Annotated in this window: 62 protein-coding genes and 2 pseudogenes (2 of these 64 running past the window's edge); 24 read left to right on the top strand and 40 right to left on the bottom strand. The window is 51.8% G+C overall.

The genetic code is table 11. From position 1 onward, the window contains the following. Window positions 1–1,214: the 3' portion of an OprD family outer membrane porin gene (locus AC0Z7K_RS04365; protein ID WP_485613045.1), read on the top strand. It extends 82 nt beyond the left edge of the window; 1,214 of the gene's 1,296 nt are visible here — the last part of the coding sequence; its start codon lies off the left edge, out of view; its stop codon occupies window positions 1,212–1,214. 26 nt (window positions 1,215–1,240) lie between these two features. Then, complete coding sequence (locus AC0Z7K_RS04360; protein ID WP_485613043.1) at window positions 1,241–2,050, top strand: histidine phosphatase family protein; 810 nt, start codon at window positions 1,241–1,243, stop codon at window positions 2,048–2,050. A gap of 8 nt (window positions 2,051–2,058) precedes the next feature. Here AC0Z7K_RS04360 and fliR read toward each other — a convergent pair whose 3' ends face one another. From fliR to fliF, 13 genes are all read right to left on the bottom strand, one after another. Then, complete coding sequence (gene fliR, locus AC0Z7K_RS04355) at window positions 2,059–2,847, bottom strand: flagellar biosynthetic protein FliR (protein WP_413529626.1); 789 nt, start codon at window positions 2,845–2,847, stop codon at window positions 2,059–2,061. Between the two features lie 3 nt (window positions 2,848–2,850). Then, complete coding sequence (fliQ, locus tag AC0Z7K_RS04350; protein WP_056769862.1) at window positions 2,851–3,120, bottom strand: flagellar biosynthesis protein FliQ; 270 nt, start codon at window positions 3,118–3,120, stop codon at window positions 2,851–2,853. A gap of 166 nt (window positions 3,121–3,286) precedes the next feature. Next, window positions 3,287–4,039, bottom strand: a complete 753-nt coding sequence (gene fliP, locus AC0Z7K_RS04345) for a flagellar type III secretion system pore protein FliP (RefSeq protein ID WP_413529625.1) — start codon at window positions 4,037–4,039, stop codon at window positions 3,287–3,289. Beyond that, window positions 4,036–4,467: a flagellar biosynthetic protein FliO gene (gene fliO / locus AC0Z7K_RS04340; RefSeq protein WP_413529624.1), complete on the bottom strand. Its 432-nt coding sequence runs from the start codon at window positions 4,465–4,467 to the stop codon at window positions 4,036–4,038. Before fliO ends, fliP begins: the two co-directional genes overlap by 4 nt. After that, window positions 4,467–4,883, bottom strand: coding sequence for a flagellar motor switch protein FliN (gene fliN / locus AC0Z7K_RS04335; RefSeq protein ID WP_112168100.1), 417 nt, complete (start codon window positions 4,881–4,883; stop codon window positions 4,467–4,469). The genes fliO and fliN overlap by 1 nt, the downstream gene beginning before the upstream one ends. Further along, the gene (fliM, locus tag AC0Z7K_RS04330; RefSeq protein WP_413529623.1) at window positions 4,876–5,892 is read right to left on the bottom strand and encodes a flagellar motor switch protein FliM; all 1,017 of its coding nucleotides are present in this window, start codon (window positions 5,890–5,892) and stop codon (window positions 4,876–4,878) included. The genes fliN and fliM overlap by 8 nt, the downstream gene beginning before the upstream one ends. 7 nt (window positions 5,893–5,899) lie before the next feature. Continuing rightward, window positions 5,900–6,400, bottom strand: a complete 501-nt coding sequence (gene fliL, locus AC0Z7K_RS04325) for a flagellar basal body-associated protein FliL (RefSeq protein ID WP_413529622.1) — start codon at window positions 6,398–6,400, stop codon at window positions 5,900–5,902. A 196-nt stretch (window positions 6,401–6,596) separates the two neighbouring features. Beyond that, window positions 6,597–7,958, bottom strand: a complete 1,362-nt coding sequence (locus AC0Z7K_RS04320) for a flagellar hook-length control protein FliK (protein ID WP_485613039.1) — start codon at window positions 7,956–7,958, stop codon at window positions 6,597–6,599. Next, window positions 7,955–8,401, bottom strand: coding sequence for a flagellar export protein FliJ (gene fliJ / locus AC0Z7K_RS04315; RefSeq protein ID WP_485613037.1), 447 nt, complete (start codon window positions 8,399–8,401; stop codon window positions 7,955–7,957). Before fliJ ends, AC0Z7K_RS04320 begins: the two co-directional genes overlap by 4 nt. Window positions 8,402–8,420: 19 nt before the next feature. Next, complete coding sequence (gene fliI, locus AC0Z7K_RS04310) at window positions 8,421–9,785, bottom strand: flagellar protein export ATPase FliI (protein WP_112168095.1); 1,365 nt, start codon at window positions 9,783–9,785, stop codon at window positions 8,421–8,423. Next, complete coding sequence (gene fliH / locus AC0Z7K_RS04305; protein ID WP_413529619.1) at window positions 9,785–10,540, bottom strand: flagellar assembly protein FliH; 756 nt, start codon at window positions 10,538–10,540, stop codon at window positions 9,785–9,787. Before fliH ends, fliI begins: the two co-directional genes overlap by 1 nt. Next, on the bottom strand, window positions 10,533–11,525 hold the full coding sequence (gene fliG, locus AC0Z7K_RS04300) for a flagellar motor switch protein FliG (RefSeq protein WP_485613035.1): 993 nt from the start codon (window positions 11,523–11,525) through the stop codon (window positions 10,533–10,535). Before fliG ends, fliH begins: the two co-directional genes overlap by 8 nt. Further along, the gene (gene fliF / locus AC0Z7K_RS04295; protein ID WP_485613033.1) at window positions 11,522–13,237 is read right to left on the bottom strand and encodes a flagellar basal-body MS-ring/collar protein FliF; all 1,716 of its coding nucleotides are present in this window, start codon (window positions 13,235–13,237) and stop codon (window positions 11,522–11,524) included. Before fliF ends, fliG begins: the two co-directional genes overlap by 4 nt. Window positions 13,238–13,519: 282 nt before the next feature. On the opposite strand from fliF, the gene fliE reads away from it, so the two are divergent. The 3 genes from fliE (at window position 13,520) to AC0Z7K_RS04280 (ending at window position 15,668) form a co-directional block, all read left to right on the top strand. Continuing rightward, window positions 13,520–13,834 (top strand): flagellar hook-basal body complex protein FliE, encoded by a 315-nt coding sequence (gene fliE / locus AC0Z7K_RS04290; RefSeq protein WP_112168091.1) that lies wholly within the window; start codon window positions 13,520–13,522, stop codon window positions 13,832–13,834. Window positions 13,835–14,408: 574 nt separating this feature from the next. Continuing rightward, window positions 14,409–15,314, top strand: coding sequence for a bestrophin family protein (locus tag AC0Z7K_RS04285; RefSeq protein ID WP_112168090.1), 906 nt, complete (start codon window positions 14,409–14,411; stop codon window positions 15,312–15,314). A gap of 114 nt (window positions 15,315–15,428) precedes the next feature. Continuing rightward, the gene (locus tag AC0Z7K_RS04280) at window positions 15,429–15,668 is read left to right on the top strand and encodes a hypothetical protein (protein WP_112168089.1); all 240 of its coding nucleotides are present in this window, start codon (window positions 15,429–15,431) and stop codon (window positions 15,666–15,668) included. A gap of 48 nt (window positions 15,669–15,716) precedes the next feature. Here the strand turns inward: AC0Z7K_RS04280 and AC0Z7K_RS04275 are convergent, their stop codons facing one another. Beyond that, window positions 15,717–16,181, bottom strand: coding sequence for a GNAT family N-acetyltransferase (locus tag AC0Z7K_RS04275; protein ID WP_485613031.1), 465 nt, complete (start codon window positions 16,179–16,181; stop codon window positions 15,717–15,719). Window positions 16,182–16,509: 328 nt separating this feature from the next. Here AC0Z7K_RS04275 and AC0Z7K_RS04270 point away from each other — a divergent pair, with 328 nt between their 5' ends. Further along, window positions 16,510–16,683: a hypothetical protein gene (locus AC0Z7K_RS04270; RefSeq protein ID WP_485613029.1), complete on the top strand. Its 174-nt coding sequence runs from the start codon at window positions 16,510–16,512 to the stop codon at window positions 16,681–16,683. Window positions 16,684–16,749: 66 nt separating this feature from the next. Here AC0Z7K_RS04270 and AC0Z7K_RS04265 read toward each other — a convergent pair. Then, a pseudogene (locus tag AC0Z7K_RS04265) lies at window positions 16,750–16,872 on the bottom strand (DUF7736 domain-containing protein); the annotation flags it as partial. Between the two features lie 239 nt (window positions 16,873–17,111). Here AC0Z7K_RS04265 and AC0Z7K_RS04260 point away from each other — a divergent pair. Then, window positions 17,112–17,381, top strand: a complete 270-nt coding sequence (locus tag AC0Z7K_RS04260; RefSeq protein WP_485613027.1) for a hypothetical protein — start codon at window positions 17,112–17,114, stop codon at window positions 17,379–17,381. Between the two features lie 91 nt (window positions 17,382–17,472). On the opposite strand, the gene AC0Z7K_RS04255 is transcribed toward AC0Z7K_RS04260, so the two are convergent. Continuing rightward, the gene (locus tag AC0Z7K_RS04255; RefSeq protein ID WP_413529612.1) at window positions 17,473–17,748 is read right to left on the bottom strand and encodes a hypothetical protein; all 276 of its coding nucleotides are present in this window, start codon (window positions 17,746–17,748) and stop codon (window positions 17,473–17,475) included. 392 nt (window positions 17,749–18,140) lie between these two features. Between AC0Z7K_RS04255 and AC0Z7K_RS04250 the strand changes: the two genes are divergently transcribed. Together AC0Z7K_RS04250 and AC0Z7K_RS04245 are read left to right on the top strand one after the other, a co-directional pair. Further along, entirely contained in the window at window positions 18,141–18,395 is a 255-nt protein-coding gene (locus tag AC0Z7K_RS04250) for a hypothetical protein (protein WP_413529611.1), read from the top strand. Window positions 18,396–18,466: 71 nt separating this feature from the next. Continuing rightward, entirely contained in the window at window positions 18,467–18,625 is a 159-nt protein-coding gene (locus AC0Z7K_RS04245) for a YqaE/Pmp3 family membrane protein (protein ID WP_112168083.1), read from the top strand. 82 nt (window positions 18,626–18,707) lie between these two features. On the opposite strand, the gene AC0Z7K_RS04240 is transcribed toward AC0Z7K_RS04245, so the two are convergent. The 5 genes from AC0Z7K_RS04240 to fliD form a co-directional block, all read right to left on the bottom strand. After that, a complete protein-coding gene (locus tag AC0Z7K_RS04240) occupies window positions 18,708–18,884 on the bottom strand; it encodes a GhoT/OrtT family toxin (RefSeq protein WP_013575783.1) in 177 nt (58 codons plus the stop codon). Between the two features lie 117 nt (window positions 18,885–19,001). Then, on the bottom strand, window positions 19,002–19,856 hold the full coding sequence (locus tag AC0Z7K_RS04235) for a helix-turn-helix transcriptional regulator (protein WP_485613025.1): 855 nt from the start codon (window positions 19,854–19,856) through the stop codon (window positions 19,002–19,004). Between the two features lie 227 nt (window positions 19,857–20,083). After that, on the bottom strand, window positions 20,084–20,446 hold the full coding sequence (gene fliT / locus AC0Z7K_RS04230) for a flagella biosynthesis regulatory protein FliT (protein ID WP_413529609.1): 363 nt from the start codon (window positions 20,444–20,446) through the stop codon (window positions 20,084–20,086). Further along, window positions 20,421–20,858 (bottom strand): flagellar export chaperone FliS, encoded by a 438-nt coding sequence (gene fliS, locus AC0Z7K_RS04225; protein WP_413535001.1) that lies wholly within the window; start codon window positions 20,856–20,858, stop codon window positions 20,421–20,423. The genes fliT and fliS overlap by 26 nt, the downstream gene beginning before the upstream one ends. A 10-nt stretch (window positions 20,859–20,868) precedes the next feature. Then, window positions 20,869–22,296, bottom strand: a complete 1,428-nt coding sequence (fliD, locus tag AC0Z7K_RS04220) for a flagellar filament capping protein FliD (protein ID WP_485613023.1) — start codon at window positions 22,294–22,296, stop codon at window positions 20,869–20,871. Between the two features lie 252 nt (window positions 22,297–22,548). On the opposite strand from fliD, the gene AC0Z7K_RS04215 reads away from it, so the two are divergent. From AC0Z7K_RS04215 to tcyN, 7 genes are all read left to right on the top strand, one after another. Further along, entirely contained in the window at window positions 22,549–24,351 is a 1,803-nt protein-coding gene (locus tag AC0Z7K_RS04215) for a FliC/FljB family flagellin (RefSeq protein WP_485613021.1), read from the top strand. A 285-nt stretch (window positions 24,352–24,636) separates the two neighbouring features. Beyond that, complete coding sequence (locus AC0Z7K_RS04210; protein ID WP_056769937.1) at window positions 24,637–25,359, top strand: RNA polymerase sigma factor FliA; 723 nt, start codon at window positions 24,637–24,639, stop codon at window positions 25,357–25,359. Between the two features lie 54 nt (window positions 25,360–25,413). Further along, on the top strand, window positions 25,414–25,920 hold the full coding sequence (gene fliZ, locus AC0Z7K_RS04205) for a flagella biosynthesis regulatory protein FliZ (RefSeq protein WP_485613020.1): 507 nt from the start codon (window positions 25,414–25,416) through the stop codon (window positions 25,918–25,920). A 177-nt stretch (window positions 25,921–26,097) separates the two neighbouring features. Next, complete coding sequence (locus tag AC0Z7K_RS04200) at window positions 26,098–27,108, top strand: D-cysteine desulfhydrase (protein ID WP_485613018.1); 1,011 nt, start codon at window positions 26,098–26,100, stop codon at window positions 27,106–27,108. Between the two features lie 176 nt (window positions 27,109–27,284). Further along, complete coding sequence (gene tcyJ / locus AC0Z7K_RS04195; RefSeq protein ID WP_485613016.1) at window positions 27,285–28,085, top strand: cystine ABC transporter substrate-binding protein; 801 nt, start codon at window positions 27,285–27,287, stop codon at window positions 28,083–28,085. A gap of 71 nt (window positions 28,086–28,156) precedes the next feature. After that, window positions 28,157–28,825, top strand: a complete 669-nt coding sequence (gene tcyL / locus AC0Z7K_RS04190; RefSeq protein WP_112168074.1) for a cystine ABC transporter permease — start codon at window positions 28,157–28,159, stop codon at window positions 28,823–28,825. Continuing rightward, window positions 28,822–29,574, top strand: coding sequence for an L-cystine ABC transporter ATP-binding protein TcyN (gene tcyN / locus AC0Z7K_RS04185; protein ID WP_485613014.1), 753 nt, complete (start codon window positions 28,822–28,824; stop codon window positions 29,572–29,574). Before tcyL ends, tcyN begins: the two co-directional genes overlap by 4 nt. Before the next feature lie 376 nt (window positions 29,575–29,950). Here the strand turns inward: tcyN and AC0Z7K_RS04180 are convergent, their stop codons facing one another. From AC0Z7K_RS04180 to AC0Z7K_RS04170, 3 genes and pseudogenes are all read right to left on the bottom strand, one after another. Continuing rightward, entirely contained in the window at window positions 29,951–30,871 is a 921-nt protein-coding gene (locus tag AC0Z7K_RS04180) for a L,D-transpeptidase family protein (RefSeq protein WP_413529739.1), read from the bottom strand. 363 nt (window positions 30,872–31,234) lie between these two features. Beyond that, complete coding sequence (locus AC0Z7K_RS04175) at window positions 31,235–32,341, bottom strand: ABC transporter substrate-binding protein (protein ID WP_485613012.1); 1,107 nt, start codon at window positions 32,339–32,341, stop codon at window positions 31,235–31,237. 259 nt (window positions 32,342–32,600) lie between these two features. Beyond that, a pseudogene (locus AC0Z7K_RS04170) lies at window positions 32,601–32,750 on the bottom strand (IS6 family transposase); the annotation flags it as partial. A gap of 162 nt (window positions 32,751–32,912) precedes the next feature. On the opposite strand from AC0Z7K_RS04170, the gene AC0Z7K_RS04165 reads away from it, so the two are divergent. Then, window positions 32,913–33,482, top strand: coding sequence for a TetR/AcrR family transcriptional regulator (locus tag AC0Z7K_RS04165; RefSeq protein ID WP_485613010.1), 570 nt, complete (start codon window positions 32,913–32,915; stop codon window positions 33,480–33,482). A 57-nt stretch (window positions 33,483–33,539) separates the two neighbouring features. After that, window positions 33,540–34,016, top strand: a complete 477-nt coding sequence (locus AC0Z7K_RS04160) for a nuclear transport factor 2 family protein (protein WP_485613008.1) — start codon at window positions 33,540–33,542, stop codon at window positions 34,014–34,016. 470 nt (window positions 34,017–34,486) lie between these two features. Here AC0Z7K_RS04160 and AC0Z7K_RS04155 read toward each other — a convergent pair whose 3' ends face one another. The 3 genes from AC0Z7K_RS04155 to AC0Z7K_RS04145 all read right to left on the bottom strand — a co-directional run bounded on the left by AC0Z7K_RS04155 (window position 34,487) and on the right by AC0Z7K_RS04145 (window position 36,535). Continuing rightward, window positions 34,487–35,116, bottom strand: a complete 630-nt coding sequence (locus tag AC0Z7K_RS04155) for a Vat family streptogramin A O-acetyltransferase (protein ID WP_485613007.1) — start codon at window positions 35,114–35,116, stop codon at window positions 34,487–34,489. A 264-nt stretch (window positions 35,117–35,380) separates the two neighbouring features. Continuing rightward, window positions 35,381–35,710: an NIPSNAP family protein gene (locus tag AC0Z7K_RS04150; RefSeq protein ID WP_120162486.1), complete on the bottom strand. Its 330-nt coding sequence runs from the start codon at window positions 35,708–35,710 to the stop codon at window positions 35,381–35,383. A gap of 378 nt (window positions 35,711–36,088) precedes the next feature. Next, on the bottom strand, window positions 36,089–36,535 hold the full coding sequence (locus AC0Z7K_RS04145; RefSeq protein WP_485613006.1) for a GNAT family N-acetyltransferase: 447 nt from the start codon (window positions 36,533–36,535) through the stop codon (window positions 36,089–36,091). A 176-nt stretch (window positions 36,536–36,711) separates the two neighbouring features. Here AC0Z7K_RS04145 and AC0Z7K_RS04140 point away from each other — a divergent pair, with 176 nt between their 5' ends. After that, window positions 36,712–37,206, top strand: coding sequence for a 2-thiouracil desulfurase family protein (locus AC0Z7K_RS04140; RefSeq protein ID WP_485613005.1), 495 nt, complete (start codon window positions 36,712–36,714; stop codon window positions 37,204–37,206). Window positions 37,207–37,263: 57 nt separating this feature from the next. Here AC0Z7K_RS04140 and AC0Z7K_RS04135 read toward each other — a convergent pair whose 3' ends face one another. The 3 genes from AC0Z7K_RS04135 to AC0Z7K_RS04125 all read right to left on the bottom strand — a co-directional run bounded on the left by AC0Z7K_RS04135 (window position 37,264) and on the right by AC0Z7K_RS04125 (window position 42,789). Continuing rightward, window positions 37,264–37,917 carry a hypothetical protein gene (locus AC0Z7K_RS04135; protein WP_485613004.1) on the bottom strand — a complete coding sequence of 218 codons (654 nt, stop codon included), beginning with the start codon at window positions 37,915–37,917 and terminating at the stop codon, window positions 37,264–37,266. A 412-nt stretch (window positions 37,918–38,329) separates the two neighbouring features. Continuing rightward, window positions 38,330–40,447, bottom strand: a complete 2,118-nt coding sequence (locus AC0Z7K_RS04130; RefSeq protein ID WP_485613002.1) for a TonB-dependent siderophore receptor — start codon at window positions 40,445–40,447, stop codon at window positions 38,330–38,332. 383 nt (window positions 40,448–40,830) lie between these two features. After that, entirely contained in the window at window positions 40,831–42,789 is a 1,959-nt protein-coding gene (locus tag AC0Z7K_RS04125) for a glycoside hydrolase family 3 protein (RefSeq protein WP_485613000.1), read from the bottom strand. Window positions 42,790–43,046: 257 nt separating this feature from the next. Here AC0Z7K_RS04125 and AC0Z7K_RS04120 point away from each other — a divergent pair, with 257 nt between their 5' ends. Further along, the gene (locus AC0Z7K_RS04120; RefSeq protein ID WP_112168066.1) at window positions 43,047–43,334 is read left to right on the top strand and encodes a Bor family protein; all 288 of its coding nucleotides are present in this window, start codon (window positions 43,047–43,049) and stop codon (window positions 43,332–43,334) included. A gap of 59 nt (window positions 43,335–43,393) precedes the next feature. On the opposite strand, the gene AC0Z7K_RS04115 is transcribed toward AC0Z7K_RS04120, so the two are convergent. Both AC0Z7K_RS04115 and AC0Z7K_RS04110 read right to left on the bottom strand, forming a co-directional pair. Next, a complete protein-coding gene (locus AC0Z7K_RS04115) occupies window positions 43,394–43,912 on the bottom strand; it encodes a chromate transporter (protein ID WP_413529592.1) in 519 nt (172 codons plus the stop codon). Continuing rightward, window positions 43,912–44,469 carry a chromate transporter gene (locus AC0Z7K_RS04110; protein ID WP_485613383.1) on the bottom strand — a complete coding sequence of 186 codons (558 nt, stop codon included), beginning with the start codon at window positions 44,467–44,469 and terminating at the stop codon, window positions 43,912–43,914. Before AC0Z7K_RS04110 ends, AC0Z7K_RS04115 begins: the two co-directional genes overlap by 1 nt. Before the next feature lie 149 nt (window positions 44,470–44,618). On the opposite strand from AC0Z7K_RS04110, the gene AC0Z7K_RS04105 reads away from it, so the two are divergent. After that, entirely contained in the window at window positions 44,619–45,536 is a 918-nt protein-coding gene (locus tag AC0Z7K_RS04105; RefSeq protein WP_485612998.1) for a LysR family transcriptional regulator, read from the top strand. Here the strand turns inward: AC0Z7K_RS04105 and AC0Z7K_RS04100 are convergent. After that, on the bottom strand, window positions 45,533–45,886 hold the full coding sequence (locus AC0Z7K_RS04100) for an ArsR/SmtB family transcription factor (protein WP_413529590.1): 354 nt from the start codon (window positions 45,884–45,886) through the stop codon (window positions 45,533–45,535). The two genes, AC0Z7K_RS04105 and AC0Z7K_RS04100, sit on opposite strands and share 4 nt — an antisense overlap. 250 nt (window positions 45,887–46,136) lie before the next feature. Here AC0Z7K_RS04100 and fusA point away from each other — a divergent pair, with 250 nt between their 5' ends. Continuing rightward, window positions 46,137–48,239 carry an elongation factor G gene (gene fusA / locus AC0Z7K_RS04095; RefSeq protein ID WP_485612996.1) on the top strand — a complete coding sequence of 701 codons (2,103 nt, stop codon included), beginning with the start codon at window positions 46,137–46,139 and terminating at the stop codon, window positions 48,237–48,239. 221 nt (window positions 48,240–48,460) lie between these two features. Here fusA and wrbA read toward each other — a convergent pair whose 3' ends face one another. From wrbA to AC0Z7K_RS04065, 6 genes are all read right to left on the bottom strand, one after another. After that, complete coding sequence (wrbA, locus tag AC0Z7K_RS04090) at window positions 48,461–49,060, bottom strand: NAD(P)H:quinone oxidoreductase (RefSeq protein WP_485612994.1); 600 nt, start codon at window positions 49,058–49,060, stop codon at window positions 48,461–48,463. Window positions 49,061–49,270: 210 nt separating this feature from the next. Continuing rightward, window positions 49,271–49,819 carry a hypothetical protein gene (locus AC0Z7K_RS04085; protein WP_485612992.1) on the bottom strand — a complete coding sequence of 183 codons (549 nt, stop codon included), beginning with the start codon at window positions 49,817–49,819 and terminating at the stop codon, window positions 49,271–49,273. Window positions 49,820–50,034: 215 nt separating this feature from the next. Then, window positions 50,035–50,343 carry a hypothetical protein gene (locus AC0Z7K_RS04080; protein ID WP_485612990.1) on the bottom strand — a complete coding sequence of 103 codons (309 nt, stop codon included), beginning with the start codon at window positions 50,341–50,343 and terminating at the stop codon, window positions 50,035–50,037. A gap of 27 nt (window positions 50,344–50,370) precedes the next feature. Beyond that, on the bottom strand, window positions 50,371–50,616 hold the full coding sequence (locus AC0Z7K_RS04075; protein ID WP_413529585.1) for a hypothetical protein: 246 nt from the start codon (window positions 50,614–50,616) through the stop codon (window positions 50,371–50,373). Beyond that, window positions 50,613–51,029 (bottom strand): hypothetical protein, encoded by a 417-nt coding sequence (locus AC0Z7K_RS04070; RefSeq protein ID WP_485612988.1) that lies wholly within the window; start codon window positions 51,027–51,029, stop codon window positions 50,613–50,615. Before AC0Z7K_RS04070 ends, AC0Z7K_RS04075 begins: the two co-directional genes overlap by 4 nt. A gap of 55 nt (window positions 51,030–51,084) precedes the next feature. Further along, window positions 51,085–52,425, bottom strand: a complete 1,341-nt coding sequence (locus AC0Z7K_RS04065; protein ID WP_485612987.1) for a YadA C-terminal domain-containing protein — start codon at window positions 52,423–52,425, stop codon at window positions 51,085–51,087. Between the two features lie 330 nt (window positions 52,426–52,755). Here AC0Z7K_RS04065 and AC0Z7K_RS04060 point away from each other — a divergent pair, with 330 nt between their 5' ends. After that, a complete protein-coding gene (locus AC0Z7K_RS04060) occupies window positions 52,756–53,088 on the top strand; it encodes a hypothetical protein (protein WP_112168058.1) in 333 nt (110 codons plus the stop codon). 115 nt (window positions 53,089–53,203) lie between these two features. On the opposite strand, the gene AC0Z7K_RS04055 is transcribed toward AC0Z7K_RS04060, so the two are convergent. After that, window positions 53,204–53,509: an EthD family reductase gene (locus AC0Z7K_RS04055; RefSeq protein WP_413529582.1), complete on the bottom strand. Its 306-nt coding sequence runs from the start codon at window positions 53,507–53,509 to the stop codon at window positions 53,204–53,206. 138 nt (window positions 53,510–53,647) lie between these two features. Between AC0Z7K_RS04055 and AC0Z7K_RS04050 the strand changes: the two genes are divergently transcribed. Next, window positions 53,648–54,000: the 5' portion of a cation:proton antiporter gene (locus AC0Z7K_RS04050; RefSeq protein ID WP_112168056.1), read on the top strand. Its footprint extends 1,003 nt past the window's final position; the window shows 353 of its 1,356 coding nt (coding positions 1–353); its start codon is at window positions 53,648–53,650; its stop codon lies off the right edge, out of view.

The raw sequence follows: 54,000 nt of genomic DNA, 5'->3' as shown, positions 1-54,000 counted from the left end.
AAACGGATTTCGTAAAAAAAAGCTCTCTGGAATTCGGTACGCATAATATATGGAAATATCTGGACGAAGGCGAAACGGATAAACGCAACGTTCACTCAGCCTGGGGGCAGGGGCTGGCGCTGGATTATAAATCAGGTTATTTATCCGACGTTATTGGCGTCGATGCCTCTTATTACGGTGTGATTAAACTCGCTGCTGCCGATAATTTTGCCTCGAGAGGTATTTTATATAATGACGATGGTAAGGCAAAAGGATTCAATAAACTCGGCCAGTTTTATGGCAAGGCCAAATTCTCTGAAGGCGGCGTCGATGCCAATCTTTACGGCGGCTGGAAGTTGATCAAACTCGGCGCGGTGACCACATCGATGCGTGCCGCACCCAATACCTACGCGGGCTGGAGTGGTGATATCTCCTACGACGCATACCGCCTGCGTCTGGCTTATCTCACAAAGTCATCCAATCGTGATTCGCCGGACAAAGTCGATTTCATGACCAGCGATTCCAGATCGATCAATTCCATTTATACCGGGGATTTTCAGATAAAAACCGACAGTCTGACCGCGCTCTATTTTTACGGCGAGACTGAGGATTATCTGCGCAGAAACGGTCTGGAACTGAACATCAAACAAAATAAAGCGATCACCTACGGCGTGCAGATATACATGACCGAAGGGCTGGAAAAATGGAACAGCATGGCTAACAGCAAAAAGGATTTCGATACCCGCGCCAATCATTACGCTGGCGATGTTACCTGGAAATACCACCGCTGGGTCACCAAAGGTGGTCTGGCGTATACCGATGCCAACAAAGACGGTGGCATCGGCATGTATCCGCGGCATATGAGTAAAAACTCGCGCGGTACCTTTAATGCTATGACCACCGCCGGGCTGGATTATATGCGCGACGAGGAAAAAGTGCTGTCGCTGGACGTTGGTTACCACATCACGCCGGAGGTGGTGCTGGGCATCAACACCCATTACGGCTTCTTCGACTACGAAGGGCAGTCTGTGCAGGAGGAGGAATTCAACGTTTATTCGGTCTGGAAGCCTCAGTCGAAAAAACTTAAAGACCTGTCGTTATTCTTCATGATCGGACCGGGCCGGACGTATGAACACAAAGGCACCGCACCGGTTGTCGATTCCCACGGCAATATTAAAAATGCCAACAGTTTCGCGGCGGAATTCCGTCTGAATTACACCTTTAAAATCTTTTAATCAACGTCAACAATAAGGATGCTGTTATGAAAAATACGTTTACCAAAACCCTGCTTTCCCTTTTCGCATTCAGCCTGCCGGTCCTGTTCAGCAGTGTCAGTCTGGCAACGGTCACCACGCCCGCAGTGCAGGCGACCAGTGATAAAGGTGAAGTCACGTTTTACGTCACCCGTCACGGCAAGACATTGTTCAACACCGCGCACCGTGCGCAGGGCTGGTCAGACACGCCGCTCACCGCCGCCGGTGTCGAAGTGGCAGAGCAGTTGGGTCGCGGGCTGAAAGATATTCCTTTCTCTCAAGCGTATTCCAGTGATGCTGGCCGCGCCAGGCAGACGGCAAAAATCGCTTTAGCTTCCGCCGGGCAACCGCTGCCGGTGACCGAAGATCAGCGCCTGCGCGAAACTTTCTTCGGTCCGATGGAAGGTGAACATGAACTGCTGATGTGGGAGCCGGTGGCTAAAAAACTTGGCTACAAGGATTTCTCCGCGCTGACGCAGGCACTCTCCAAAGGACAGATTTCGCTGAAAACCATGATGAATACGCTGGCCGATGTCGACCCGTCGCACACCACTGAAAACGCCGCGCAGGTGCATCAGCGTATGCAGGCCGCACTGAAAGATATCGCGCAGAAAGTCAGCGCAAAGGGAGGCGGCAACGTGCTGATCGTCTCCCACGGTATGGCGATTATGGCGATGCTCGAAGGCATGACCCCGGAAGAAAACCTGCGTGCGCCGTTACAAAACGCCAGCGTCACGGTTATCACCTATCAGGACGGTAAATTCACCGTGGGTAAAGTCGGTGATATGCAGTTTGTCGAGAAGGGGAAAGGGCTGTGACGCATTGATTAACGCCCCGTTGCCAGCTGATTCATCACCAGCACCAGTTTATCGAAGACTTCGCTAAACAGATGTTCGCTGAACGGGGCGAGCAGGGGCATCATCATGCCGATTGAAAGGATGCCAATACTGAGCGTCAGCGGGAAGCCTATCACGAAAACAGAAAGCTGCGGCGCGACGCGGTTGAGGATGCCGAGCGCCATGTTCAGCGTCAGCAGCAGAGTGACAATCGGCAGCGCCAGCATCAGACCGCCGCTGAACACGATGCTGCCCGCCTGAGCGACGGCCATAAAACCTTCGGCATTCATCGGGTTCGGGCTAACCGGCAGGGTATGGAAACTGTCGGCAAGCAGGGAAATCAGCCACAGATGGCCGTTGAAACTTAAAAACAGCAGCACTGCCAGCAGATTGAGAAACTGGGCGAGCAGCGGAGAGTTGAGACGGTTGCTGGGATCGTAAAAGGTCGCAAAGGAGATACCCATTTGCAGCCCCATAATTTCACCGGCCATGCGGATTGCGGCAAATGCCAGCTGCATGGTCAGGCCGAGCGCAGTGCCTATCATGATTTGTTGCATGGTCAGCCACAGCGCGGGTGTGGAGAAAATCGGCGTATCGACCACCGGCAGGGCGGGTGCAATCAGAAAGGTGATCATTGCAGCGAGGCCAATTTTCACCTTTTTCGGCACCTGTTTTTCACTGGTGATGGGCGCAGTGCTCACCAGCGCCAGGATGCGCAGCATTGGCCAAAAATACATGCTCAGCCATCCGGCTAACTGGGTGCTGTCAAAGGAAACCATGGGTTAACCGATGATGTATGGCAGGCTGGAAAACAGCGTGCGCATGTAATCAAGCAGCAGGTTCAGCATCCACGGACCGGCGATAACGATAGTCGCAACCACCGCCAGGATCTTCGGGATAAAAGACAGGGTTTGTTCGTTAATTTGCGTCGCGGCCTGCAACAGGCTGACGATAAGACCGGTCACCAGCGCCGCCAGCAGCAGCGGGGCAGCGACGGCCAGCGCGACTTTCATCGCTTCGTTGCCTATCGCCATAACTGATTCAGGAGTCATAGCATTCTCTTTAAATGTGAACCTGCGTGGGCTAGCTTACTTGCCATTTTGTCCTCCGGCAGTGCTCGCACTCCTCACGTACTTATGTACGCTGCGGGTGCTCCGCGCTGGCGGTGAACAAACTGGCGGCGACGCTGACGCCCATAAAGTCAGGCAACTGTATTTATTAACTGTAAAAACTCTGCGCCAGCGATCCGAGCAGCAGTTGCCAGCCATCGACCAGTACGAACAGCATCAGCTTGAAGGGCAGTGAAATGGTCGCGGGTGGCACCATCATCATCCCCAGCGCCATCAGGACGCTGGCGACCACTAAGTCGATAATCATGAACGGAATAAATACGGTGAAGCCGATCTGGAAAGCGGTTTTCAGTTCGCTGGTGACGTAAGCGGGTAACAGGATGCGCATCGGCACCGCTTCCGGTCCGGCCAGCGGCGGCAGGTTGGCGAGACGGGCGTAGAGCGCGAGGTCGGTTTCGCGGGTCTGGCGCAGCATGAATTCACGCAGCGGCTGAGCCCCTTTGTCCATCGCATCCTGCATGCTGATTTTGTTTTCGGTAAACGGCTGATAGGCGTCGGAATAGATTTTGTCGAAGACCGGCGCCATGACGAAGAAGGTCAGGAACAGGCCAAGGCCGAGCAGTACCTGGTTCGGTGGCGCAGACGGTGTACCCAGCGCATTTCGCAGCAAACCCAGCACGATAATGATGCGGGTAAAGCTGGTACACATCAGCAGCATCGCGGGCAGCAGGGTCAGCGTGGTGATAAACACCAGCGTCTGGATCGGTAAAGACCAGTTCTGCGCACCATTGGCCATTTGCTGGCTGATGATGCCCGGTAATTGCGCGAACGCTGAGGGGCTGATGAGCAACAACAGCGGCAGACACAGGCGGGTGATCAAAGGGGATTTCAAAAAGGTCATGCCTGCTTTCCCGGACGTTTTAACATTTTTTGCATCAGCTGACGAAAATCAGCGGGCTGTTCAGTGGCGGCACCCGGCGTGGTATCCACCGGCGGCGCACTCAGGGTGTGCAGCGGTGTGATGCTATGGGCGGTCACACCCAGAACCAGCCAGGTATTGTCCACTTCCACAATCACCACTTTTTCACTGCGCCCGACCTGACAGCTGGAGGTGATTTTCAGCAGCTTGTTATTTTTTGCCTGCGGCGCCAGACCGGTGCGTTTGGCCACCCAACCGATAAACAGGATCAGCAACAAAATACCGCCAAGCACCGAACTGACCTGGGTCAGTACGGAACTGGCAGGCACCACCGGCGCCGGGGCCTGCGTTGTGGCGTGGTTTGCCGGGCCGGAAATGTACGGAGAGTCCGTCGCGGCGTTCTGGTTCATCAGCGGCTCAGACGACGCATACGTTCTGACGGCGTGATGATATCAGTGATGCGCACGCCGTATTTATCGGCCACGACCACGACTTCACCCTGAGCAATCAGGTAACCGTTGATCAGAATATCCAGCGGCTCACCGGCCAGACCGTCAAGAGAAACCACGGAACCCTGCGACAGGCGCAGCAGCTCTTTGATGGTCATTTTGGTACGGCCTAATTCCACGGTCAGTTTCACCGGAATGTCGAGGATCATGTCGATATCCTGCAAACCACCGGCTCCTTCCTGGGCGCCCAGCGCGGCGAAAACACCCTCGGTTGACGCTTTGGCGCTGCCCGCAGATTGTTGTTCGTTAAACGCATCAGCCCATAAATCGTCAACGTTTTCCGATCCCGCGTCAGACGGTTTATTGGTGTCACTCATGGGGCTGTTCCTCATCTAGAGAATTTAAAATTGGGTTGATCAAATGTTCAACGCGCAGAGCGTATTGTTCGTTTAAGGTGCCGTATTTACTGGTCAGCACCGGCACGCCGTCGACGTGGGCAATCAGGCGATCCGGCTTTTCAATCGGCAGCACATCGCCCGGTTGCAGTTTCAGGATCTGAGACAAGCGCAGCGGGATTTCGACGAAGTTCGCCACCAGTTCCAGCTCGGATTGCTGAACCTGTGTGACCAGATTTTCGCGCCACTGGCTTTCTTCATGACGGGAGTTTTCAACCGGTGGATTGGTCAGCAACTCGCGAATCGGTTCAATCATGCTAAACGGAATACAGATGTTGAAATCCCCGCTCAGCGCACCGATTTCCACGTGGAACGGCGTGGTGATGACGATGTCGTTTGGCGAAGAGGTGATATTGGTGAATTTGATCTGTAATTCCGCACGCACGTATTCGACGCTCAGTTTGTAGACGCCGCTCCAGGCATCTTCATAGGCGTCCAGCGCCAGCGTCAGCATGCGTTTGATCACGCGCTGCTCGGTGTGGGTGAATTCACGCCCTTCCACTTTGGTCGGAAAACGACCATCGCCGCCGAACAGGTTATCTACCGCGATAAAGACCAGGCTTGGCGCGAACACAAACAGCGCCGTGCCCCGCAAAGGCTTAAGGTGGATCAGGTTGAGATTGGTCGGCACCGGCAGGTTGCGGGCAAAATCGTGATAAGGCTGAATTTTGATCGGCCCGACGGTGATATCCGGGCTGCGGCGCAACAGGTTAAATAACCCCATACGGAAATGACGGGCAAAACGCTCGTTAATGATTTCCAGAGCTTGCAGACGCTCACGCACAACACGGCGTTGCGTTGTGGGGTCAAAAGGTTTTACGCCGTCATCGGCCGCCTGATTTTTAGCGTTGGTGGCTTCAGGCGCGCTGTCGCCGCTGTCACCGTTGAGCAGTGCGTCGATCTCGGCCTGTGAAAGAATGCTGTCGCCCATAATTTGATTATCGCAGTATGAAAGCAGTGAAAAGCACGTCGTTGATCACCTGTGGGGGCTGACCTTTGACCAGGGGCACGTCCAGAACTTGTTTGATTTCCTGCACCAGTTGCTGCTTGCCGGTTTCACTGACTAAATCCGACGTTTTCTGACGAGAAAGTAGCAACAGCAAGCGGCTGCGCACTTCGGGCAGGTACTCATTTAGAACCGCGCGGTTCTTTTCATCCGGCAGACGCAGGGTCAGGCCGATGTAAAGCACACGGTCAGGATCGTTATCTGGCGTTTGCAGGTTGACGGTGAAGGTATCCAGCGCCAGGAAAATAGGTGGCACCGGCGGTTCGTTTTTCTTCACTTCAGCGGTCTGTGTACCCGGAGCCGACTGCTGTTTGTGCAACATCCACCAGGCGTAACCCGCCGCACCACAAGCACCAATGGCCACCAGTAAAAGCAGAATCATCAAAAGCGGTCGCTTTTTTTTGCGCGAGGCCGAGACAGCAGAGTCAGACATGGATGAGGCGATTTCCTGTAAGTATGAGCAGGTCAGCTGAGGAAGGCTCAACCTGCTGAGTCAATTCTGAAAATGATTATCCCGCTTATCCTGTTGTTCAATAGTCAGAATAGGCGGGAAAAATAAGGTCAGCTCTGCCGTTTGAATTAAGTGAACACTGACCGTCAGTCATTATCTGAAACAAATTTGCGAACAATTACGCAAAGATATCGACGCTGTTATTGCCGCTGATACGTTGCGCAAGGGACGCAGGAACCGGCAGGGCATCCGCCGCTGAATTCACGCCGCCGGCATTAAAGGCCGCCCAGCTTGAAGCGTTCCCCTGCTGCGAACCGGATTGTGAACTTTGCTGCTGCGTCTGTTGCCACTGCGAGCTGTCGCTGCCGACGCTGCTCTGTCCAAGGCTGATGCCGTTATCCGCCAGCGCGGTTTTCAGATCGGGCATTGCGGCTTCAATCGCTGAACGCACCGCGCTGTGACCGGAAACAAAGTGCAGCTGCGCCTGATTGTTTTCGATTTTCATGCTGATTTGTATGGAGCCTAAATCCTGCGGATGCAGGCGCAGTTCTGCGCTCTGTAATCCCTGACGATTGAACATCATCACCTGCTGACCGAGCTGCTGCTGCCATTCCGGCGTGCCCAGCTGGGCGTTGAGCAATGGCGTGCTCGGGCTGGTGACCACGCTGGTGGTGGTCGGTGTGGTGGAAACCGGTGCAGAGGACACGGCGACGGCGGCGTTATTCACCAGATTCAGGGCGCTGTCGGAAATCCGGCTGTCAGCCTGAGGCGTCACGGCGGCATTGCCCGTGGCGGCGGTCATGGATGCCAGCGCACTGCTGAAATCAGGGGTCGCAGCCGGAGAATTCTTGCTGGCACCGTGTGTTGCAGCAGGGGGCGTTGCGGCGCTGTCAGTCACGGCAGTTTTGCCGTCATCGCCCAGCAGCGAAGAGGCTGACGTCGTCAGACCGGCAAGCAATGCGCTCTTTTTATCGGCATCAGTGGCATCACCGGACGTTGTCGTTTGCGTGAGCGCAGCGGTCGCGGTCTGCACCTGCTGAGCCGGTTGCTGTTGCGCCGCCAGCTGGGCGAACAGCGCCTGTACCGGCAGGGTAGTCGCATCATCCGCTTTGCTGTCTTTATCTTTGTCCGTCAGCGCAGCGTTTTTCAAAGACGAGGTATCCGTGCCTTTCAGGCTGCCGTTGGGTAACAGTTGGATCGCCGCAATCATTTTGCTCAGATCACTGTCATCTAAGGTCAGGCTGCCATCTTCTTCACCGGTGGTCACCGCCTGAGTCAGTGTGGTTTTATCCACCGTCTGGCCTTTGGCGCTGATCTTCTGGCCGAGCTGTGAAAGCTGGCTGGCCAGTTTGGGGTCGAGTTTTTCGCCGAGCTGCGCCTGCAGTTGTGTGGCGAAATCAGGTGTCACACCCGTCGTGGAGCTCTCCCCGGCGGACGCGGCATCAGAGGCCGTGGCAGAAGAAGAGCTCGCACTGCCGGACGCAGCGGACACGGTGGATTTTGCCGTAGTGACGGCCACAGGCAATATATTCAGATTCATAGCATTTTTTTCCTGTAAGCGCTGCGCTGGGCAAATTCATCGTTCTGCTTTTGATCCATCTTATTCTCATGCGAACGCTGCTGTTCACTGGCACGGGTTTGCAGAGTCTGATAGGCGTTCAGTCGCTGTTGCTTATCCTGCCACTGGTTTACCGCAACATTCAGCCGCTGATCCCACTGCTGCAACTGTTTGCGGTGCTGATCGATGGCCACTTCCAGCGTGCCGATAAACTGCTGGTAGTTCTGCCAGGTGTTTGCCGCAATCCCGCCGGTCATGGTGTTATTGAGTTTGTCGCGATACTCGCGCTGATAATTGAGCAGCATAGTGAGCTGTTCTTCAGCCTGAGAATGTGACTGCCTGATTTGCCCAAGATGACTGGTCGCCTGATCCAGCGCTTTTTGCGCCAGAGAACAAAGGGTGATCAATGGTGATGAACTTTCCATTCGATATTCCTTCAGTTAATTAGCCCGGGAACAGCATGTTCAGTTCCAGACAGGCATCTTCATAGGTACTGCGTTCCATGATGTCCTGCTGGAGGAAGTTCTCCATCTGCGGGTACAACCGGATGGCGCGATCGAGCATCGGATCGCTGCCTGCCGCATACGCGCCGACGCTGACCAAATCGCGGTTACGCTGGTAGCTGGACAACAGTTGCTTAAAATTACGCACGCGGGCGTACTGCGCATCGTCGATCAGGGACGTCATTGCACGGCTGATCGACGCTTCGATATCAATGGCCGGGTAGTGGCCGGATTCCGCCAGACGACGTGACAACACCACGTGACCATCGAGAATGGCGCGGGCGGAGTCGGCGATCGGATCCTGCTGATCATCACCTTCGGTCAGCACGGTATAGAAGGCGGTGATAGAACCGCCGCCGCTGATGCCGTTTCCTGCGCGTTCAACCAGCGCAGGCAGTTTGGCAAAGACGGAAGGCGGATAGCCTTTGGTCGCCGGTGGCTCACCAATGGCGAGAGCGATTTCACGCTGGGCCATGGCGTAACGGGTGAGGGAATCCATGATCAGCAATACGTGCTGACCACGATCGCGAAAATCTTCGGCGATACGCGTGGCGTAGGCGGCACCCTGCAAACGCAGCAGGGGCGAAACGTCCGCCGGTGCGGCGATAACTACCGAACGTGCGCGGCCTTCGTCACCTAAAATGTTCTCGATAAAATCTTTTACTTCGCGACCACGTTCACCGATTAGGCCGACTACGATCACATCGGCCTTGGTATAGCGCGCCATCATGCCGAGCAGAACGGATTTACCGACGCCGGAACCGGCGAACAGTCCCATACGCTGGCCGCGACCGACGGTGAGCAGGGAGTTAATGGCGCGCACGCCAACGTCGAGCACATCGGTGATCGGCGTACGTTGCAGCGGGTTGAACGGCGGGGTGATCAGCGCAGCGCGATAACCGGTATCCGGCGGCGGCAGGCCGTCGAGCGGTTTGGCACTGCCGTCGAGCACGCGGCCCAGCAATTGCGGGCCAAGGGGAAGTTGTTTGCCCGCGGTATGGCCGTCGGGCGAGATCCGCGCATACACGCGAGCGCCTGGCAAAATACCTTCGACTTCTTCGAGCGGCATCAGAAACAGGCTCTGGCCGTTGAAACCAACCACTTCGCTTTCCACTTCCTGCACGGTCGGGCCGTCATGACGTTCAATAAGACAGGTCGCGCCAAGCGGCATCTGCAAACCGGTAGCTTCGAGAATAAGCCCCGTGGCGCGGGTCAGGCGGCCATAGCGGCGCACCGAAGGCGTGCGGCCCATGCGCTTTTCGGCATCGTCGAGCGTTTTCAGCAGGCGGCTCAGGCGGGCGGTCATCAGAGATCTCCCGGTGCCGCGAGACGGCACAGTTCATGCCAGCGCGTGGCGATGGACGCATCCATATCGCCGTCTTCCGCGCTGACTTTACAGCCGCCGCTGTGGATCTGGTTATCGGCCAGCAAACGCCAGCCGTGCATGCTCAGGCTCGCACCCATCTGCGTTTCAACACGTTCAAAATCGGCCGGATTGACGCGCAGCTGCGGTTTACCTTTAAACATCGGCTCCTGCTGGATGAGCTGTTGGATCTGGTTGAGCAGGGCGGAACCGTCACAAATCGGTGCCTGACCCAAAATCTGTTTGGCCGCCGTCAGCGCCATTTGCATCAGACGCGAGGCGATAACGCTGTCCAGCGCATCCAGCGTTTGCTGGAAATCAGCCACCAGCACCTGCCAGTGTTCAGTGAGCACCGCCTGCTGTTGCTGGCCTTCCAGTAAACCCTGCTGCTGCCCGGCTTCCTGACCAGACTGAAAACCGGCGGCGTAGCCCTGTTTCTGACCGGCCTCCAGACCCTGCTGGAACCCTTGCTGTTCAGCGCGGCGTTGCAAGTTTTGCAGTTCATTCTGATCGACCTGCACTTTCGGCTGGCCGTCGTCCTGCGCTTCCTCACCTTCCTGCAACAGAGGTTCGAGGGGGGAAGTAAAGGAAGGCATCGCCAGATCGCCCGGCCGCCACGGCTGCCACGGGAGGGCGTTAAGACGCTCGGTCTGCCGCTCTTCAGCGGTTTTCTTCTCCGGCGTTGGATTATCAGACATAAGAATCCTCGCCGCCGCCAACCATCATTTCGCCAGACTCTGCCAGACGGCGAACCGTTTGCAGGATCGCTTTCTGTTCGTTCTCGACCAGAGACATACGCATTGGGCCACGGTTGGCCAGATCGTCGCGCAGGATATCGGCCGCACGCTGCGACATGTTGCGCAGGAATTTCTCGCGCAGTGGCTGTTCGGCACCTTTCAGTGCAACCAGTAACGATTCGCCTTCGATTTCCTGCAACAGGCGCTGGATACTGCGATCGTCCACGTCCACCAGATTTTCGAACAGGAACATCTCGTCGATAATTTTCTGGGCCAGTTCGCCGTCGTAACCGCGTACCGCTTCGATAACCGCTTCTTCCTGCTGGGTTTTCATCAGGTTGATGATTTCCGCCGCAGTACGAACACCGCCCATCTTCGACCGCTTGAGGTTCTGGCCGTCAAGCAGGTTGTTGAGCACTTCGGTCAGTTCTGCCAGCGCCGCTGGCTGGACACCGCCGAAGGTGGCGATACGCAGCATGACGTCGTTGCGCAGACGTTCGTCAAACAGCGCAAGAATATCGGCTGCCTGACCACGTTTGAGGTGCACAAGGATAGTGGCGATGATCTGCGGATGCTCGTCGCGGATCAGATCGGCTGCAATCACCGGCTCCATAAAGTTGAGCGTTTCCATGCCGCTGGTGGTTTCGCGGGATTCCAGAATATCTTCCAGCAGGCTGGACGCGCGTTCTTCGCCCAGCGCCTTGGTCAGCACCGCACGCAGGTATTCGCTGGTGTTGACGCTCAGCGCGGCGTACTGCTCGGACTCGTCCTCGAACTCATTCAGGACTTCGGCCAGCTGCTTGTTGGAGATCTGATGGATATTCGCCATCGCGCCACTGATCTGCTGAACTTCGCGCGGGGAGAGGTGCTTGAACACCGCCACCGCGCGGTCTTCGCCCAGCGTTATCATCAAAATGGCGCTTTTTTCAGTTCCGGTCATAGTCATGGTTGTTCGGTACTCATCCATTGGCGGATAACCAGGGCGACGATACGAGGATCTTTATCGGCCAGCTCCTGAACGCGTTGAGTTTGCACTTCGACGCTGACGCGCTGCTGTGAACGCTTACGTTTCTCCAGCTCGTCATTGCTGAGTTTCACCGGTTTGCTGCCTTCAGGCTGAGGCTGGGACGCGGCCAGAACGGCGGCGGCAACGGCATCTTTCTCGGCCTGCTGTTTGCGCAGCATCGGACGAACCATCTTGCGCCACAGCAGCCAGGCCACAATCAGCACCAGCAACCAGCGGCCGGCATCGATCAACTGATCGAAGAACGCCTGTTGTTTCCAGAACGGCAATTCAGCGGAGTCGTCGCTCGCTTCATTGAACGGCGTATTCACCACGTTCAGGGTATCGCCGCGCTCGGTGGAGAAGCCCATCGCTTCGCGCACCAGATCGTCAATTTTCTTCAGCTGCTCGTCGGTCAGCGGTTTGGCTTTGCCATCCGCACCGGTCTGATAGTTGACGACCACCGCCGCAGACAGGCGCTGTACCGCACCGGCGCTGTGCTGGGTGTGAGTGATGGTGCGATCGACTTCGTAGTTTGTGGTTTCGTCACGACGGCTGTTCGACGGTACCGCTGAACGGTTCGCCGTGCTGTTTTGTGCAGCGTTCTGACCGTTGGTGGCCTGATTCTGTGCACCGTTCGCCGCATTGGCCGCCGGAGGCGTGGTCACTGGCGTGGTAGCCGCCGGAGCAGGCTGGTTGCTCAGTGCGCCCGGCACACCGCCGACCGATGAACCGCCAATCTGATCGCTGGTGCTGAGCTGGCGGGAACGCACCGCGGCTTTATCCGCTGCGCCGTTCGGCTGGTAATTTTCGTCAGTCTGTTCGCGGGTGGCGTAATCAATCTGCGCGGTGATTTGCGCGTGAACGTTACCGTTGCCGACCACTGGTTGCAGAATCGCTTCGATGCGACGTTGCAGGCGGCCTTCCACTTCGTTGGCATATTTCAGCTGCGAGGCATTCAGATCACGCCCGTTGCTGTCGGACTGGGTAAGAAGGTGACCGCTTTGATCGACCACCGTGACGCTGGCGGGTGGCAGGCCAGAGACGCTGCTCGACACCATATAAACGATGGCGTTGATCTGGCCATCATCCAGGGCGCGGCCCGGTTGCAAATTCAGGGTGACGGAAGCCGAAGGGTTTTTCTGTTCACGGACAAATAAAGAAGGCTTTGGAATGGCTAAGTGAACACGGGCGCTGGAGACCGGGCCGAGCGTTTCGATGGTGCGGGAGAGTTCGCCTTCCAGTGCGCGCTGATAGTTAATCTGCTCACTGAACTGGCTGATACCAAATTTCTCCTGATCCATCAGTTCAAAACCGACAGCGCCGCCTTTCGGCAAACCGGCCGCAGCCAGTTTCAGGCGGGTTTCATACACTTTATCCGCAGGGATCAGAACCGCACCGCCATTATCAGAAAACTGATAGGGGATGTTCATCTGCGTGAGCTGGGTGACGACGGCGCCGCCATCCTTATCGTTGAGGTTACTGAACAGCACCTTGTACGTTGGCTGCTTGGCCCACAGCGTCATAACAACAATAACAGCCACGGCAGCGGCAGCAGCAATGGCGATAGGAATTTTTGGGTTGGCGCGCAGGCGAGTAAGCAACGCAGTAAAACCGCTTCGAGGGTTTTCTGCGCCGGCTATTGCGGAACTCATACAAGATCCCTATTTAGCTGTTGGATGGTGGTGTTCATGTTGTCTCGTAACAAAACAGACTCCCAAGTGCGCAATCGTTGAAGCGTGATATTTTTCAAACCTCCGTACAGGCAGGCCTATTTTCTAGGTGAGCCATTATTTGTCGCGCAAGGCAAAGTTAATGGCCCGATAAGCCATGGTTTTTACGGTCAATTGCGGCGTTTAGGAAAAAACTGATGTGATAGGGTGTCATTCCATGAAAGAACCCCATTGGTCACAGATACAGCGATAAGCGGAGAAAGCATGTCAATTCAAGGCATTGAGAGCGTTTTACAGCAAATGCAGGCCACGGCCGTGCAGGCGGGAGCCATCAAGCAACCCGATGCCACCTCAGAAGCCGGTTTCGCCAGTGAGCTGAAAGCTGCATTAGGCAAAATTAGTGAAACGCAAAACAACGCAAAGTTGCAGGCTGAAAAACTCGAAATGGGTGTGCCGGGCGTCAGCCTCAACGATGTGATGGTCGATCTGCAAAAATCCTCGATCTCATTACAACTGGGCGTGCAGGTAAGAAACAAACTGGTGGCGGCGTATCAGGATGTGATGAACATGTCGGTGTAATGTATTAACTCAATGAAATCATGATAAAAGAATTGCTACCTGTTGCCCTGTGGGGCATAGCGGGGGCAATTTATTTGACTTTTAGAGAGGGAAAGGAAATAACAGGGGCAGCAAAGATTTACTTCGCAAAAAAAATCGAACGTTAACCGTTAATAATCGTTATCAATATCCTGCATCGCCGAACGGATCACCCACCACACAGCCAGACCCAGCAATGCCAAAACAATAAACAAAATCACCATAGCCCAATTCCTTCATTTCACTTTGCGAAGGTTCTCACAGGACGTCCGTCATTTTTCCGAGCTTAAGACCGTTTTGTTACAGCCATAAGATCCTGACTTAGTTTTTGAATAGTTACGTTACGATATTATTATCGACCGCAAACAACTACAACTTGATAGGCAGGGAAGAATTGTTTCAACTTATTGTTCATTGTAAATATCAGCTTGTGAACGAAATGAGTTCTCTAAAAAAATAAATGTTAGCTATGTCACAAAATTGTCCTTTGCTTGTGCAGGTTTATTTGCCAAAATCGCGAAAAAATGTTTCCACCTGCTAAAAGCACCTGCACAAAATGATAATCCGCCCACCCCGTCACTGGTTCTTACGTTTGTTCGTCTGGCACGGCTCTGTGCTGCCCAGCATTATGTTCCGGCTGAGTCTTAATCTTCTGATGTCACTGGCCGCCATCCTTTGCCTGCCCTGGTACGAAACGCTTGGCGTTAAACTGACGCTCGCGCCTTTCAGCCTGCTCGGCGTGTCGATTGCGATCTTCCTTGGCTTTAGAAACAGTGTAGCGTATTCGCGCTATATCGAAGCGCGCCAGCTGTGGGGCGGGTTACTGATTGCCTGCCGTACGCTGCAAAGTCAGGTGATGGCAGTTTGTCCGGGTGAAGCGCATCGGGTGACCGCGTTGCTGCTGGCGTTTTGCTACAGCCTCAAGCATCAGCTGCGTCACAGCGATTCACGGCCCGATCTCGAACGTTTATTAGGGGATGATGCGGAGGATATTCTTTCGCGGCGCGCACCGACTAACATGGTACAGCTGCGGTTATCGCAGTGGCTGGCGGAACGCCGCCGGACCGGCGAAATGTCGGATGTGGTTTACGCGCACATGGACACCACGCTGTCCCAGCTTTCTCAGGTAGTCGGCGGTTGTGAGCGCATCGTCAGTATGCCGATCCCTTTCGCTTACGGGCTGCTGTTGCACCGCACGGTGTATCTCTTCTGTAGCCTGCTGCCGTTCGCCCTTGTGGTGGATTTGCATTACATGACGCTGCTGGTGTCCGGTTTTATCTCTTATACCTTTCTGTCGCTCGATACCCTGGCCGAAGAGCTTGAGATGCCGTTTGGTTATGCCAATAACCACCTGCCGATGGATGCGATGTGTACCAATATCGAAATCAATTTGCTGGAGATGAACAACCAGTCGCAGCTACCGGATACGCCGATGCCGGATGCGCATTATCGTCTGACCTAGGTGGCAAGTGTCACGATTTGGGTAAGATTCATAAACTGTCATAAATACGCAACAAAAATGAAATAGCGTGTACGGGTCCGCTGTATAACGTCCCTGAGCATTCTCGAGGTATTTATGTCAGTCATTCAGGCCAAATCTCTGCACGAAGCCGAAGACCTGCTGAATTCCGGTATGGTGAAAAAAGTCGAACTGGCTTTTAGTATTAACAGCGATGAGTTTTTCAAACTCGCGCTGGAATGTGGCGATCGCGGTGCGAAAATCACCAAGGGTAAGAATTTCTTTGTTATCACACTCAAAAAATGGGTCATTCCTTCTAATGACCTGCCCGCCACCAAAAGCAACGTCCTGATGTGATACAGTCTCCATAACACTGCCATCCCGACAGTGTTATGGAGAATTCCTCTAGGACACGGTTTTCATCATATAAACGCTCAGCGGATCCGGTGATTGCACGTAATCACCAAAGGCCTCCGTACGCGCATACCCGAGTTTCTCGTACAGCGTGATGGCTTTTTCCTGAAACACACCTGTTTCCAGATACAGGTCTGTGTGCCCCAACTCTTTCAGTTTCTTTTCCATCGCGGCGATAAGCAGCGAAGCGATCCCTTGTCCGCGAAACAAGGGGTTAACGTACACCCGCTTCATCTCGGCGATGCGATGTTTTGAGATGTACAGACAGGCGCATCCGGCCCAGTCGTCATCGACTCGCGCCATAAAACAGGTGATATCACCTTCATCCAGCTCTGTGATATTGACACCGTAAAACGATTCGGGGGGATAGAGCGGGTACTGATAAGCGTCCAGTTCGGCAATAAGACGGGCTAAATGCGGGTGGGCTACATCGGTTTCGAAAATCTGGGCACTCACGGCGTGGCTCTCAATGCAACATTTTGGATTTATATTCTTAACTGAAATCGCCCCGAAAACAAGCGACTGCCTGAGGGAAGAAGGGAAGCGGACACGCGAAGGTGTAAGTAAATCGTAATAATTGAAGAACTCTTCGCCACGTCTGTCAGAGTTATCTGAATTGATCAAAATGTGATCACTTTGTCTGTCATCCCTGATTTTTTTACCTCATATTCTTCCACTGTAAGAAATGTATACAATGCAATAACTCACCGTGATTAATTTACCTCCTCCAGTCGCGGTGAGATGAACGAAGCACATTATAAGTGTTTGAATAAAGGATAAAATTATGGCTGTCTATCCTGTTGGCGTTTTTGTTGCGCTTACTTTTACACCAGGTTTGTTTGAAGTAATCACGATTTTGAATGAGGTATCACCGGTGCAGTATCAGGTGATGAATGTTGAGACGGGGAATGTGATCAGAGTGAATGAGAACTTTATTCGCGGAATTATAAAACCTTAACAACATGACCGGGCAGGCTGGCAGCGTTCGTGTGCCAGCCTGCCCGGCCTTATTTTGTTTCCGTGGTCAGTCAGGCATCAGCGCGTTAAAATCCTCTTCGTACAGTTCGCGGCATTCCTGGATAAACTCCGGGTAGCCCAGTTCGGATGTCTGCACATCACGTCCCAATCGTTTTTCTAAATCCTCGTGAAATCCCTCAAACTATCCGTGCAGAATGCCGGTAAAACCGGTGAGGATGATGCATTGCTCGGGTGTTAGTTTCGTCACGTTGAGTTCCTTAAGCGATTTTTAAAACCAGAATTTTTAAAATTGTTAAAAGTTTCTGAAAAGATGTTGAAAAGGGAGAGGTGCCTCACGTCGTGTTTCTGCAAAACGACGCAACATGTCCTATCCTCTAATTAATCCTACTGAAAAACAAGGAGTCACCGATGGATCAGGACTTGTTCGAACAGGCGCCCTTACCGCTGTTAACCCGTTTTCAGGTGGGAGACAGGGTGAAGTTACTCACTTTTCCTGTGGGTATTCATCCTGCCAGCTATCAGCTGGATGTGGCGATTACCGCCATCCATGACGGTGAGTTTGAGGGGGAGATTGTCCGTATCGCAACCCTGGGACGACACGATCATGAGGAAGCTCATTTTATGCTGGGCGGGCAGGTGGCTTTCTACGCGAGAAACATTCAGGGTATGGCCTCCTGACGGATAAAAAACAAAACCCCGCTTTAGTGGCGGGGTCTTAAACGACTTCACACTTACACTTCTTTTTCACTTCACGCTGACATTGCGTCAGTTACATCATTGGCTTCACGTGTTTGGTATTCGCCTGAGTGGTCAGTTCGTCTGCGGGAATTTTCGAACAACTGCCGCAATATCCCACCAGATACCATCTTCCGTCGGCGCCTTTCTCCGGATTCACTTTGTAACGCTCGTTACGCTTTCCATAAAACTCACGATCCACATTCTTTGATGCATCTTCCCAGAAACACAACGAAAACTGATGACATGCATCGACATGCCGTTGTCCGTCGCGGCTTCCGCCAACCAGTAAATAATGATATTCAGACATACTGCCTCCTGAACCCCAAATATGATGGGGTAATTGTCCTGACTACAAGGAAACTACCTGGAATTTCAACCCGAAAACAAAACAAGAGAGACAATAACGGGCGTATAGCACCACCCGAGGAACACATTTTTTATTACGTAAACTATAGAGCAGATCACAAGATGGGGGAAGAAATATGGGTGAAATGTGACCTGTGTCACTTTATATTTTGCCATGATTGTGATTTTGCGCAGACATTCCGTCAGGCCATTGTGAATGAAGGATTTTTGTGGAGCCGCCACAGAGGTCAGCGGTTGAAATAGGGGGGATAATCCCTTGTGCTGCGGGCTTAGAAGTCAGGTAGTGCGTGCTACTTTGGCTACGTTGATTCTTTTACTCGCGCAGGAAATGTAATGGCAGAAAAACAGGTTATAGATTTGGTCATGTCAGTCAATAAACACGTCGAAGAAACTGCCATGCAACATCTGATGCTGCGCAATTTTATTATCGTGATGTGCCGGAGTATGACCGAAGAGCAAAAAAATCAGGTGAGATGGCAGATGCGCCAGATCCATCAGGTGACTGATGCTGAACATCGGCAGGGCGATGTGGAAATCCTGGAGAAAACCCGGCGGGATATGGAAATTATGCTGGAACTGATCAATTAGGTTTCTTCTGATATCTGTCTCTTCAGGGGTGAACTATCATTAACATAATGATAACCAAAGGGAGATATAAAATGGGATTTTGGAGAGTACTGATCACCATTCTGGTACCACCGTTGGGCGTACTGATAGGGAATGGTTTAGGCGGAGCATTTCTGCTGAATATTTTGCTGACTTTACTGGGCTATTTCCCGGGTCTGATCCACGGTTTTTGGGTACAGACGCGTAAGTAATACCTCTTGTAAGCACAGCACGAAGACTGACATAACACGTCATCTGAAAACCCGGTCTGAAAGCCGGGTTTTTTTTGGAGGGTCAGAACAGAGAGAAGAGGAGAACCACAGGAAGGCTCATCGGCCAGGTAAATCCAATAATGCCGGACGTTAATAGCCTGATCTTAATCGTATCGCGGCTCACCAGCAGGGTGAACAGCACGGCGATACCCAGCCCGCCCCAGTAAATCGTTTTTATCACTTCCCACCAAACGTGCACAACCAACCCCTGACCATTCATAAAAACCGGCGGGTATGATATTCCGTTAACATCTGGTAATCAATTATTGTGTGATGTTACTCATAATTTTGTAATGTAAGTATTTGGCGCTGATTGTTATTGAACATCACTTGTGATCGGTGAGTGAACCGATTGCGCGCGTAAATGCCCCCGAATGGCGGTGGGTGCAAAACCGAAACGTTTGCGAAACCGCTCAGCAAAACGCGAACCGCTTTCATACCCGACCTGATGCGCGATGTGGGAAATGGCCAGATCCGTGCATTGCAACAGGCGCAGGGCGTGGGTCATGCGAACATCAATCATCAGATTACGCAGTACACTGTTTTCGGCTGCCAACCGGCGTCGCAGCATCACTTCATTCATCATCAGTTGCTCGGCCACTTCCGCTGCCGTAAAGGTTTTATGCAGATTGTTGACCAGCAATTCCCGTACCCGCTGGGTCATGCTTTCGCTGTGTTGCAGGGAATAACGCACGCCGAGCTGCGACAGCCACAGCAACTGCTCAAGCATCCGGTGGCGGGTTATTGGCGCAGGCAGTCCGTGATGCCAGAGAAGAGCATTATGGGTGTCAGTAAAACTTTGTTTGAAGGCACTGGGAACGTGGGGAATGACTTGCAGGTGATCGACAGTAATCAGCGGGGGTTTAAATGCCGATATATGCAACCCTGCATCGGTCAGCAGGACATTATCCCACGCCATAATCGCGCAGCTAAATGGCCCGTTTTCTGAAAGCTTGTGGGTAAGCCCCAGCGTTTGCCCGCTGTTGAGCACCAGCATTTCACCCGTTTGCAGGGACACTTCCTGATGCTGATAATGAACGGTCATGCTGCCATTTTGGATCAGGAGTAACTGAGGTTTGTCGATATATAAATCTTGAATAAAAAGTTCACTGTGCTGAATAAGTAGCGAGGTCGATCCTATCCCTGGGGTGACTTTTATTTTACGTACCATGGTGATGATGCCCGAATATGACGACGACGGCGTCCAGTTGCCTGAATATAAATCAAAGCTGCGCGACTTTGTTACTAATACAAACTGGTTACCTGTTGAGGCGAAGTCAGGGATGGAGACAGAGAGAATTAGCCCTGGCAGCTGTGCGCTCTCTGCCTCTGAAACCTTAGTATGTACAAGAAATATTTGATAAAATAGAACAATATAAAATAAAACGAAAGTAATAATTATTGGCGATCGCCAAACGCGATTGAACGGAGATCGATTTTTCCGTACGTCATATTCACTTGTTGTTGTCTTGACGACTGTCCAATCAGCTCGGTGAGTTGATTCATCCGGGCTTGTAATAATGTTTTGATCATATTTTCGTTATCCAGAATCTGACGCAAATATTTGCGTACTTCATACTGAATAGCCATCGACGTGCTTTCTGCTACTGGCAACGTGGTGGTCGCTTCCACGGCTTTCAGATAACTGACTTCGAGCTCGACCAGCTCATCCCATTTCTCTTCTTTCGCCAGCCGCAACATCTGCTCGCTTAAAGTCAGGATCAGTTGATATTCATTAACCAGATACTGATGTTGATCCATTATATTGGTCCTGCGACGGGTGATAGTTTGGGCCGATTTGCCGCCAGGCATCGGCAATATTTTCCAGCAAGCCCAACACTTCCGTGATGGCTTCCTGATCGTTGTGTAAATTGGCATGCAATAAACGACGAACCATATAGGAATAGAGCGCTTCGAGGTTATCCACTAAATCGGGATCGCCTTTCTCGCGGCTCATTCCGGCTTTCAGTCCGCTGTCGATAATATTAATGGCCTTAGAGAGCGCTTTGCCTTTATCGGCAATATTTCCCTGCTGCATAAAAATGCCAGCACGGATAAGGGCGCTACGCGCCCCGTCAAATAACATCACCACTAACTGATGCGGAGAAGCGCTCATGACAGCGCTTTCAATTCCTATCTGAGCGTAGGCCTGTGTTCCTTTTGAGTTATACATTTCTCAATCCTTATGAACTTGACGAATTCATTGCTTCGAACTGTTGAGTCAGATAGTCGCCGGTATTTTTAAGTTTCGACATGGCAACATCCAGCGCAGTGAAACTGGTTTTATAACGCGCGATGGTGTCATTAATGCTGTCGTTGGTTGAGTTGTACTGTTTGGTCAGTTGCTTGAGGGTATTATTGATCCCCGTTTTTGCCGTTTCGATGGAACCATCGGTGGCAATAAACCCTGTCGCCAGATTGGTGACCATTGTACCGATACCGGTTTTTTTACCATCACCTACGATCAACTGGGAAACTGCTACGGTATTGTTTTTAAGCGCAGCAGTGAGTTTGGTGCTGTCGATTTTAAGATTACCGTTATTGGTCGGGTCCTGAGTAATACCAATCGCCGCCAGGTTCGTGAAAGTGCCGCTACCCTGAGCGCTGGAAATAGCACTTTTCAGTTTCACCTGAATATCACGTAACACCGAATCGCCTAAGAGCGCCCCGTTGTTGGTATTTTGCGTGTCAGTATTGGCATCTACCGCCGTGTATTTGGTCAGGCTTGAGAAGCTGTCCTGCAGTGTGTTATAGGCATTCACAAAGTTGGTGATCGCCGTAGCCGCTGCCGTGGTGTCTTTAGTGACGGTCACGCTGGCATCATTGCCCGTCGTGGTGGTGGCCAGCAGATTCAGTGTTACGCCTTCAGGTGCATCGGTGACAATGTTACTGTCGCGCTCAATGGGCGTACCATTTAAGGTTAACTTGGCATTTTTAGCCTCAACGCTTTGATTCATACCGTTAGTCGCTTCAGAACCGGCGGTATAACCAATCACGCTGTTCAGTTTGTCATCACCTGTGACGCTTATCGACATGGCATTATTCACGCCACTGGTATTGGCACTGACGATCAGCTGGTAGCTGCCATCGGAGACTTTCAGTACGCTGGCTGTGACACCGCCACCGGCATTATTAATGGCATCACGCATTCCACCCAGCGACGTTTGCGCATCGGTCAAGTTGATGGTCAGAGGTTTGGCGGTGCCACCTTGCTGAATGGTCAACGTGCGGGTGCTGCCAGTGGTGCCCAGCGCAGTGGTGGTATCAGGCTGTACACCGGAAATCAGGGACTGTGCCTTCGCCAGTTGAGTCACACCGATGGCGTAGGTGCCCGACGCGGCCCCGGCGGTCGTCGTTACGGTAACAGCGCTGCTGAGGCTGGATGTCGCCGTGCTGCTCTTATAGAGGTCTGCACTGGCCATCGCTTTTGACGCATCGTTAAAGGTAGACAGTGCGCTTTTCAGGGTGCCATAGGCAGTCAGCTTCGCGGTATTGGAGGTCTGCGCGTTAGTGATTGGCGTCAGACGCGCTTTTTCCGCCGTGCTCAGATTGGTCAATAAGGTGCTGAGGTCCAATCCTGAACCGATGCCTAATGAAGTGATAGTAGCCATACGTATCCTTTACAGTGTGTAAGTGTCTTTAAGCCCTATCGGCACGACGTAGAAAAAGTTTAATGGAATGCAACAAAAAGTAATGGCGGGAATAGCCGGTATAAGGAGGGGTATTTCGCGGCGTAAGAAAGTTTGGATTTTTGACAAATAATTCTAAAGGTTGTTGGTGAAGCGCCGATACAAGTTTGGACGGTGATGAACGCCGTGGGCAAATAAGCCCGAACCCTTAACCAGATTTGAAGGAATATCCTCATGGCACAAGTAATCAATACCAACAGTTTGTCACTGATGACTCAGAACAACCTGAACAAATCACAATCTGCTCTGGGCACTGCTATCGAGCGTCTGTCTTCCGGTCTGCGTATCAACAGCGCCAAAGACGATGCTGCTGGCCAGGCGATTTCTAACCGCTTCACATCTAACATCACTGGCCTGACTCAGGCTTCACGTAACGCCAACGACGGTATCTCCGTTGCGCAGACCACTGAAGGCTCACTGAGCGAAATCAACAACAACTTACAGCGTATCCGTGAACTGTCCGTTCAGGCTGCCAACGGCACCAACTCAACATCTGACCTGGATTCAATCCAGGATGAAATCACGTCCCGTCTGTCTGAAATCGACCGCGTTTCTGGTCAGACTCAGTTCAACGGCGTGAAAGTGCTGGCGAAAGACTCCACCATGTCCATCCAGGTTGGCTCTAACGACGGCGAAACCATCAAAATCGACCTGCAGGCAATCACTGCTGACACGCTGGGTCTGAATGGTTTCAATGTGAATGGTTCAGGTACTGTGGCAAACAAAGCGGCAACTATCAGTGACCTGACTGCGGCTAAAATGAATACCACCACAAATACTGTGACTACGACCAACAACGCGTTGACTGCTTCACAGGCTCTGGACCAGTTAAAAACTGGTGATACAGTACAAATTGACTCTTATGGTGCTGCCGCAGCTAAAACAACCAATACTTACACTTACGATGCAACTGCAGGTAATTTCACATACACAAATACAAGTAATAACGATGCAACAAAAGCTGGTAATCTTGCTGATACATTATTGCCAGCCGCTGGTAAGACTTTAACCGGTACATATAAAGCTGCTACAGGCGATGTTACCTTTACTGCTGATGCAAATGGCGCGCTGACCATCGGTGGTCAGGCTGCTTACCTTACAACTGACGGCAACTTGACAACTAACAATGCTGGTGGTGCTAAAGCTGCAACTCTTAAGTCAGTCTTTACGTTGGCTGCAGATGGTAAATCGTTAGGTAATGGCAAATCTGCTGAAATTAGCCTGAATAATACCACCTACAAATTCCAGAATGCTGCAGACGTTACTAATACTGCTGCTGTGACTACAGCAGCTGGCGTGTCTTACACAGCGACAGCTAGCAAAGAATCAGTAATGGCGCAGGTTGCTTCTGCAAAACAGATCGCTGGGACAGCAGTTGCTGGTGATACAGCTGCAACCGTTACTTACAATTCAGGTGTTCAGACTTATAAGGCTGTTTTTGCAGCGGGTGACGGTACTGCGAGCGCTAAATACTCTGGTGGCACTGCTGTTGCTAATGCCAGCGCTACTTTTACAGATACAGATGGCGAACTTACTACAGTTGCTTCTTACACGACCAAATACGCAATCGATGCTGATAACGGTAAAGTAACAGTAGACTCTGGTACAGGTACCGGTAAATACGCTCCTAAAGTAGGCGCTGAAGTGTTCGTTAGTGCTGAAGGTAAACTGACTACTGATACCACCAGCACCGGTACTGTAACTAAAGATCCTTTGGCCGCTTTGGATGCTGCAATTGCTAAAGTGGATAAATTCCGTTCTTCACTGGGTGCGGTTCAGAACCGTTTCGATTCTGCTATCACCAACCTGAACAACACTACTACTAACCTGTCTTCTGCACAGAGCCGTATTCAGGATGCTGACTACGCGACTGAAGTTTCTGCAATGTCTAAAGCGCAGATCCTGCAACAGGCGGGTACTTCAGTATTGTCTAAAGCTAACCAGGTTCCACAGTCTGTTCTGTCCCTGTTGCAATAATTTTCTCGCAGGTTACAAACAGTCCAACCCCGCTTCGGCGGGGTTTTTTTTAACCAAAACTTACGAATTTGTACAATCCCTTTGGTGGGCGGGCTGGTATAATTTAGGATAATCTTTATATTTAGATCAAAATTTAAGCTATCACGACCAGCAGGCAGAGGGGTGGCGACAGGCGATGTTCGAGACATAATCAAAATAGCCGCGCTTTTTTGTCCTTATTCTGCCGATTGAACAGGGTTTCCACTGTCACAATGCTACAGACCCTTAATTTTACAGGTTACGACAGTGAGCGATCTGTATACCGCCGACGGCGTGATAGACAAAAATTCTTTGTGGCAGCGCTATGTTCCCCTCGTGCGCCATGAAGCCCTGCGTTTGCAGGTACGGCTTCCCGCCAGCGTAGAGCTTGATGATCTACTGCAGGCGGGGGGGATTGGCCTGTTGAATGCGGTTGAGCGATTTGATGCGATGCAGGGCACGGCGTTTACTACCTACGCCGTTCAGCGTATTCGTGGCGCGATGCTTGATGAATTGCGCAGCCGCGACTGGGTGCCGCGCAGCGTGCGACGCAATGCGCGTGAAGTGTCTCAGGCAATGCATCATGCAGAACAACGATTAGGGCGCCCACCGAGCGAAGGAGAGGTGGCGCAGGCGCTGGATATTCCCATCGAGGAATACCGGCAAATACTCATGGACACGAACAGCAGCCAGTTGTTTTCTTATGACGAGTGGCGTGAAGAGCACGGCGATTCGGCCGAGGCATTGATGGAAGGGCACGAAGAGGCCAACCCGTTACATCATCTGTTGGAGGGCAATTTACGTCACCGGGTGATGGAAGCCATCGATGCGTTACCAGAACGGGAAAAGTTAGTTCTTACGCTTTACTACCAGGAAGAGTTGAATTTAAAAGAGATCGGGGCAGTGCTGGAAGTCGGGGAATCCCGGGTAAGCCAGCTGCACAGTCAGGCGATTAAGCGATTGCGAACGCGCCTGGCCAACGACCACTGATCCGCTTTTTCCTGGCCGGTTATACATTTTATGTCCCTTATCAGGAATAAATTTATGCCAGCGGGAATCAAAACAAGGCCTTTAAGCCGTTATCTTAAAGATTTTAAACATAGTCAGACTCATTGCTCACAGTGTGCAAAAGAACTCGACAGGATGGCACTGGTGTTTCGCGGGCAAATCATCAATAAAGAGGCCATCGCTAAGATGGACCAGCCTATTGATGACGACGTGTGGCACAACCTGTCGCAAGAACTGACCGCGCTGTGTCGTTTTTGCAGTGAGATTAGCTGTAACAGCCATTCGTCGTATTTTGACATTATGGCGTTTAAGCAATATTTGTTTGAACAGACTGAAATGAATCACAGCACGGTGCGCGAGTACGTTGTCCGCCTCCGCCGTCTGGATGAGATTTTATCTGCCAGCAACTATCCTCTCGATAAACTGAAAGGGGACAGCATCCACCAGCGGATCATCAGTGATGTTCCGGTGGCGGCGCACGATAACTACCGTATTGCCCTGCGCAAATACGATCAGTATCTGGCCTGGCAGAAATCCGGCTGAGTCCGTTTCGCACAGAATGACAATGAAACACCCTAAACAGGTTCCTCCGGGAGCCTGTTTTTTTGTCTCCAGTTTGTATACATTCTTTATATACTTAATCATCAATATCATTTCATATCCGAATAATTCATTTTTACGGTTTCGCTCAGCCGTCCGGCTGCGCGTCAGGGGAACACTGTGCCTGCTCAAATTTCATTGCTTAAAAACCGGCTGGATGCCTTTGATCGTCTCGATTTACTGGGTAACAGCACGCCGCTGGAAAAATTACACCGTCTTTCAGAACACGTTGGCCGCGACATTTACATCAAACGTGACGACGTCACTCCGCTGGCGATGGGCGGCAACAAGCTGAGAAAGCTGGAATATCTGGTCGCCGATGCGCTGGCAGAGGGTGCAGATACGCTGGTGACCGCCGGGGCTATCCAGTCAAACCACGTGCGCCAGACTGCCGCCGTGGCCGCCAAGCTGGGGCTCAAATGCGTCGCGCTGCTGGAAAACCCGATTGGCACCGGCGAGGCGAATTATCTGACCAACGGCAACCGTCTGCTGTTGGATCTGTTCAACGTCGAAGTGGTGATGTGCGATGCCCTGCACGATCCGATGGCGCAGCTTGCAGAGCAGGCTGAGCGTCTGGAGGCACAGGGCTTTCGTCCGTACGTGGTGCCGGTCGGCGGCTCGAATGCCTTAGGCGCGCTGGGATATGTGCAGTGTGCGCTGGAAATCGCTGAGCAATCTTCCGCCGGCTTTGTGGATTTCAGCGCCGTGGTAGTCGCTTCCGGCAGCGCCGGGACGCACGCCGGGCTCGCCGTGGCTTTACGCCATCTGATGCCGGATACCACCCTCATCGGCGTGACGGTGTCACGTAAAGCGCATGAGCAGCGTCCCAAAGTGGAGGCGATTGCCCGCGAGGTCGCCACTCATCTGCAACTGGATGAAAACATTCCGTCGATAGTTTTGTGGGATGAATACTTCGCGCCGCGTTACGGTGAGCCGAACGAAGCGGGTATGGCGGCGGTTAAACTGCTGGCTGAACAGGAAGCGATGTTGCTGGATCCGGTCTACACCGGTAAAGCGATGGCGGGTTTACTCGATGGCATCGAACGCGGTCTCTTCCCTGAGGATGGCCCGATCCTGTTTATTCACACCGGCGGGGCACCTGCGCTGTTTGCTTATCACCCGTTTGTATAGGCATCACATATCGCTGTGATGGGTGGAAATGACCGTTTTGATGGCTTAAGGTGTGCTTATTCCATTTTGAGCTAAGATTATAGAATTATATTCCTGATAAGTGATGCGACGGGTGCTACTGTGCGCAAATCCATAGGGTATATAACGTTTTATAATTAACTATAAATGAGGTGAATATGGGTTTTTCTACACTGCGTCGTCGTTTACTCCTGGGTGCTGTGGCGGTGACGTTAACTGCCGGCATGGTCAGCAACAGCTTTGCTGATGAAGGTTTACTGAAGAAAGTTAAAGAGCGCGGCACGCTGATAGTCGGGCTGGAAGGAACCTATCCTCCCTTCAGTTTCCAGGGTGAAGACGGTAAGCTGACCGGTTTTGAAGTGGAGTTTGCAGATGCGCTGGCGCAGCACATGGGCGTAAAAGCCAAGCTGCAACCGACCAAGTGGGACGGCATGCTGGCTTCGCTGGAATCTAAACGTATTGATGTGGTGATCAATCAGGTCACCATTTCACCTGAACGCCAGAAAAAATATGATTTCTCCACGCCGTACACTGTTTCCGGTATTCAGGCACTGGTGAAAAAAGGTTCCGAAGCTGAGTATTCAAAGCCTGAAGATCTTAAAGGTAAGAAAGTCGGTGTGGGTTTAGGTACTAACTATGAACAATGGCTGCGTGCAAACGTGCCGGGCGTTGATGTTCGTACGTATGATGATGACCCGACTAAATATCAGGATCTGCGCGTAGGCCGTATCAACGCGATTCTGGTTGACCGTCTGGCAGCATTGGATCTGGTGAAGAAAACCGGCGATACCTTAGCGGTTGCTGGCCCGGCGTTCTCCCGCCAGGAATCTGGCGTGGCGATCCGTAAGGACAACCCGGAACTGCTGGCCGCGATCAACACGGCGATTGCCGAAATGCAAAAAGACGGCTCACTGGCCAAGATTTCAGAAAAGTGGTTCGGGGCTGACGTCACCAAATAAATGCTCGTCCTGCCGGGAGCTGATAAAGCTTCCGGTGTTTTCAGAGCAAACATCCAAAAGGTTATTATCGGATGCAAGAAAGTATTCAACTGGTGCTGGATTCAGCACCATTTTTATTGAAGGGAACCCTGTTTACGCTCCAGCTAAGTATTGGCGGGATGATTTTCGGGTTATTACTGGGCTTTATGCTGGCGCTGATGCGCCTTTCGCGTTTCTGGCCGCTGTCATGGTTGTCACGTTTTTACGTGTCGGTATTTCGCGGTACGCCGCTTATCGCACAGCTGTTTATGATTTATTACGGCCTGCCGCAGTTTGGCATTGAGCTGGATCCTATTCCGGCTGCGATGATCGGCCTGTCGCTTAATACAGCGGCTTACACCTCTGAAACCTTGCGTGCGGCGATTTCGTCGATTGAAAAAGGGCAGTGGGAAGCCGCCTCCAGTATTGGCATGAACCACTGGCAGACGCTGCGCCGCGTGATTTTACCGCAGGCCGCCCGTACTGCGCTGCCACCGCTTGGCAACAGCTTTATTGGTCTGGTGAAAGACACTTCGCTGGCCGCGACCATTCAGGTACCTGAGCTGTTTCGTCAGGCGCAGCTGGTGACCTCGCGCACGTTGGAAGTGTTCACCATGTATCTTGCCGCCTCGATCATTTACTGGGTGCTGGCGACCGTTTTATCCTTCCTGCAAAACCGTCTGGAAGACCGCGTTAACCGTCAGGATCAGGAGCCTTCATGAGTACCATTGACGTTAAGCAACTGACTAAGAAATTCAACGGCCAAACGGTGTTACACGGTATCGATTTACAGGTGAATGCCGGAGAAGTGGTGGCAATTATCGGCCCGAGCGGTTCCGGTAAAACCACGCTGCTGCGCAGCATTAATCTGCTGGAAGAACCAGACGGTGGCACTATCAAGGTCGGTAAAATCGAAATTGACGGTAACAAGCCGATCGGAAAGCAGAAAAACAAAGTCCGTGAACTGCGTCAGCAGGTAGGTTTTGTATTCCAGAACTTTAATCTGTTCCCACACCGTTCCGTGCTGGAAAACATCATTGAAGGCCCGGTCATCGTAAAAGGTGAATCGAAAGAGAAAGCGATTGCCGCCGCGCGCAAACTGCTGGAAAAAGTCGGCCTGAGCGGTAAAGAAGACGCCTATCCGCGCCGTTTGTCAGGCGGTCAGCAGCAGCGTGTGGCGATCGCCCGCGCACTGGCAATGGAGCCTGAAGTCATTTTATTTGATGAACCGACGTCTGCGCTCGACCCGGAGCTGGTCGGGGAAGTTCTCAACACTATCCGCGCGCTGGCGCTCGAGCACCGCACAATGGTGATCGTGACGCATGAAATGAGTTTTGCGCGTGATGTGGCAGACCGGGCGATCTTTATGGATCAGGGGAAGATCGTGGAGCAGGGGCCAGCGAAGGAGTTGTTCTCGAATCCGCAGCATGCGAGGACTAAGCAGTTTCTGGAGAAGTTTCTGGCACACTGACGGGGAGAAAAGCCTTTCCCTTCTGCACTCCGGTTGATTTCAAATACGCATCATCTCACCTTTATTAAAGACTGCACTGAGCCGGTTTGCTTTGCTCCTCCCCCTGCGAAGGGGGAGGCTGGGAGGGGGTATAGCAGGCGACTTTGGAGCCGAAACCAACACCCCATCCCGTCCTTCCCCTCGTGAGAGGGGAAGGAGCAAACCCAATGCTGGCGGTTTCGGCGCAGCGAGTTAAGTGATCACTGCTATTGAGAAACCGAAACGTCCTCGGCTATTTTTTAAGCCGCCATTGGACAGCAGTCCAAAAAATTCCACAAAAAAGCCCCGAAAAAGTTTCGGGGCTTTCCAAAGTCTCACACCATCCAAGCCTTAATGCTTAGTTGATTTGAACCGGCATGCCTGCACGCATCTCAATCGCGCGCTGAACTACTGTCTGATTCACACTTGGATCCGTCGCTACGGCGTTCGAGCTACCAGTCAGGCTGATTGGAATCGGCTGTTGGGAGTCGAATTCTTCCTGGTTAGAAGACAACGGGTTATGGATCTCAACATAACGCTTGCCGTCTGGCTCAACGGTGGCCTTCACCGGCTCGTTGATGAACTGAACGCGGGTGCCTTGCGGCACGTTGTCGTACAGCCATTTGATGTCAGCATCACGCAGACGCACACAACCGTGGCTCACGCGCAGACCGATACCAAAGTTCGCATTGGTGCCGTGAACGGCATACAGGCGGCCTACATACAGCGCGTACAGACCCATCGGGTTATCCGGGCCTGCAGGGAAGACGGCGGGTAAAAACTCGCCGCGGGCTGCATATTCTTCATGCATTTTTGCCGTCGGGGTCCAGGTCGGGCCTGCTTTCTTACGCTGGATAGTGGTCACCCAGTTCAACGGAGTGTCTTTGCCCAACTCACCGATACCGATTGGCAGAACGACAACGGTATTGCTGCCTTTCGGGTAGTAGTACAAACGCATTTCTGCGCTGTTGATGACAACACCTTCGTGCGGCGTATCCGGCAGGATTAACTGCTGAGGAATCGTCAGAACGGTGCCAGGGGTTGGCAGGAACGGGTCAACGCCAGGGTTGGCTTCAAGCATGTTGCTCAAACCCATCTGGTATTGCGCTGCAAAATGCTCCAGCGGCAGGCTGCTGCCCTGTGGAACAGTGACCGTAATATTTTCACCGACCAGACGACCATTGTTCGCCGGAAGAGGATATACCACAGCAAAAGATGCCTGGCTGTACGCAGCAACTGCCAAAACCAGGGTAACTATCGCGCGAATGCTCATTTTCATATTTTCGTTGGTCGTTAATGCCACACTGGCAGTTGTTGTCAGAATGTTGATTTCCCACCGGTATGCTTTCCACCGGAGAGACACGGTACTTTCACAGAGCACTTTAATGAGACTCAGTATGTGTAACGAATCACATTTCAGGGTCGCTAATTATAAGGATTTATTGCCAACAGGCCAAAGCTTTCTCATGCTGTTCGAAAAGTTCCCTTCACCGACCGCATTTTTTGCGGAGTCCTGCACAATTCCTTCACATTTAACCGCTTTTTTACGACAAAATGGCACCATGACCCGCGCGTCGAAAAACACTCTCTGCGCCTTATCGCTATGCCACCCTCAGACATCTCATGCCCGGGGATTCAACAATCAGTGTTGAACGCCGCTGGCCGATAACGCAAAGGTGCCCACCGGCATAACTGGCAGGTATTTTTGGTAATAATCGTGATAGTTTTTCACCGGATCAATATCCTTAAATAAATCAGGATAAAGAGATTTAGCGATAAACTGTACCATTGTGAAATCGACCAGCGTACGAGATGCGCCCTGATAAACGCCGTAGAGTTTGCCATTCTGAATCGCCGGTAATGAACTCCAGCCGTCACGGTGAGTGAACCCGTTGAGTTTAGCTCTTGCTGCGGCTTCATTGACGCCGATACCCATTTCTAGTGCTGTATCAACTTTATTGTTCTCCCTGCCGGAAATAAAAATGACATCCGGTTTGGCGACCAGTAACTGCTCAGGATTAATTTCGCCCCACTGTTTAACAAAAGGCGCTGCTATATTCTCGCCGCCTGCAAGACGCAGCATCACGCCCCACATATTTTCGCCATAGGTGAAGGAATACTCCGCCGGACCTTTATTACCAAACTCAATGTAGACTTTTGGCTTGGGCAGATTTGCCTGTTTGATCCTGTCTTCAATCAGCGTGATGTTATTTTTATAAAGCCGGGCCAGCTCATTGGCGCGGTCAGTCTGGCCGGTTAATACCCCGATTATTTCCGTGGATTTTACATGGTTTTCTACCGTCTGATCATTGTAATCGAGCACGACAACGGGAATATGCAAACTCTGAAGCTGCGTGACTTCATACTTCAAGGCGGCGTACTGCCAGCTGGCTAAAATGACCACATCCGGCTTGAGGCTGATTAACTTTTCCAGCGACACGTTGTGCAGGTCGATTTCACCAATATCCGGAATGTCGGCAATGGAAGGACGGTGTTTAATATACATATCCCAGTTCGCGGGCACTTTGCCATGCCAGGCTTCACGCGAAATGCCGACAATATGATCAAACGCCTGTTCACCCCCCACCGCCATATAATCTTCAAAATAGAATCCCAATACTGCTCTTTTCACTGGCGTATCTAAGGTTATTTTATTTCCCAGTACATCAGTCAGCGTGGTGGTGGCGGCATTGGCCTGACCGGTTATCGCAACGGACAGTATAAAAAACAAACCTTGAAGTAACTTCATTTAATTCCCTTAGGTATTGTGTGATTATTATTTGAGGCCGGAATTTATTTTTATAAAAACAGATTGATTATATTTTAATTTCACTTAAGTTGCCGCAAAAAATACAAATCCCGCTCTGTTACTATCGCGGTATTCAATTATACGATTGGTTGGTTGCATTAGTACAGTCAGAATCGGGTGATGCCGATGACAGCGTGGGTGAAATAAATGGCACTGTCGAAAATTCGCGGTGAGGTAGCCTTTCTGTTATTGAAAGTCCTTAAAATTCAAGTGTTTTTCTCATCAGACGCTTCTCGCCCGGCAGATCACCATAATAAAAAAGGGAAGCCTGATCTTTGCTTAGTGCATGCATCACCTCAATACCTTCAATTGTGGCGTAAGCCGTCTTCATAGACTTAAACCCCGGTGTTACGTGTTTGTCTGCTGTGTGCCAAAAGGGGACATTTTCAAATCACGCTCTATTTATAAATGAGTGCCCGTTCGTTAACCCTCAAAGACTGTATTTTTCATTTTTATACTTGTTTTCAAAAAAACTGTTGACCATGAAGAACGATCGTTCTACCTTCGTCTCATGAACAATAAGCCAACAGATACCCGCGAAAAAATCCTGACTACCGCTGAGCAATTGATTTATAGGAATGGAATTCATGCCACGGGCATGGACCTTCTGGTCAAGACATCAGGCGTAGCAAGGAAAAGTATTTATCGCTATTTCGCTAACAAGGATGACGTGGTGGCCGCCGCGTTGAAAGAACGTGATGAACGCTGGATGCACTGGTTCAGAACTGAATCTGATAAAGGTGATACTCCTCAGAAGCGCATTTTGAATATGTTCAGTGTGCTCAGGGGATGGTTTGATTCAGAAGGCTTTCGTGGTTGTGCTTTTATAAATACAGCCGGAGAAGTTGGTGATCATAACGACCCCATTCGTCAGATAGCAAAGCAGCATAAACAAAAATTGCTGGATTACACGCTCGATCTCACGGAGCAATTAAACATTGAGCAACCTGTCGTTCTGGCCAAACAGTTGCTGATTCTGATAGAGGGCGCAATCACCCTCTCCTATGTGATGGGCGATAGCAGCGCCGCCGACAGTGCAAGGGAAGTTGCGGAACGTTTGCTGGAACAGGTCTCTCCTTAAGGCCTGAGTAACAAAACTGTTTCTATTTATATATCCAATTTTGCGGGAGGCTTTACCATGTCCGATAAACACACTCGCCAGCCACTTCCACCTTTCACTCACGAATCGGCGACTGAGAAAGTTCGGCTCGCTGAAGATGGCTGGAACAGCCGCGATGCCGAAAAAGTATCGCTGGCGTACTCACTGGAGACCAAATGGCGTAATCGAACAGAGTTTGCAAATAATCGTGAAGAAGCAAAAGAATTCCTCACGCGTAAGTGGAACAAAGAACTTGAGTATCGTCTCATTAAAGAGTTGTGGGCGTTTGGTAGCAACCGCATTGCTGTTCGATACGCTTATGAATGGCGTGACGATTCAGGTAATTGGTTCCGTTCTTACGGGAATGAAAACTGGGAATTTGAAGCAGATGGCCTGATGCACCGTCGCTTCGCCTGTATCAATGACATGCCTATCAAAGAAGGTGACCGCAAGTTTCACTGGCCCTTGGGGCGTCGCCCGGATGACCATCCGGGTCTGTCGGAGTTGGGTCTGTAAATTTGACGATTATCTCGCCAGAAGCCCAGGGCTAGTCGCCTCTAACGCGACAAATGCTACAGTTGATAGGGAAGTCACTGACTCTCAATACGGCTAAGGCAAGACGAGAATTAGGGTACGCACCGGTAAAAAGCTGGCCTGAAGGCATCCGTGAATTGAAACAAAATGGATAAATTAACCCTGTACCAATAAAAAACCAGGGCACGTCACATAATATTGCGCTTCGGTTAAAATACTAGTTAAGAGGCCAGGGAAACAACTCACTTCGGGCTGAACTGGCATAAACGCGGCGAGCTCAACGTCTCAGAAACCGTAAATCAACTACTGGGTAAAGTCCGCTTTTCGCTCACAGCGGGCCATTAACGCGCGCATGTCTGCTTTGTACTGTGAGTTCAACGGGGCGATGCAACGCTATCCTTAAAGAAGGGGGACGTTGCATCTCTTGATATGGAATGACCAAACGGCAAAATCTATTCATCGAGCAATGCTTTAATATTCGCGGACGTTATTGCCGTAAGTTTCCGTGTAATCTGTTCCACAGGCCAGTCCCACCACGCCAATTTTTCCAGAGCTAGAATAATATCATCAGTAAAACGTTTCTTAATTACTCTTGCGGGATTGCCGCCCACAACTGCATATGGAGGGACATCTGAAGTAACCACGGAACGCGTTGAAATTATAGCTCCATTGCCGATCTTAACGCCTGGCATAATCATCGCCTGATAACCTATCCATACATCATTACCAATCACCGTATCACCTTTGTATGGTAAATCGCCGGGTTGAGGCATGCTTTTTTCCCATCCGTTTCCGAAGATGTAAAACGGAAAAGTAGAGAAGCCATCAATTTTGTGATTAGCCCCATTCATAATGAACTGAACACCTTTTGCTATCGCGCAAAACTTACCGATGATCAGCTTGTCACCGATAAACGGAAAGTGATAGAGAACATTACGCTCGAAGTTTTGCGAGTCCTCTGGGTCATCATAATAAGTAAAATCACCGATAATGATGTTGGGATTTGTCACGGTGTTTTTGATGAAACAAACCTGTGGAAAACCCTGCATTGGATGTGTATCAGCGGGATCCGGTCCGTACATAATTGCTCCCAAAAAGTCGTTTTATTGCTTTAACGTGAATATAGCATGAAGCCAGTAACCTTTTACGCGCATAGCTGCCGGTTAGATACCCAGACACCGGGTGAACAGCTCAGGCATGTATTAAAAGTTCTACTTAAAGATTTTGTTGTGACGGGCGGTCGGCCTGTATTGAACAGACGGAGTGTTGTGTCCAGATAGCGCGAGAATGTAATGGCAGGCAATAAAAATGCCGCTTATGTGGCTATATTGTACATAGCTGCACAATTAACTGGATCGTAAACTCTCAATTGCACTGTTGCTAAGCGTGAGAACCGATTTAACGCTGACGCTGATCCTATCGATAATGGCCTGCCGGGGGCCAAGACGCCATTCTTCACTGTTATAAAAAAATTCCTGAGAGGATTTCAGCTGGGAGAGGCTGTCATAAGCTCTGATCAGATAGTATGCGTCGTCGTCATGGGCTGATATACCAAAAGAAATAATATCCATACCCGCTGAACGGTGAAGCGGAGCACTCTCCTCCGTCATGATTCGGTGGAAATCTTTCCCGGTGCCGGGTTTTAGGGTGTACAGCAAAAATTCGACTGTTTTCATCTTTGATATCCTTTTCATTTTTCTCATCATAGCGAATTATTGCGCCGTGGAGCAGTTTTGTTAAAAGCTGTGCTCTTTATGGTGTCTATAATTTTTATCCAGAACATCCGCTCCTGGCGGCCCCTCCCAGATTTACGATTGCAGTATTATCTTCCATTGTCGTGAGATCCCAGCCGACAGGCCCGAAATGCCGCTTCTGACGGTTCTATGAAGCTTGCAGGCTTTACCGGTTAGCCCAGTCGGCCTGCCGTAGAGCCAAAGAAGGACAGCAGAGCGGTTCAATCATCGTGTTACATCCATCGGTTGATCTCACAGCCGGAAGCGGACGGTATTCACATCATTGTGTATATCAATTGACAGCAGGTCAGATAATCAAAATTAGATGTCTTCAAGATACAGACGGTGGGTCACTTTATCGGTATCTGCTAGCGGAATAAAACCAGCACGTTCATAGAAGCTGAATGCGGACTGAGGCGCGTTTGTGTTGATAAAATTAAACCAGCGGCCTGAACCTGCCAGCATCGCCCTGAGTAGAGTGATACCCACCTGCATTCTTCTCCATTCAATTCCTACATAGAGATGACGGAGTCGTCCGGCGCCAACCGAAGGCATATAAGGATCTTGATTTAATCCACACACGCCGATGAGTAATCCGTCGGCATAAAAACCTGACAGTTTCTCACCCGGCTTATCAAAACGATTTTGCCCGCTCAGCCAGTTTTCTTCCAGTCTGCGTAGCATGTTAAATCCAGCAGCCATGCTCTCAGCTTTTAACTCTCCAAATCCTGGGTTATCCGGGGTAATGTTCGTGATGACAATATTCATGAGTAGTCCCTTTGTATTCACTATGGATAATCCAGACACTCTTAAATCTTATTTGCTGCAAAATGGACATCTGCTTTTTGGTCTCAACTGCCTGTTGACACTGCCACAGCTAAGTCTGTGCATAAAGCCGAAGGTGTTATAATCCTGGCCTCAAATTGCCCTGATATACGATAACGATGATGAATAAAATCCTGGTAAGTGCTTGCCTTATGGGGTTCAAAGTACGCTATGACGGAAGCGAGAAAGCACAAATGGTCGATCAGTTGCACCACTGGCAGAAAGAGCAACGTCTTGTGATCCACTGTCCTGAACTGGCCGCCGGGCTGCCAACGCCACGTCCACCGGCTGAGATTGTTTTTGCTGAAGGTAAAGACGTCATGCCGCAGCAGGTCAGAATACTTGAAATTACCGGGCAAGATGTCACTGAGCAATATCAGCTTGGTGCCTGGCTGGCGCTGCGTACCGCTCAGGAGTCAGGCTGTACGGCTGCGCTGTTAACCGATGGCAGTCCGACATGCGGTAGCCAATTTATCTATGACGGTTCATTTAGCGGCAAGCGTAAGTCAGGTATGGGGGTCGCAGCATCCCTGCTTACTGAACATGGCATAGCCGTGTTTTCTGAGAACAGGCTGGCCGATCTCATTGCCTGGATTGATGAGAAAGAACGCTGAACCTATCTTTTCATTGAGATACGAAGAGAAAATAGCCTCTAATCTCAGAGAAAATAGTTATGTTTTTGGGCAGCCTGTAACTTGCGGATAATTGCGGCATACCAGATTGAGTTTGTATTTGGGCTCGAAATCTTTATCCAGCATGCATTGCTGAACATCCGCAGCTTTGCGTAACGTCGGCACGTAAGGCACTGAGCCCAATGGTTGCGGATAACCACATTGATACATCACCGCCAGCGCTTGTTTGTCGTTTTCAACTTCATGAGAAAAATGCTGCGAAGCTCCCTTTTTACGCCAGGTAATCAGGGAAAACGGGCTTATGCCAGAATCTGGCTTGATAGGATGGAACCCTCTGTCTGCGACAAAAGGCAGCGCCTCCAGCTGGCGCTGACTTAAGGGATGACCCTGCCCTTGCTGGATACAGGCTGGTGTATCATGGTAAATAGGAATGCTACAAATTTTGAATCCGTCTTTACGGGTAAACCCCATATTCTCCATGCATTGATAATACAGAACTGACTCATTATCTGTTTTAGTAATATCGGGGCCAGGGAGTTGCACACCGCATTTACCCATCGCAACGCGCACGCCGTCGATGTCTGTATCAGGACGCTGCCACTGTGTGATATCCGGTGGTGGGGGACATCCTGTCAGCAGGAATACCGCCGTTGTCAGCAAAGGTAAAGTCATCAGAGTCGATTTTCGCAACATTAAAATCCCTTATTTATTATTGTGTCAGGCAGATGCCATACTGACCGTATTGATCCTTTGCGACAACATTGTTCAGGTTGGATTAATTCCCTCAAATTCTTCGAACACACTCCATTGATTCTTAATAATATCCTCCACGTTCAAAACACGCTCCTGCCTTCGGGCTCTCCTTTACCACTAAGAATAATATTATAGCTTCCAATATTTGGCGCTTCATTTTCACTTAGTCGCAGTGTCTGCATAACGCCGGTCAGCCTGGGATGGCGGCTTGGGGGAGGGGAGGTAAATCTGTATTAATTTTTGCGATGTTTACGTCTGTTAAATTTGCCGACGGTCTGAAAGCGTCTCCAGGCGATTTGCTCCAACTCCCCCTGTGCAGGGGGAGGGAAAAAACCATCAATCACTTCAGCTATCAGAAATCGTAACCCACGGTTGCAACCACGGTACGTTCCTGACCCCAGTAGCAATAGCTGGTGCCATAACAGGCTGCGACGTATTTCTTATCGAACAGGTTATTGGCGTTCAGCTGCACGTAGGCGCCTTTCAGCTGCGGGTTAAACTGCACCAGATTCATACGCAGCGAAGCATCCACCAGCGTAGCGGAAGGCATGTGCTGCGTGTTCTCATTATCCGCCCACTGTGTACCGATGTAACGCACACCTGCACCCAGATCCACACCCACTGGCGTCTTATACTGACCCCAGATAGATGCCATTTGCTTAGGCGTGACATATGGCGTGTTGCCATTATTTTGTGCCGCGTCACGAATACGCACTTTGTTATAGGTATAACCGGCCATCACGTTGAAGCGCTCGGTCACCTGTTTCTTGGCTTCCAGCTCCAGACCCTGCGAACGGATTTTACCTGCTGGCTCGTAATAGCTGCCGACTACTACGCGGTTGCCCACGTCGTCTTGCGTCAGGTCATACAGTGCCGCGGTGTACATGTCAGACGTGCCTACCGGCTGGTATTTGATCCCGGCTTCGTATTGCTCACTCTGCATCGGTTTCAGCAACGTGCCGTCTGCGCCCGGCAGGGCAGATGGCGTCATCGCCTGGCTGTAGCTGACGTAAGGAGAAATCCCGTTATCGAAGGCGTACAGCAGTGACGCGCGACTGTTGAAGTGGCTGTCTTTACGCTCGCTGTGGCTGTCGGTGCCGTAGATGCTTTCGTAGCTGCGGCTGTCGGTTTTCAGCGTGTCGTAACGGCCTGACAGGGTCAGGAACCATTTGTTCCAGCTCATTTCGTCCTGCAGATAGGTGCCCATCTGCTCGTAACGGTTTTTGCCGCGTGAGTGGCTGTAGTAATCCAGCGTGTCGATGCCGACACCAGTGTACGGGTTCAGCGTGCCGGCGGTTGCGCCATCAGATTTCAGGTCATTCACGAAGTGAGAATAGTCAAAGCCCAGCACCACTTTGTGTGCCAGTTCGCCGGTGGCGAAATCGGCTTCAAGCTGGTTATCAATCGCGAAGGTATCAAGAGAAGATTTTTCACCGGAATAGTAACGGTTCATCAGCGTACGATCCGCGTTCCAGCCTGCCTGATACACCTGATCCAGTTCGGTATTTGAATGGGTGTAGTTAGCGTTCTGGCGGAATGACCAGACGTCGTTAAACGCGTGCTGGAATTCGTAGCTGTAGATCTGCTCCCAGCGCTTGAACTGGTTGCGATCCGTTTCGCCGTCGAAGAAACCACGGCTCAGTTTCTGGCCATACAGGCTACCGTCAGCGGGCACGGCAGCGTGATAACCGCCGGACGGGTCTTTTTGCAGGTAGGCGCGTAATAACAGCGAGGTGTTTTCATCTGGCTGCCACATCAGCTGCGGGGAAATCGCATAACGCTCTTCGCGCTGGTGATCGTACTGGGTGTCGCTGCTGCGGGTCATACCGGTCAGGCGGAATGCCCACTGGTCGTTGATCGCATTGGTGTAATCGAATGCGCCGCCCTTGGTATTTTGCGTGCCGCCGGAAAGCTGGAAATGGCCCTCTTCGGCAAACTGCGGACGCTTGGTGGTTTCAACCACCACACCGCCGGGAATGCTCTGGCCATAAAGGGCAGAGGACGGGCCTTTCACCACATCAATACGTTCAAGGAACCACGGATCGACCTGAATGGAGTTATAGCTCGCACCATCGCTCAGGATACGCAGGCCATCAAGGAAGGTGTTGTTGACGTCGCCGCCGTGGAAGCCACGCAGGGAGATGGTGTCATAACGCGTTGCGCCACCGGCAAAGTTGGTGAAAACGCCCGGCGTATAGTTCAGCGCGGCGTTGACCGTTGTAGCGTTCTGATCGGTCATCTGCTGACGGGTCACGACGGAAACAGCCTGGCCGGTAGTGATTAACGGCTGGTCGGTTTTGGTCGCGCTTTTCGACGTTTTTGCACTGTAACCCTGCGTCGGAGCATCAGCGGTATCAGCCTGTGATGCCTTGATAACCACTGTATCTTCTGCGGCCAAAGAGGAAGCCGGAACGGCCACGGCCATGGCGCACAAAAGCACCGAGCGTTTGAGGGGAAAAGCCAACAACATAGTAATAATCCCTATAAATAACCCGATCAATAATCGGGTAATTAATTGATGCGTGTGTAAATAAACCCAGAAGCCAACCACGTTCCGCACGAAAGCCCGGCCAAAAAAAGGCTGGGTATTTACGAAAACGAGACGAATGTTAAACTTAATGATAATTGTTATCATTATTATTTTACAAATTCAAGTGAACTTTATTCAAAAAGTGTGAAGTGACTACATTTTATCCGCATGAAAATCATGGGTTTTGTGGTTTTTGTTTGAGCGAAACGGAGGGGATGTTCGGGGATGTGATCAGCGTAAAGGGGGATGAATGGCAGTGCAGATAATTGTCAGAAGATACGCCGCCACGACAAAAGCCGTGACGGCGCAGATTATTGAAGGAACTAGCGCGCCAGCCCAAACCCGATATCAAACAGCGGAGATTCGCTGTCGTGCGGCATATCTGATTGCTGTTTTAGCACCGCGTCCATAGAGGACGGCAGCTCGAACGGCAGTTTGCCGGTAAAGGCTTCGCCGCTGGTGAGGCGGGTAAACAGCACGGCATCGCTGACGCCAAAATTCCCCACGATGGCTTTGGCTTTATCCTTCACGTTGCTCAGAATTGCCGGGCGATCGAGATACACCGTCACAACTGTTGGCACATGTTTGCTTGCGTTTACGATGGCCTGATAATCTGCATTATCGCCGGTAAACTCCAGCGATCCTTCGTGATGACGTTTACCAAAGAACCACGCATGATGCAGTTTTTCATACGGGGTCTGCGCGCGGATAAGGGCCACGTCGGCTTTCTCCGGCGAATCAACCACGGTAAAACCGGCAGCTTCGGCGGCTTTCGGTGCGATACCGTATAGCCAGATTTTTTGGCCTTTTTTCAGCGGTAATACATCACCGGAATTTTGCAGCAGCACCAGCGAATGCCCCTGTGCGGCGTTGGCTTCTTTCTGCCAGTCAGCTCGTCCGACGGTTTGCACCGCTTTTTGCACATCGACGTAAGGATTTTCAAACAAACCGGTCTGGAATTTCTGCTCAAGAATGCGCATCACCGATTCGTTCAGGCGTACTTGCGTCAGCTGTTTTTCTTTCACCGCGCTGACCAGCAGCTGGGAGTCGGTGACGCCGCCAAACTGATCGACACCGGCCTTCACCGCTTTGACGAATCGCTGCTGCGGCGTCAGATCTTCGACTCCCCACGACATTCCGCCCGGTACCGGCTCCGTGCCTTCCGGCGCGCCGTTGATGCAGACGTCATCGCAGGTGCTGGTGATCAGCCAGTCGCTGAGGATCACGCCTTTGAAGCCATATTGTCCGCGCAAAATATCAGTCAGGAGCTGATGGCTGAAGCCTGCGCCCACCTGCTCCAGCGGTTTGCCTTCGATGGAGACATTTTTCAGAATTGAGTAGGTCGGCATGACGCTGGCAACGTTGGCTTCAAACGCGCCGGTAAACGGATAAATATGTTCTTTGAGATTGTTGCCGGGGAACACGGCGTTCTTGCCGTAAACATTGTGACTGTCGAAACCGTTTTCAGCCGCGCCGTAGCCGACCCAGTGTTTGACGACCGAAATGACGCTGCCCGGATTCAGGCCGTCTGCGCCGTTTTGCATCCCTTCGACGTAGCCGCGCACCATATTATGAACGCGGGTCGGGTCTTCGCCGAAAGTGCCGCTGATGCGTGCCCAGCGCGGTTCGGTGGCCAGATCCGCCTGCGGAGAAAGAGCTTCGCGGATGCCGACCGCCAGATATTCCTGACGGATGATATCGGCGTAGCGGCGGGTGACTTTCTCATTGCCAATCGCGGCCAGCCCCAGCGTTTCCGGCCATTGGGTGAACTTGCCGGAAGAGGTGCTGGCACCAATCAGATATTCGAACGAGTTACGCGGATCGCTGCTGATGGTGACCGGAATGCCCAGCCGCGTGGTTTCGGCGATTTGCTGGAGTTTGTTGTTTTCTTCCGCCATCACTGCCGGGTCGTCCGCTGACAGCCGGGTGATCAGGCTGTTCACTTTGGCGCCTTCGATCATCTTTCTCGCGGCGGCCATATCATAATGTGTGCCTGCGCCGATCGGGCTGTTGGCCGTCGGTGCCGAACCGTGCATCATCACGCCCGCTTTTTCTTCCAGCGTCATGCGTTTGACCAGATCTGCTGCGCGTTCTTGTGGCGTAAGCCGCCAGTCCTCGTAGGGTTCGAGTTTTCCGGAATGATTCAGATCTTTAAACTGCAGGCCATCGACGGTCAGCAGCGTCACTTCACGCTGACTGAGTTCGGGCTGAGTATTATCGGCAGAGGCAGTAGTTGAAAGCAGAAGGGCAGTAACGGCGAGGCTAAGAGGTTTAATTTTCATTATCATCCTTAATGATTGATATATATAGATACTCAATATCGGATTAATACTCTATTTGCCGGAGAGATGTTGCGATCAAGTTCGCAATTAAAAATCCACATTATTTGCGATGATTTACTTCTTTTGCCTAAATATTTCCGTAAACTCTCCGATAACCAAAATTAGCCTGCCGCTTGTGTCGTTTTTTATAAAAAGAGCGTACCGGCAGGCTGAAACGGGTTCTTAATGGCCATTTGGGTCTTCTATAAGGGATTGTCATGAAAAAAGTTATTTTTGCTGCGGCCGTTGCCGTACTGTTATCCGGCTGTGCGCAGCAAACTTTCAACATGGGTCAGGGTATTGCCACTGCGCCTAAGCAAGTGACCACGCATCACTTCTTCGTCAGCGGTATTGGTCAGAAGAAATCCATCGATGCTGCGAAAGTTTGCGGTGGTGCAGATAAAGTCGTTCGCGTTGAAACTCAACAGACTTTTGTTAACGGTCTTCTGGGTCTGGTAACGTTCGGTATCTATACCCCACGTGAAGCACGCGTGTTCTGTTCTTAAGTTATCCTGTTCGAATGATTCAGGCTGCCAAACGGCAGCCTTTTCTTTTTCCCCAACATCTACCCCAACAGCAGCCCCAGCAACGCGCCCACTGCCAGCACCCACAGCGGATGGATCCGTTTGTTCATCGCCAGCAGGGTACACACAATGATGATGCCGCCCATGAGCGCGGTGGTGGCCGACGCTTCGGCGATCAGCAACCCGCTCGATACCACCAGTCCGACGGTGACCGGCACCAGCCCGCGCTGGATAACCTGCCGCCACGGGCGGTCTTTGTAGCGTTTCCAGCCACCCATGACGATCAGCGTCACAATGGAAGACGGACCGAACTTGGCCAGAGATGACACCAGCAACCCTGACCATCCGGCCACCTGCCAGCCAATCAGCGGTACGATCATCATATTCGGGCCGGGTGCCGCCTGTGCCAGCGCAAACAGGGCGCTGAACTCCTGCGCGCTCATCCAGTGATGCACGTCCACTACGGCACGCTGCATTTCGGGCAAAATCGTGTTGCCGCCGCCGAAGGCCAGCAGGGAAAGCTCGGTAAATAACAGGGCAAGAGAGAAGAGAACTGTCATCAGAATTTCCCTTTTGCGCAGATGAAAATACTGACCGGCGCCAGCACCAGCATGACCGGCAACATCGGAATACGAAACAGGGCGATGGCGACGATGCCCGCGGCGACCACCGCCAGTTGCAGCCATTTCCCACGCAGTGGGCTGAGCATTTTGATGCCGGTCGAAAGCAGTAAACCGGCCGCCGCTGCCGCCATACCGGCGAACAAATGCTCCACCATCGGCTCATTCTGATAGCGCGCATACACCAGGCCGAGTAACACCACGCAAATCGTCGGGGCGAGGATCAGCCCGAGAATGGCGGAAAGCGCGCCGCGTAGCCCGCGAAACTCCATTCCTAAGGCGACTGACAAATTGATGATGTTGCCGCCCGGCAAAAACTGGCACAGCCCGAGTAATTCAGTGAACTGATCCGCCGTCAGCCAGCGGCGTTTATCCACCAGCATGTGGCGCGCCATCGGCAGCACGCCGCCAAACCCGGTCAGCCCGAGCACAAAAAACCCCATAAACAGTTGTCCGCAGTCAGGCTGCGGCGCAGTGTCATTACCGGTATCGAGCATTATTTTTTCCTGCGATAAATCGGCCATTTTCCCACTCTCCCAACAATAGTATCCAAACACGCCAAAGGCATAAATTTCATAAGGATGATGCGCGCGGACATGCCATGATGTCTAATGCCTATAATAGTGGTGAAAGATACCCGGAGAGTATGGCAATGATTGAACTGAAACGTCTGAACGCCTTTGTCACCGTGGTGGAAGCCGGAAGTATCACCCGCGCCGCCGAACTGTTGTTTATCCAGCAACCGCCGCTGACCCGCCTGTTGCAGGCGCTTGAGCAGGATTTCGGCGTGCCCCTGTTACAGCGTCTGCCACGCGGGGTGATCCCGACCGAAGCCGGAGAAGTGTTGCTGCACGAAGCCCGCGCAGTGCTGGCACGCGCCGAGCAACTGAGTGCGGCCATGCAGCGAGCTGTGCTCGGCGAGCAGGGGCGGATCCGCATCGGCTTCACCAGCTCCGCCGCGCTGCATACCTTTGTCCCCGCGCTTTTGCGGCGCTATCGCGAGATTTATCCTTCGGTCAGCACGCAGCTGGAAGAGAACGGCAGCGGGGAACTGCTGTCGGCGGTGGTCGCCGGGCAGCTGGATGTCGCCTTCGTGCGTATGCGGGTGAAAGACATGCCGGAGCTGGTGATGGAAAAAGTGCTGGAAGAGCCGATGTGGGTGGCGGTGCCTGCCGGACACCGGCTGGCGGCACAACCTGCTGAGCAGCCGCTTAAGCTGGAGGATCTTAGCAACGAGCCTTTCGTTTTATACCGGCGGCGGGCGGGGCAAGGGCTGTATGATGCGATCCTTGCCGCGTATGTCCGCGCCGGATTCAGCCCGCACATTGTGCAGGAAGCGCCACGGCTGACGTCGTGCCTCAGTCTGGTGGGGGCAGGGCTGGGGATTTCGATTGTGCCGGAATCTATGACCCGGCTGGGCGGCGACGGCGTAGTTTTTCTGCCGCTGGCAGCGAGCACACAACTGAGCGCGCCGCTGTATCTCGCCCGCCGGGAGGACAGTCACGCATCGTCTATAATTAATACGTTCTGCCAGTTGTTGAAATCACAGCTTAGCGGCACTTAAAGGTGCTGCCCGGAGATATGCTTCTGGGTGGATTCCAGCGTGATGCCGTCGGATTCGATGGCGTTTAGCAGGGAATCGAGCAGGCCGGGAAAGCGGGCGTCGAGGTCTTCGCGGCGCAAAGAGAGTAAGTTCGCGCGTCCGTCCGGACGTTGCCAGATCACGCCGCTCTCACGCAGCACGCGCCAGTGGTGAGTGAGCGTCGATTTCGATAAACCCTGCAACAGGGTGCCGCAAGGGTGTTCACCGCCTTTGGCCAGCGTGCGAACAACCGCCAGGCGCAGCGGATTTCCCAGCGCCGTCAGCACATTTTCGAGCCGGATCTGCTCGCGCTCAGGGTGGTTGGCTATCATTGGCTTATCCTCATTAAGGTGCATTTATCGGCGGCCGCGCAATATAGCCTATCCCTTCGCCGCTGTACAACGCGAAGGCTCCAGGCCAATTTCATCGATAGAAAAAACTAATTGTACGAATATACTCGTACAATTGTAGTATGCTCTCCGTGTTAAGAATTTTATTACTTATGATCGACAACCCAGAACTTTGTGACGGGCCGTGAAACCACTTCCCGCCAACTTAGCCATCAACCAGTAAGGACGTTATATGGCTCGCAAAACGCCAATCGAGCGCTACCGCAATATCGGTATCTCAGCACACATCGACGCAGGTAAAACCACCACCACCGAGCGTATTCTTTTTTATACCGGCATGAACCATAAGCTGGGCGAAGTGCATGACGGCGGTGCGACCACGGACTGGATGGCTCAGGAGCAGGAACGCGGCATCACCATAACGTCGGCGGCTGTGACCTGTTTCTGGCGCGGAATGGATCATTCGTTTGATGAACATCGTATCAACATTATTGACACGCCGGGGCACGTGGATTTCACCATTGAAGTGGAGCGTTCCATGCGGGTACTCGACGGCGCGGTGATGGTGTATGACGCGGTCGGCGGCGTGCAGCCGCAGTCTGAAACCGTCTGGCGTCAGGCGAATAAATACAAAGTGCCGCGTCTGGCCTTCGTCAACAAAATGGATCGTCAGGGCGCAGATTTCTTTCGTGTACGCCAGATGATGGTCGACCGCCTGAAAGCCAATCCTGTTCCGATTGTTATCCCGATCGGCAGCGAAGAGCATTTCACCGGCGTGGTCGACCTGCGCAAAATGCGCGCCATTTTGTGGGATGACGAAACCCAGGGTATGACGTTCAGCTACGCGCCGATCCCCGCTGAGTTGCAGACGCTGGCAGAAGAGTGGCGCGAGAAAATGGTCTCAGCCGCTGCCGAAGCCACGGATGCGCTGATGGATAAATATCTTGAAGAGGGTGCGCTGACCGAGGACGAGATCACCGAGGGTCTGCGTATTCGCACCCTCGCCGGTGAAATCCAGCCGATGCTGTGCGGCAGTGCCTTCAAGAACAAAGGCGTACAGCGCATGCTCGACGCCGTGGTCGAACTGATGCCTTCGCCGCTGGATATTCCACCGATTGCGGGCACTGACGAAGACGGTAACGACATTTTCCGCCATTCTGACGACAGCGAGAAGTTCTCGGCGCTGGCGTTCAAATTGATGACGGATCCGTACGTCGGTCAGCTGACGTTCGTACGCGTGTATTCCGGCGTGCTGAAAAAAGGCGACAGTGTTTATAACCCGGTTCGCGGAAAAAAAGAACGCATCGGCCGTATTGTGCAGATGCATGCCAACGACAGGATTGAGATCGACGAGATCCGCGCCGGTGATATTGCGGCGTGCGTCGGGCTGAAGGATGTCACCACCGGTGAAACGTTATGCGATCCGACCGACATCATTACTTTGGTGCGCATGGAATTTCCGGAACCGGTGATTTCGCAGGCCATCGAACCGAAGACCAAAGCCGATCAGGAACGGATGGGCATTGCGCTCTCGCGGCTGGCGTCAGAGGATCCGTCGTTCCGAATCCGGACTGACGAAGAGTCCGGTCAGACGATCATTTCCGGGATGGGCGAGTTGCATCTGGAAATTATTGTTGACCGCATGAAACGTGAGTTTGGCGTTGAAGCCAACATCGGTAAACCGCAGGTGACGTATCGCGAGACGGTGCGTAAAACGGTCAAAGATGTGGACGGTAAGTTTGTGCGTCAGTCCGGCGGTAAAGGGCAATACGGCCACGTGGTCTTTACGCTTGAACCGTTACCGGCAGGGACGGGTTTCCAGTTTGCCGATGCTACTAAGGGCGGCGTGGTACCGCGTGAGTTTATTCCGGCCGTCGAAAAAGGCGTCACGGAAGCGCTGAACAACGGCATTCTGGCCGGGTATCCGGTGGTGGATGTGAAAGTTACGCTGACGTTCGGCTCATACCATGAGGTCGATTCTTCGGAGATGGCGTTCAAAATGGCGGCCATCTTTGGATTCAAAGAAGCGGCCAGGCAGGCGGATCCGGTCATCCTCGAGCCGATGATGAAAGTGGAGGTGGAAACTCCGGAAGAGTACGCCGGTGGCGTGATGGGCGATTTATCTTCCCGTCGCGGCACGGTTCATGGCATGGACGAGATTGCGGGCGGCGGCGGTAAAATCATCAAAGCCGAAGTGCCACTCTCTGAGATGTTCGGTTATTCCACCGTTTTGCGCTCCATGTCGCAGGGGCGTGCAACCTACAGCATGGAGTTTAACCACTACGCCGAGGCACCTCGCAACGTCGCGGAAAACATCATTGCATCGCGTGGTTAATGATTCAAACGGGAGTCATCTTCCGTCAGTGACAAAACGGTCCGCATGGGCCGTTTTTTTTGGATTAATGAAAGGCTAAAGGAGAAAGGCTAAAGGAACGTGTAGTGATCCCGCTGACCCACATCGATAATGTAAAGCCGATTCGTCATCTCCATCCGCGATTGATTTACGGGTAACGGGATTTTAAGGCGCAGAACCTGCGCCTTATGGGTGCTGAAATATTAACTCACCAGTTTGCTGGTGATGGCTGCCACATGTTTACCCTGATGCACCGCAATGCGCAATTCTTCGGCGCTTGGCTGACGCGAACCGTCGCCACCGGCAATCGTTGATGCGCCGTAAGGCGTGCCGCCGCGAACCTGCGAGATATCAAACAGTTCAGGGGTGGTGTAACCGATAGGGACGATGATCATGCCGTGATGGGCGAGGGTAGTCCAGGTGGAGGTAATGGTCATTTCCTGTCCGCCACCGGTGCCGGTCGAGGTGAACACGCTGGCGACTTTACCCGCCAGTGCGCCTTTCGCCCACAGTCCGCCGGTCTGATCGAGAAAATTACGCATCTGGCCGGTCATGTTACCAAAACGGGTTGGCGTGCCGAGAATAATAGCGTCGTAATCGGCAAGTTCCCCCGGCGAGGCGATGTCCGCGGTCTGGCCGGTCTTGCCGCCTGCGGCTTTAAACGCTTCTTCAGGTATGGTTTCCGGTACGCGTTTTATCGTCACTTCAACCCCGGGGACGCTGCGTGCACCTTCTGCGACACTCTGCGCCATCGTTTCAATGTGCCCATACATGGAATGATAAAGAACCAGTACTTTTGCCATTTTTAACTCCTCATGAGGTGTCGTTCGTTGCGTATTTTCAGCGGACGTCGTCCCGAAAATGCGCGTGAAAAATTCGTTGAGAAATCCCAAACTGACTCCTGCGCGATGGTCAGCGACTTGTTGAGCAAGAGATTCCATCCTCCCCGCATGTCAGCATAGATACAAACGCAAATTTTTGAACAGACTCTTCAATTAATTAGGGCAATGGATTTAAGAAAGGTGAGTGGCTGGTTTAGCGGGATGTTTATTCAATTTTTCTGCCTTACGCCGTGCAGTGATTTCTTCAATGTACACGTAAGGATTAAGCTTCTGCTTTACCGCTTCGTTCCAATAACGGTCAAAATTCCCCTCTGTACCCGCACGTACTTTGCGAGGTTTATAGTGATAGGGTTCGGGTATTTTTTCCTCATCCTGAGCGAAGGATCCCTGCACTTTTTGTACCGCGATGAGGGGGCGATAAGCGAGAGTCCGACGGTCGGCCTCGCCCGTAAGATGAACAGCCGGTTTTCCCTGATAATTGTCTGAAGTGTCTGCGGGGATAACGACCGGATTTGATTCCCGACCTGCTTCATTCACATTCTGCTGGGCATTGAAGTGGGAGTTGGCGACAGGCGAGGTCTTTTGCGCTTTTGCCTGCGCTTTGATCTCCGCTCTGTGCTTGTCATTGGCTTTGCGTTCAGCAGGTGTCATCGCCGCCAGACGTCCACGCCTGCGCACTTTCTTCAGCTGACCTTGAGTTAAAGTCTTTGTGGTTTTCATAAGTTATCACTTGAGATAAGGAAAAGGTTTCTTAAGTGAAAACATAAAGCTTTCCACCGTGTTTGAAGATGAACGTAATAAAGCATCACAGAGACTATGGATCTATCTCAGCGCCGTCCATCAGGGCAATTGTCGTGTAGTATGACCGTCTTGCACTGAACGTCAATGCTGCCGGTGAAGCTACAAAGTCATTGCCCTGATGATGCTCTGTTGTTTTATTCGTTCTCCATGATTTCAGCCCTACACCTCACCCCCGTGGCCTGCTCGATGAAATTGAACATGGCTTCGGCGGCTTCAGACTTGTCGGTAAAAACCTTTGACGTATGCAGCCCGGTCAGCGCTGAGAAATAACGCAGATGAGTGAGGCGGATCAGGCGCATCGTTAATTCCTCGAGATCTTCTCTGTCGATGCGATACACGAAACCTTTATCTTTTAACTGGTGCAAAAACAGTACGCCGGTAGAACTTCGGGCGTGCCGTGTTAAATCTAAAACATCCATCAGTAATGGTTCATCCTTCGTCATGCATTCATTGCGTTTTTTATTTTCTGTTCAGAGCGGAAGGGGTTGTGTGAGTTGACGGTCCTTATCCCAACTCACGACCACGGAGACTTCATCCGGTTTTGCATCAAATTTGCTTAGGGTGGCCATATGACCGTTTTGCATGACGACCGAAAACGCCAGGCAATTTACACCGGCAGGCAGCTCAGTTTCTTCGAGGCGTTTTAGCATCAGCAGGCAAGCGTATTGCTGGTCAGGGGGAAGGTGACGGAACTGGTCAGAATGGTGTCTCTTCATCCTTTGGCCCGCCCGACAATCTGTCCTTTATTGAGCAACACAATTTTGTGGGCGCGTTTGTAATGGATAACATCGTATAAACCCTGCTGATAGGTGGTCGCATCATCGTTATCTTCGGTCATCGCTGCAGCTACGCCATCGACATAGCACTGCTTATCGGCAGGATAGATTTTCAACGCGACGCCGGCGATGCGGACTTTAACGACCTTTGACGTCGCCTGCGCATACTGTTTAGCGGCATTTTCCATCGCCTGTTTTTCGGCAGCGGCGGTGATAGTGGCCTGGCGATTTTGTTCAGCGATATAACAGGCATCGCGAGACACCCCCTGAGCCTGACAATCGGCCATTCTTGAGGCCTGGGATGAACAACCGGCGAGCAGAACTACGGCAGTCAGTACCAAAAATTTAGTCATATTAATTTCTCACATAAAAGGCGGCCAGCCCGAACCGAGCCCGCCGCATGAACAATTAGAAGTTCCAGCCAATGCCGGCAGATGCTCCAAAACCGTTGTTCGTATCGCCGGAAACAGCCAGTTTTGTGACCGTCTTTGCCGTCAGGTGTCCCGATACACCAACGGCGATGGCGGACTGGTTACCATAAGTTCCGGCGCCTGCGCCGACCATGAAATCAGACCCTGTTTCTACCTGCGGAATACCGGTAGCCGCCAGCGCGGAGGCGGTACCTGCATTCGCCTGATCTTTGTTGTCATCAACCTGAGATTTCAGGTCAGAGAATCTCTTATTCGTGTAGTCATTGGCCTGGCTGAGCGTCTGCGCATCGCCCACTGCGCGGCTGTGGGACTCAGACAAGATTTCACCTTGCTGTTCTTGCTGGACCTGTGTGAGAGACTGGATCTGCACACTGTAATGGGCGCTTTCAATCCTCTGCTGGTTTGCAACTTCTGCCGCTTTTTTCTCTGATGCCTGGCGGGCTTGAGTCACTTTGTTTTCAGTCATCTGAGTGGAAGCATCAATTTCCGACTGTGTTTTGGCCTGCACCATGCGCTGATACTTATCGCTCTGAACCATTTGAAGTTGTATGGCACTATTCTGTGCTTCATTTTTCGCAGCTTTTGACTCGTCAGCGGCCTGAACTGCAGTATCTTTTACAGCGTCCAGATTGGCTTTGTTTTGGTCGATCTCGTCTTGTTGAACGTGAATTGCGGCAGCGCTTGCGACGGAATTCATCCGGGAGTAATGATTCTCAGTCAGATCTTTGCCATTCTGACCGGCTGACCCCGTATCACCTTTCTCACCTTTCTCACCTTTCTCACCTTTCTCACCTTTCTCACCTTTCTCACCGTCTTTACCGTTCGCACCATTTGCGCCGTCTTTGCCGTCCAGGCCATTAGTACCGTCTTTGCCATCCACACCATTAATACCGTCTTTACCATCGCGACCATCAACCCCGTCGCGTGGTGCATCAGCGTGGGTTGCGGTCGGCGTTACCTGTGGGGTAGCTTGCGGAATGGCATCGGGCGCATGTATGGCCACATTGTCCCTAAGATCTTGTAAACGATTCTCTTCACCCGCAGCACGCAGAATTTCGCGCTCCGTTTTCTGCTGGCTTAATGTCAGGCTTTCCCATTTTTCCGTGAATTCCTGATAGCTAACGTTATTGTTAATATCATCAAGCAAACTCGCCTGAGCCAGTGGAACCAAAGACACAGCCATTGCAGCACCCGCCAGCACACGCCGAATAGTCGAAGCCGACACCCTGAAGTAACGCGCTAATTCCTGTTTGTTTGTGTTTCCCGCAGTGTAAGCCGCAATGATTTGAGTGTTGCGTTCTGTAAGCTGTGCTTTCATGAGTTTTTTCCCACAATGAAATAAGTCTCTGTTAGCGACAAATTAATGCGCTTCCAGAACGCTTTAATTGTCTCTCTGCTTAAATCATACATATTGTGAATGTGACTTGCTTCACGCATTCACCGCATGTTTGACTTATGTCAAGAAACGTAAGCTTATACCGCTACATGAAATTGTTTCACTTAGCGCGCTTATTTGTAGCTGATGGGCACTAAATTCCGTGTCTGAATGAATCCTATTCAATAATTTTAGTAGCGAATAGCGACAGGATGAAATCTCTATGAGATTCCTGTAGAATGAGTGTGGTTTTATAAAACAGGAGGTAAGGCAATGGCAGATAACGCAAATGAGTTCCTGGACTACGTTCAAAGGCTCGGCATCGATCAGCCCGCGTTATGTATTCTGCTGGGACTGCCACGGAGCACCTTAAATAAGTGGATTAACGGAACGGTGACGCAAATTCCACAGGTGGCGGTGACGGCGGTAAGAATGCTGTGGTTCATGCGTGAATGTGATGAGGCAATGTTCGAAAAGTGGGCGATGGTGCAGGATTTCGGTGTCAGTGCGGAATATGCGGCTAATGATAAAGCTCAGGAGTTTTTACACACGATTAAGCGGGAGCCAAGTACGTCGATCAAAAAATTATTAACAAAATCAAACTGATATTTTTAGTGCAAATAAAACGACACAACACATCCTCTGCGTCTCAGTGAAAAAGGCCATTATCCGTATCTGAATACGGGAATGGCTTTTTTTATTTCACAGAACTAACGAAAAATCACACAACTACATCGAAAATCATCTTAACAGGTTCGATGTTAGTGAAGTTTGCTACGTCAGCCACAAACTCTGCTGCGTGGTCTTTCATGCCTTTCTCGAAGTCTTCCATTGAGTTGCAGTAGATGTGGCACGCCGCGATAAAAGGCGTGTCCGCCGGGGCATTGTCCTGAATTTTATCGATGGCGTAGGAGTGGCAATATTCTCCCATCTTCTCTTTGATAAGCGGCAAATGCACATTGCGATAGTAATCGTGATCAAAAGTTCCGTTTTCGATATTTGGGTATAACACGCTGTATTTAATCATTTTTGAAGAACCTTTTTGCATAAGTCAGGCATCAATCTTAGCGCAGGCTAACTGCTTGTGCCGCGCCTTTTGTGCCCGGCCATGCCGGTTGGCTCCGATGTACTACGCTTGAAAGATGTTATTTTTCAGGGAGCTTACATGGGATTTTTAGGATGGACGGCGGCAGTCGGCGGACTGCTGTTAATTATGTCTTTGGCATCAGGCTGGATTTCGCGTGCGCCGGTGACCACCTTTGGACTGTATCTGGCTGCAGGGATTGTCTGCGGGCCGTGGGTGCTGAATCTGCTGCATGTAGATCTGGTGGAGTATTCGACGCTGACCGCGCGGTTCACAGAAATCGCGATGGCCGCCTCGCTCTTCATAACCGGTCTTAAACTCAGATTGCCTTTCCGCTCGCAGAGCTGGCGTGTTGGTGCCTTACTTGCGTTCCCGGCGATGTTGCTGACGGTGCTGAGCGTTACCGCGCTGGCGCATTATCTGGCGGGTATCTC

This window comes from Rahnella sp. 1L-D-7-B-C2 (genome assembly GCF_057290995.1).
This window is presented reverse-complemented; position numbering and strand designations above follow the sequence as displayed.

What these genes read in the sequence shown, in the direction of transcription:
- AC0Z7K_RS04360 (WP_485613043.1), top strand. Translation starts at nt 1,241, where the DNA reads ATGAAAAATACGTTTACCAAAACCCTGCTTTCCCTTTTCGCATTCAGC.
- fliR (WP_413529626.1), bottom strand. Translation starts at nt 2,847, where the DNA reads ATGGTTTCCTTTGACAGCACCCAGTTAGCCGGATGGCTGAGCATGTAT.
- fliQ (WP_056769862.1), bottom strand. Translation starts at nt 3,120, where the DNA reads ATGACTCCTGAATCAGTTATGGCGATAGGCAACGAAGCGATGAAAGTC.
- fliP (WP_413529625.1), bottom strand. Translation starts at nt 4,039, where the DNA reads ATGACCTTTTTGAAATCCCCTTTGATCACCCGCCTGTGTCTGCCGCTG.
- fliO (WP_413529624.1), bottom strand. Translation starts at nt 4,467, where the DNA reads ATGAACCAGAACGCCGCGACGGACTCTCCGTACATTTCCGGCCCGGCA.
- fliN (WP_112168100.1), bottom strand. Translation starts at nt 4,883, where the DNA reads ATGAGTGACACCAATAAACCGTCTGACGCGGGATCGGAAAACGTTGAC.
- fliM (WP_413529623.1), bottom strand. Translation starts at nt 5,892, where the DNA reads ATGGGCGACAGCATTCTTTCACAGGCCGAGATCGACGCACTGCTCAAC.
- fliL (WP_413529622.1), bottom strand. Translation starts at nt 6,400, where the DNA reads ATGTCTGACTCTGCTGTCTCGGCCTCGCGCAAAAAAAAGCGACCGCTT.
- AC0Z7K_RS04320 (WP_485613039.1), bottom strand. Translation starts at nt 7,958, where the DNA reads ATGAATCTGAATATATTGCCTGTGGCCGTCACTACGGCAAAATCCACC.
- fliJ (WP_485613037.1), bottom strand. Translation starts at nt 8,401, where the DNA reads ATGGAAAGTTCATCACCATTGATCACCCTTTGTTCTCTGGCGCAAAAA.
- fliI (WP_112168095.1), bottom strand. Translation starts at nt 9,785, where the DNA reads ATGACCGCCCGCCTGAGCCGCCTGCTGAAAACGCTCGACGATGCCGAA.
- fliH (WP_413529619.1), bottom strand. Translation starts at nt 10,540, where the DNA reads ATGTCTGATAATCCAACGCCGGAGAAGAAAACCGCTGAAGAGCGGCAG.
- fliG (WP_485613035.1), bottom strand. Translation starts at nt 11,525, where the DNA reads ATGACTATGACCGGAACTGAAAAAAGCGCCATTTTGATGATAACGCTG.
- fliF (WP_485613033.1), bottom strand. Translation starts at nt 13,237, where the DNA reads ATGAGTTCCGCAATAGCCGGCGCAGAAAACCCTCGAAGCGGTTTTACT.
- fliE (WP_112168091.1), top strand. Translation starts at nt 13,520, where the DNA reads ATGTCAATTCAAGGCATTGAGAGCGTTTTACAGCAAATGCAGGCCACG.
- AC0Z7K_RS04285 (WP_112168090.1), top strand. Translation starts at nt 14,409, where the DNA reads ATGATAATCCGCCCACCCCGTCACTGGTTCTTACGTTTGTTCGTCTGG.
- AC0Z7K_RS04280 (WP_112168089.1), top strand. Translation starts at nt 15,429, where the DNA reads ATGTCAGTCATTCAGGCCAAATCTCTGCACGAAGCCGAAGACCTGCTG.
- AC0Z7K_RS04270 (WP_485613029.1), top strand. Translation starts at nt 16,510, where the DNA reads ATGGCTGTCTATCCTGTTGGCGTTTTTGTTGCGCTTACTTTTACACCA.
- AC0Z7K_RS04260 (WP_485613027.1), top strand. Translation starts at nt 17,112, where the DNA reads ATGGATCAGGACTTGTTCGAACAGGCGCCCTTACCGCTGTTAACCCGT.
- AC0Z7K_RS04255 (WP_413529612.1), bottom strand. Translation starts at nt 17,748, where the DNA reads ATGTCTGAATATCATTATTTACTGGTTGGCGGAAGCCGCGACGGACAA.
- AC0Z7K_RS04250 (WP_413529611.1), top strand. Translation starts at nt 18,141, where the DNA reads ATGGCAGAAAAACAGGTTATAGATTTGGTCATGTCAGTCAATAAACAC.
- AC0Z7K_RS04245 (WP_112168083.1), top strand. Translation starts at nt 18,467, where the DNA reads ATGGGATTTTGGAGAGTACTGATCACCATTCTGGTACCACCGTTGGGC.
- AC0Z7K_RS04235 (WP_485613025.1), bottom strand. Translation starts at nt 19,856, where the DNA reads ATGGTACGTAAAATAAAAGTCACCCCAGGGATAGGATCGACCTCGCTA.
- fliT (WP_413529609.1), bottom strand. Translation starts at nt 20,446, where the DNA reads ATGGATCAACATCAGTATCTGGTTAATGAATATCAACTGATCCTGACT.
- fliS (WP_413535001.1), bottom strand. Translation starts at nt 20,858, where the DNA reads ATGTATAACTCAAAAGGAACACAGGCCTACGCTCAGATAGGAATTGAA.
- fliD (WP_485613023.1), bottom strand. Translation starts at nt 22,296, where the DNA reads ATGGCTACTATCACTTCATTAGGCATCGGTTCAGGATTGGACCTCAGC.
- AC0Z7K_RS04215 (WP_485613021.1), top strand. Translation starts at nt 22,549, where the DNA reads ATGGCACAAGTAATCAATACCAACAGTTTGTCACTGATGACTCAGAAC.
- fliZ (WP_485613020.1), top strand. Translation starts at nt 25,414, where the DNA reads ATGCCAGCGGGAATCAAAACAAGGCCTTTAAGCCGTTATCTTAAAGAT.
- tcyJ (WP_485613016.1), top strand. Translation starts at nt 27,285, where the DNA reads ATGGGTTTTTCTACACTGCGTCGTCGTTTACTCCTGGGTGCTGTGGCG.
- tcyL (WP_112168074.1), top strand. Translation starts at nt 28,157, where the DNA reads ATGCAAGAAAGTATTCAACTGGTGCTGGATTCAGCACCATTTTTATTG.
- tcyN (WP_485613014.1), top strand. Translation starts at nt 28,822, where the DNA reads ATGAGTACCATTGACGTTAAGCAACTGACTAAGAAATTCAACGGCCAA.
- AC0Z7K_RS04180 (WP_413529739.1), bottom strand. Translation starts at nt 30,871, where the DNA reads ATGAAAATGAGCATTCGCGCGATAGTTACCCTGGTTTTGGCAGTTGCT.
- AC0Z7K_RS04175 (WP_485613012.1), bottom strand. Translation starts at nt 32,341, where the DNA reads ATGAAGTTACTTCAAGGTTTGTTTTTTATACTGTCCGTTGCGATAACC.
- AC0Z7K_RS04165 (WP_485613010.1), top strand. Translation starts at nt 32,913, where the DNA reads ATGAACAATAAGCCAACAGATACCCGCGAAAAAATCCTGACTACCGCT.
- AC0Z7K_RS04160 (WP_485613008.1), top strand. Translation starts at nt 33,540, where the DNA reads ATGTCCGATAAACACACTCGCCAGCCACTTCCACCTTTCACTCACGAA.
- AC0Z7K_RS04155 (WP_485613007.1), bottom strand. Translation starts at nt 35,116, where the DNA reads ATGTACGGACCGGATCCCGCTGATACACATCCAATGCAGGGTTTTCCA.
- AC0Z7K_RS04150 (WP_120162486.1), bottom strand. Translation starts at nt 35,710, where the DNA reads ATGAAAACAGTCGAATTTTTGCTGTACACCCTAAAACCCGGCACCGGG.
- AC0Z7K_RS04145 (WP_485613006.1), bottom strand. Translation starts at nt 36,535, where the DNA reads ATGAATATTGTCATCACGAACATTACCCCGGATAACCCAGGATTTGGA.
- AC0Z7K_RS04140 (WP_485613005.1), top strand. Translation starts at nt 36,712, where the DNA reads ATGATGAATAAAATCCTGGTAAGTGCTTGCCTTATGGGGTTCAAAGTA.
- AC0Z7K_RS04135 (WP_485613004.1), bottom strand. Translation starts at nt 37,917, where the DNA reads ATGTTGCGAAAATCGACTCTGATGACTTTACCTTTGCTGACAACGGCG.
- AC0Z7K_RS04130 (WP_485613002.1), bottom strand. Translation starts at nt 40,447, where the DNA reads ATGTTGTTGGCTTTTCCCCTCAAACGCTCGGTGCTTTTGTGCGCCATG.
- AC0Z7K_RS04125 (WP_485613000.1), bottom strand. Translation starts at nt 42,789, where the DNA reads ATGAAAATTAAACCTCTTAGCCTCGCCGTTACTGCCCTTCTGCTTTCA.
- AC0Z7K_RS04120 (WP_112168066.1), top strand. Translation starts at nt 43,047, where the DNA reads ATGAAAAAAGTTATTTTTGCTGCGGCCGTTGCCGTACTGTTATCCGGC.
- AC0Z7K_RS04115 (WP_413529592.1), bottom strand. Translation starts at nt 43,912, where the DNA reads ATGACAGTTCTCTTCTCTCTTGCCCTGTTATTTACCGAGCTTTCCCTG.
- AC0Z7K_RS04110 (WP_485613383.1), bottom strand. Translation starts at nt 44,469, where the DNA reads ATGCTCGATACCGGTAATGACACTGCGCCGCAGCCTGACTGCGGACAA.
- AC0Z7K_RS04105 (WP_485612998.1), top strand. Translation starts at nt 44,619, where the DNA reads ATGGCAATGATTGAACTGAAACGTCTGAACGCCTTTGTCACCGTGGTG.
- AC0Z7K_RS04100 (WP_413529590.1), bottom strand. Translation starts at nt 45,886, where the DNA reads ATGATAGCCAACCACCCTGAGCGCGAGCAGATCCGGCTCGAAAATGTG.
- fusA (WP_485612996.1), top strand. Translation starts at nt 46,137, where the DNA reads ATGGCTCGCAAAACGCCAATCGAGCGCTACCGCAATATCGGTATCTCA.
- wrbA (WP_485612994.1), bottom strand. Translation starts at nt 49,060, where the DNA reads ATGGCAAAAGTACTGGTTCTTTATCATTCCATGTATGGGCACATTGAA.
- AC0Z7K_RS04085 (WP_485612992.1), bottom strand. Translation starts at nt 49,819, where the DNA reads ATGAAAACCACAAAGACTTTAACTCAAGGTCAGCTGAAGAAAGTGCGC.
- AC0Z7K_RS04080 (WP_485612990.1), bottom strand. Translation starts at nt 50,343, where the DNA reads ATGACGAAGGATGAACCATTACTGATGGATGTTTTAGATTTAACACGG.
- AC0Z7K_RS04075 (WP_413529585.1), bottom strand. Translation starts at nt 50,616, where the DNA reads ATGAAGAGACACCATTCTGACCAGTTCCGTCACCTTCCCCCTGACCAG.
- AC0Z7K_RS04070 (WP_485612988.1), bottom strand. Translation starts at nt 51,029, where the DNA reads ATGACTAAATTTTTGGTACTGACTGCCGTAGTTCTGCTCGCCGGTTGT.
- AC0Z7K_RS04065 (WP_485612987.1), bottom strand. Translation starts at nt 52,425, where the DNA reads ATGAAAGCACAGCTTACAGAACGCAACACTCAAATCATTGCGGCTTAC.
- AC0Z7K_RS04060 (WP_112168058.1), top strand. Translation starts at nt 52,756, where the DNA reads ATGGCAGATAACGCAAATGAGTTCCTGGACTACGTTCAAAGGCTCGGC.
- AC0Z7K_RS04055 (WP_413529582.1), bottom strand. Translation starts at nt 53,509, where the DNA reads ATGATTAAATACAGCGTGTTATACCCAAATATCGAAAACGGAACTTTT.